The 57671-nt window shown below is 69.2% G+C and carries 50 protein-coding genes and 1 pseudogene (1 of these 51 running past the window's edge); 38 read left to right on the top strand and 13 right to left on the bottom strand.

Annotation, left to right across the window (positions count from 1 at the left end):
- The 4 genes from EF387_RS06310 to EF387_RS06295 all read right to left on the bottom strand — a co-directional run.
- Positions 1-1209, bottom strand: the 5' portion of a protein-coding gene (locus EF387_RS06310; RefSeq protein WP_128375488.1) for a glycerol-3-phosphate dehydrogenase/oxidase. 408 nt of this gene lie to the left of the window's left edge; only the first 1209 of its 1617 coding nucleotides appear in the window; the start codon lies at positions 1207-1209; its stop codon lies off the left edge, out of view.
- Between the two features lie 63 nt (positions 1210-1272).
- A complete protein-coding gene (glpK, locus tag EF387_RS06305) occupies positions 1273-2808 on the bottom strand; it encodes a glycerol kinase GlpK (protein ID WP_128375617.1) in 1536 nt (511 codons plus the stop codon).
- A 139-nt stretch (positions 2809-2947) separates the two neighbouring features.
- A complete protein-coding gene (locus EF387_RS06300; protein WP_128375487.1) occupies positions 2948-3742 on the bottom strand; it encodes an MIP/aquaporin family protein in 795 nt (264 codons plus the stop codon).
- A gap of 296 nt (positions 3743-4038) precedes the next feature.
- Complete coding sequence (locus tag EF387_RS06295; protein WP_128375486.1) at positions 4039-4803, bottom strand: IclR family transcriptional regulator; 765 nt, start codon at positions 4801-4803, stop codon at positions 4039-4041.
- A 604-nt stretch (positions 4804-5407) separates the two neighbouring features.
- Here EF387_RS06295 and metH point away from each other — a divergent pair.
- The 4 genes from metH (at position 5408) to EF387_RS06270 (ending at position 13570) form a co-directional block, all read left to right on the top strand.
- A complete protein-coding gene (metH, locus tag EF387_RS06290) occupies positions 5408-8983 on the top strand; it encodes a methionine synthase (RefSeq protein WP_128375485.1) in 3576 nt (1191 codons plus the stop codon).
- Positions 8984-9133: 150 nt separating this feature from the next.
- Positions 9134-9832 (top strand): HAD family hydrolase, encoded by a 699-nt coding sequence (locus tag EF387_RS06285; protein ID WP_128375484.1) that lies wholly within the window; start codon positions 9134-9136, stop codon positions 9830-9832.
- A gap of 518 nt (positions 9833-10350) precedes the next feature.
- On the top strand, positions 10351-11949 hold the full coding sequence (locus tag EF387_RS06275) for an ABC transporter substrate-binding protein (protein ID WP_128375482.1): 1599 nt from the start codon (positions 10351-10353) through the stop codon (positions 11947-11949).
- Between the two features lie 40 nt (positions 11950-11989).
- Positions 11990-13570, top strand: a complete 1581-nt coding sequence (locus EF387_RS06270) for an ABC transporter substrate-binding protein (RefSeq protein WP_128375616.1) — start codon at positions 11990-11992, stop codon at positions 13568-13570.
- A gap of 120 nt (positions 13571-13690) precedes the next feature.
- Here EF387_RS06270 and EF387_RS06265 read toward each other — a convergent pair whose 3' ends face one another.
- Positions 13691-14362, bottom strand: a complete 672-nt coding sequence (locus tag EF387_RS06265; RefSeq protein WP_128375481.1) for a response regulator — start codon at positions 14360-14362, stop codon at positions 13691-13693.
- A 15-nt stretch (positions 14363-14377) separates the two neighbouring features.
- Positions 14378-15292: a RecB family exonuclease gene (locus EF387_RS06260; RefSeq protein ID WP_128375480.1), complete on the bottom strand. Its 915-nt coding sequence runs from the start codon at positions 15290-15292 to the stop codon at positions 14378-14380.
- A gap of 227 nt (positions 15293-15519) precedes the next feature.
- Between EF387_RS06260 and EF387_RS06255 the strand changes: the two genes are divergently transcribed.
- From EF387_RS06255 to EF387_RS06245, 3 genes are all read left to right on the top strand, one after another.
- Complete coding sequence (locus tag EF387_RS06255) at positions 15520-17043, top strand: site-2 protease family protein (protein ID WP_128375479.1); 1524 nt, start codon at positions 15520-15522, stop codon at positions 17041-17043.
- Positions 17044-17101: 58 nt separating this feature from the next.
- Positions 17102-18004 carry a tRNA (adenine-N1)-methyltransferase gene (locus EF387_RS06250; protein ID WP_128375478.1) on the top strand — a complete coding sequence of 301 codons (903 nt, stop codon included), beginning with the start codon at positions 17102-17104 and terminating at the stop codon, positions 18002-18004.
- A 206-nt stretch (positions 18005-18210) separates the two neighbouring features.
- Positions 18211-18786, top strand: coding sequence for a hypothetical protein (locus tag EF387_RS06245; protein WP_128375477.1), 576 nt, complete (start codon positions 18211-18213; stop codon positions 18784-18786).
- Between the two features lie 136 nt (positions 18787-18922).
- On the opposite strand, the gene EF387_RS06240 is transcribed toward EF387_RS06245, so the two are convergent.
- Positions 18923-19228, bottom strand: a complete 306-nt coding sequence (locus EF387_RS06240) for a ferredoxin (protein ID WP_128375476.1) — start codon at positions 19226-19228, stop codon at positions 18923-18925.
- A 256-nt stretch (positions 19229-19484) separates the two neighbouring features.
- On the opposite strand from EF387_RS06240, the gene arc reads away from it, so the two are divergent.
- The 6 genes from arc to prcA all read left to right on the top strand — a co-directional run bounded on the left by arc (position 19485) and on the right by prcA (position 25676).
- The gene (gene arc, locus EF387_RS06230) at positions 19485-21251 is read left to right on the top strand and encodes a proteasome ATPase (RefSeq protein WP_128375475.1); all 1767 of its coding nucleotides are present in this window, start codon (positions 19485-19487) and stop codon (positions 21249-21251) included.
- A gap of 235 nt (positions 21252-21486) precedes the next feature.
- Entirely contained in the window at positions 21487-22998 is a 1512-nt protein-coding gene (gene dop / locus EF387_RS06225) for a depupylase/deamidase Dop (protein ID WP_338058088.1), read from the top strand.
- 167 nt (positions 22999-23165) lie between these two features.
- The gene (locus tag EF387_RS06220) at positions 23166-23384 is read left to right on the top strand and encodes a ubiquitin-like protein Pup (protein WP_011027899.1); all 219 of its coding nucleotides are present in this window, start codon (positions 23166-23168) and stop codon (positions 23382-23384) included.
- 49 nt (positions 23385-23433) lie between these two features.
- Positions 23434-24039, top strand: a complete 606-nt coding sequence (locus EF387_RS06215; protein WP_128375614.1) for an endonuclease VII domain-containing protein — start codon at positions 23434-23436, stop codon at positions 24037-24039.
- Positions 23991-24836, top strand: coding sequence for a proteasome subunit beta (gene prcB / locus EF387_RS06210; RefSeq protein ID WP_128375474.1), 846 nt, complete (start codon positions 23991-23993; stop codon positions 24834-24836). The genes EF387_RS06215 and prcB overlap by 49 nt, the downstream gene beginning before the upstream one ends.
- An 87-nt stretch (positions 24837-24923) precedes the next feature.
- Positions 24924-25676 carry a proteasome subunit alpha gene (gene prcA / locus EF387_RS06205; protein ID WP_128375473.1) on the top strand — a complete coding sequence of 251 codons (753 nt, stop codon included), beginning with the start codon at positions 24924-24926 and terminating at the stop codon, positions 25674-25676.
- A 95-nt stretch (positions 25677-25771) separates the two neighbouring features.
- On the opposite strand, the gene EF387_RS06200 is transcribed toward prcA, so the two are convergent.
- Complete coding sequence (locus tag EF387_RS06200) at positions 25772-26860, bottom strand: LacI family DNA-binding transcriptional regulator (protein WP_128375472.1); 1089 nt, start codon at positions 26858-26860, stop codon at positions 25772-25774.
- Positions 26861-26948: 88 nt separating this feature from the next.
- Here EF387_RS06200 and EF387_RS06195 point away from each other — a divergent pair, with 88 nt between their 5' ends.
- The 17 genes and pseudogenes from EF387_RS06195 to EF387_RS06115 all read left to right on the top strand — a co-directional run bounded on the left by EF387_RS06195 (position 26949) and on the right by EF387_RS06115 (position 44353).
- Positions 26949-28208, top strand: a complete 1260-nt coding sequence (locus tag EF387_RS06195) for an MFS transporter (RefSeq protein WP_128375613.1) — start codon at positions 26949-26951, stop codon at positions 28206-28208.
- Between the two features lie 9 nt (positions 28209-28217).
- On the top strand, positions 28218-29579 hold the full coding sequence (pafA, locus tag EF387_RS06190) for a Pup--protein ligase (RefSeq protein WP_121404192.1): 1362 nt from the start codon (positions 28218-28220) through the stop codon (positions 29577-29579).
- Between the two features lie 131 nt (positions 29580-29710).
- Entirely contained in the window at positions 29711-30721 is a 1011-nt protein-coding gene (locus EF387_RS06185) for an FKBP-type peptidyl-prolyl cis-trans isomerase (protein ID WP_128375471.1), read from the top strand.
- 73 nt (positions 30722-30794) lie between these two features.
- Positions 30795-31169 (top strand): FKBP-type peptidyl-prolyl cis-trans isomerase, encoded by a 375-nt coding sequence (locus tag EF387_RS06180; protein WP_128375470.1) that lies wholly within the window; start codon positions 30795-30797, stop codon positions 31167-31169.
- 163 nt (positions 31170-31332) lie between these two features.
- The gene (locus EF387_RS06175; RefSeq protein WP_128375469.1) at positions 31333-32334 is read left to right on the top strand and encodes a helix-turn-helix transcriptional regulator; all 1002 of its coding nucleotides are present in this window, start codon (positions 31333-31335) and stop codon (positions 32332-32334) included.
- A 16-nt stretch (positions 32335-32350) separates the two neighbouring features.
- Complete coding sequence (locus EF387_RS06170) at positions 32351-33517, top strand: helix-turn-helix transcriptional regulator (protein ID WP_238431361.1); 1167 nt, start codon at positions 32351-32353, stop codon at positions 33515-33517.
- A 29-nt stretch (positions 33518-33546) separates the two neighbouring features.
- Positions 33547-33807, top strand: a complete 261-nt coding sequence (locus tag EF387_RS06165) for a hypothetical protein (RefSeq protein WP_128375468.1) — start codon at positions 33547-33549, stop codon at positions 33805-33807.
- A gap of 17 nt (positions 33808-33824) precedes the next feature.
- On the top strand, positions 33825-34019 hold the full coding sequence (locus tag EF387_RS06160) for a hypothetical protein (RefSeq protein WP_128375467.1): 195 nt from the start codon (positions 33825-33827) through the stop codon (positions 34017-34019).
- Between the two features lie 236 nt (positions 34020-34255).
- Entirely contained in the window at positions 34256-34546 is a 291-nt protein-coding gene (gene tatA, locus EF387_RS06155) for a Sec-independent protein translocase subunit TatA (protein ID WP_128375466.1), read from the top strand.
- Between the two features lie 47 nt (positions 34547-34593).
- Positions 34594-35556, top strand: coding sequence for a twin-arginine translocase subunit TatC (gene tatC, locus EF387_RS06150; protein WP_128375465.1), 963 nt, complete (start codon positions 34594-34596; stop codon positions 35554-35556).
- A gap of 90 nt (positions 35557-35646) precedes the next feature.
- Entirely contained in the window at positions 35647-38499 is a 2853-nt protein-coding gene (locus EF387_RS06145; protein ID WP_128375464.1) for a DEAD/DEAH box helicase, read from the top strand.
- A 423-nt stretch (positions 38500-38922) separates the two neighbouring features.
- Positions 38923-38997, top strand: a pseudogene (locus EF387_RS48055) (TetR family transcriptional regulator); the annotation flags it as partial.
- Between the two features lie 439 nt (positions 38998-39436).
- Entirely contained in the window at positions 39437-41119 is a 1683-nt protein-coding gene (locus EF387_RS06135; RefSeq protein WP_128375463.1) for an ATP-binding protein, read from the top strand.
- Positions 41116-41523 (top strand): roadblock/LC7 domain-containing protein, encoded by a 408-nt coding sequence (locus EF387_RS06130; protein WP_128375462.1) that lies wholly within the window; start codon positions 41116-41118, stop codon positions 41521-41523. The genes EF387_RS06135 and EF387_RS06130 overlap by 4 nt, the downstream gene beginning before the upstream one ends.
- Positions 41520-41990 carry a DUF742 domain-containing protein gene (locus tag EF387_RS06125; RefSeq protein ID WP_128375461.1) on the top strand — a complete coding sequence of 157 codons (471 nt, stop codon included), beginning with the start codon at positions 41520-41522 and terminating at the stop codon, positions 41988-41990. The genes EF387_RS06130 and EF387_RS06125 overlap by 4 nt, the downstream gene beginning before the upstream one ends.
- Positions 41971-42591 (top strand): GTP-binding protein, encoded by a 621-nt coding sequence (locus EF387_RS06120; RefSeq protein WP_128375460.1) that lies wholly within the window; start codon positions 41971-41973, stop codon positions 42589-42591. Before EF387_RS06125 ends, EF387_RS06120 begins: the two co-directional genes overlap by 20 nt.
- 88 nt (positions 42592-42679) lie before the next feature.
- Positions 42680-44353, top strand: coding sequence for a cytochrome P450 (locus EF387_RS06115; protein ID WP_238431360.1), 1674 nt, complete (start codon positions 42680-42682; stop codon positions 44351-44353).
- Between the two features lie 28 nt (positions 44354-44381).
- Here EF387_RS06115 and EF387_RS06110 read toward each other — a convergent pair whose 3' ends face one another.
- Positions 44382-45323 (bottom strand): RluA family pseudouridine synthase, encoded by a 942-nt coding sequence (locus EF387_RS06110; RefSeq protein WP_128375459.1) that lies wholly within the window; start codon positions 45321-45323, stop codon positions 44382-44384.
- A 212-nt stretch (positions 45324-45535) separates the two neighbouring features.
- Between EF387_RS06110 and EF387_RS06105 the strand changes: the two genes are divergently transcribed.
- The 3 genes from EF387_RS06105 to EF387_RS06095 all read left to right on the top strand — a co-directional run bounded on the left by EF387_RS06105 (position 45536) and on the right by EF387_RS06095 (position 48286).
- Positions 45536-46186, top strand: a complete 651-nt coding sequence (locus EF387_RS06105) for a PadR family transcriptional regulator (RefSeq protein WP_128375458.1) — start codon at positions 45536-45538, stop codon at positions 46184-46186.
- A 265-nt stretch (positions 46187-46451) separates the two neighbouring features.
- Entirely contained in the window at positions 46452-47501 is a 1050-nt protein-coding gene (locus EF387_RS06100; RefSeq protein ID WP_128375457.1) for an ATP-binding cassette domain-containing protein, read from the top strand.
- The gene (locus tag EF387_RS06095) at positions 47498-48286 is read left to right on the top strand and encodes an ABC transporter permease (RefSeq protein WP_128375456.1); all 789 of its coding nucleotides are present in this window, start codon (positions 47498-47500) and stop codon (positions 48284-48286) included. Before EF387_RS06100 ends, EF387_RS06095 begins: the two co-directional genes overlap by 4 nt.
- Before the next feature lie 46 nt (positions 48287-48332).
- Here the strand turns inward: EF387_RS06095 and EF387_RS06090 are convergent, their stop codons facing one another.
- Both EF387_RS06090 and EF387_RS06085 read right to left on the bottom strand, forming a co-directional pair.
- Complete coding sequence (locus EF387_RS06090) at positions 48333-49181, bottom strand: siderophore-interacting protein (protein ID WP_128375455.1); 849 nt, start codon at positions 49179-49181, stop codon at positions 48333-48335.
- Between the two features lie 249 nt (positions 49182-49430).
- Positions 49431-50360 carry a 5'-3' exonuclease gene (locus tag EF387_RS06085; RefSeq protein ID WP_238431369.1) on the bottom strand — a complete coding sequence of 310 codons (930 nt, stop codon included), beginning with the start codon at positions 50358-50360 and terminating at the stop codon, positions 49431-49433.
- A gap of 320 nt (positions 50361-50680) precedes the next feature.
- Between EF387_RS06085 and EF387_RS06080 the strand changes: the two genes are divergently transcribed.
- Positions 50681-51247: a helix-turn-helix domain-containing protein gene (locus EF387_RS06080; RefSeq protein WP_128375453.1), complete on the top strand. Its 567-nt coding sequence runs from the start codon at positions 50681-50683 to the stop codon at positions 51245-51247.
- A 45-nt stretch (positions 51248-51292) separates the two neighbouring features.
- Positions 51293-52012, top strand: a complete 720-nt coding sequence (locus EF387_RS06075) for a helical backbone metal receptor (RefSeq protein WP_420802532.1) — start codon at positions 51293-51295, stop codon at positions 52010-52012.
- Positions 52013-52194: 182 nt separating this feature from the next.
- On the opposite strand, the gene EF387_RS06070 is transcribed toward EF387_RS06075, so the two are convergent.
- Together EF387_RS06070 and EF387_RS06065 are read right to left on the bottom strand one after the other, a co-directional pair.
- Complete coding sequence (locus EF387_RS06070; RefSeq protein WP_128375451.1) at positions 52195-52881, bottom strand: gamma-glutamyl-gamma-aminobutyrate hydrolase family protein; 687 nt, start codon at positions 52879-52881, stop codon at positions 52195-52197.
- Positions 52882-53038: 157 nt separating this feature from the next.
- Positions 53039-53764, bottom strand: a complete 726-nt coding sequence (locus EF387_RS06065) for a FadR/GntR family transcriptional regulator (RefSeq protein WP_128375450.1) — start codon at positions 53762-53764, stop codon at positions 53039-53041.
- Positions 53765-53840: 76 nt separating this feature from the next.
- On the opposite strand from EF387_RS06065, the gene EF387_RS06060 reads away from it, so the two are divergent.
- From EF387_RS06060 to EF387_RS06050, 3 genes are read left to right on the top strand one after another with little or no spacing between them, the layout of a single operon-like run.
- On the top strand, positions 53841-55211 hold the full coding sequence (locus EF387_RS06060; protein WP_128375449.1) for a glutamine synthetase family protein: 1371 nt from the start codon (positions 53841-53843) through the stop codon (positions 55209-55211).
- 11 nt (positions 55212-55222) lie between these two features.
- The gene (locus EF387_RS06055; RefSeq protein WP_128375448.1) at positions 55223-56593 is read left to right on the top strand and encodes an aldehyde dehydrogenase family protein; all 1371 of its coding nucleotides are present in this window, start codon (positions 55223-55225) and stop codon (positions 56591-56593) included.
- A 6-nt stretch (positions 56594-56599) separates the two neighbouring features.
- Positions 56600-57382, top strand: a complete 783-nt coding sequence (locus EF387_RS06050) for a 3-oxoacyl-ACP reductase (protein ID WP_128375447.1) — start codon at positions 56600-56602, stop codon at positions 57380-57382.
- The last annotated feature ends 289 nt before the right edge of the window (positions 57383-57671 follow it).

The following is a 57671-nucleotide window of genomic DNA, read 5'->3' as shown; positions in this document are numbered from 1 at the left end:
AAGCTTCTTCATGACCGTACGGCCGATGTGCCGGAACGTCGTCCACTTGCCGCCCGCCACGGACAGCATCCCGCCCGGGCCCTCCGTCACGACCGTCTCCCGCTTCGCCTTCGCCGTGTCGCCGGGGCCGCCGGGCAGCACCCTCAGGCCGGCGAAGGCATAGGTGATCAGATCCCGGCGCAGCTGCTGGTCGCGGATGGAGAACGCGGCCTCGTCGAGTATCTGGGCGATGTCCTTCTCGGTGACCGCGACCTCGGCAGGGTCACCCTCGTACACCTCGTCCGTGGTGCCGAGCAGCAGCATGTCCTCCCAGGGGAGGGCGAAGGTGATGCGGTACTTGTCGATCGGGGTGGCCAGCGCCGCCTTCCACGGCGAGGTGCGCTTCAGCACCAGGTGCGCGCCCTTGGACAGCCGGATCGACGGCGCCGCGTTCGGGTTCTCCATCCGCCGCAGATGGTCCACCCACGGCCCGGTCGCGTTCAGCACCAGCCGCGCGTCCACGCCGAACTCGTCCCCGGACAGCCGGTCGCGCAGCTCCGCGCCCGTCACCCGGCCGCGGGTGAACCGGAGCCCCGTCACCTCGGCGTGATTGAGGACGACCGCGCCGGACTCGACGGCCGCACGTACCGTCATCAGCGCCATCCGCGAGTCGTTCATCTGGTCGTCGCCGTACACGGCCACGGCCCTGAGGTTGTCGGTGCGCAGCTCGGGCACGTCCTGCGCGGCCTTCGCCGGGCTCAGCAGGTGTCCCACGCCGTCGCCGAACGCCGACAGCGCGGAGTAGGCGAAGACGCCCGCCCCGAGCTTCGCCGCGCCGTGCGGCCCGCCCTTGTACACGGGGAGGTAGAACGTGAGCGGGTTCGCCAGGTGGGGGGCCACCTGGCGGGAGACCGCACGGCGCTCGAAGTGGTTCTCCGCCACCAGCTTCACCGCGCCGGTCTGCAGATAGCGCAGACCGCCGTGGAGCAGCTTGGACGAGGCGGAAGAGGTGGCGCCGGCGAAGTCGCCGGCGTCGACCAGGGCCACCCTGAGGCCGGACTGCGCGGCGTGCCAGGCGGTGGAGATGCCCAGGATTCCGCCGCCGATCACGAGGAGGTCGTACGTCGCCTTGGAGAGCTGCTCCCGGGTCTCGGCTCGGCTCGGATTGGAGCCGGAGGCCGGGCGCGTACCGAGGGCAGGCACGGACTGCAGGGTGGACTGACTGGTCATTGGGGGTTCTTACTCCTCATCAGCTGTTGGACAGCTCCGGGCAGGACTGCTCGTCCGCTGCCGTCAGCTCTCGTCCTCGAGCCAGCCCATGGTCCGCTCCACGGCCTTGAGCCAGCTCTTGTACTCTCGGTCGCGCTTGTCCGCGGCCATGTTCGGGGTCCACTCGGCGGCCCGGCGCCAGTTGGCGCGCAGGTCGTCGGTGCTGGTCCAGAAGCCGACGGCGAGACCGGCGGCGTAGGCGGCGCCGAGGCAGGTGGTCTCCGCGACCATCGGACGCACCACGGGCGCGTCCAGGAAGTCCGAAAGGGTCTGCATCAGCAGGTTGTTGGAGGTCATGCCGCCGTCGACCTTCAGGGCCGAGAGCTCGACGCCGGAGTCCTTCGTCATGGCGTCGGTGATCTCGCGGGTCTGCCAGGCCGTGGCCTCCAGCACCGCACGAGCGAGGTGCGCCTTGGTGACGTACCGGGTCAGGCCGGCGATCACACCGCGGGCGTCGGAGCGCCAGTACGGGGCGAACAGCCCGGAGAACGCGGGGACGAAGTAGGCGCCGCCGTTGTCCTCGACGGACAGCGCGAGCGTCTCGATCTCGGCGGCGGTGGAGATCAGCCCCATCTGGTCGCGCATCCACTGCACCAGCGAGCCGGTGACGGCGATGGAGCCCTCGAGCGCGTAGACCGGCTTCTGGTCCCCGATGCGGTAGCCGACGGTGGTCAGCAGGCCGGAGTAGGAGTTGATGACCTTCTCGCCGGTGTTCATCAGCATGAAGGTGCCGGTGCCGTACGTGGACTTCGCCTCGCCCTCGGAGAAACAGGTCTGGCCGAACAGGGCCGCCTGCTGGTCGCCGAGCGCGGACGCCACGGGGATGCCGCCGAGCAGGTCACCGAGCTTGCCGCCGGTGATCTCGCCGTAGACCTCGGCCGAGGAGCGGATCTCCGGCAGCATCTGCTTCGGCACGCCGATGGACTCGCAGATCTTGTCGTCCCACTCCATGCTGTGCAGGTTCATCAGCATGGTCCGGGAGGCGTTGGTGACGTCGGTGACGTGCCGGCCGCCGTCGACACCGCCGGTCAGGTTCCAGATGACCCAGCTGTCCATGGTGCCGAAGAGGATGTCGCCCGCCTCGGCGCGCTCGCGCAGCCCCTCGACGTTGTCCAGCAGCCAGCGGGCCTTCGGGCCGGCGAAGTACGAGGCCAGGGGGAGGCCGGTCTCGCGGCGGAAGCGGTCCTGGCCGACGTTGCGGCCGAGTTCCTTGCAGAGGGTGTCGGTGCGGGTGTCCTGCCAGACGATGGCGTTGTGGACGGGCTCACCGGTGTTCTTGTCCCACAGCAGCGTGGTCTCGCGCTGGTTGGTGATACCGATGGCCTTGATGTCGTCGCGGGTGATCCCGGCCTTCGACACGGCCCCGGCGACGACCTCCTGGACGTTGGTCCAGATCTCCACGGCGTTGTGCTCGACCCAGCCCGGCTTCGGGAAGATCTGCTCGTGCTCCTTCTGGTCGACGGAGACGATCCGGCCGTCCCGGTCGAAGATGATGCAGCGGCTGGACGTGGTGCCCTGGTCGATGGCTGCGATGAACGGCCCTTGGCCGTGGGAGGCGATGCCGGCGTGTGCGTCGGTCACGGTGTGCTCCTGAAGGTCCTTGAGTCGAGTGGGGCTGGCTTACGACGATCGCCCACGGCTACGAGCCCCGAGAAGGGTGCTGCCGGAACAGAAGCCGCGCGGGCGGGGCTGTCGGCTGTCAGGCGAAAGCGAGGTTGTAGATACCTGCGGCGATGGCGCCACCGGCCAGCGGGCCGACCACCGGGATCCAGGCGTAGCCCCAGTCGGAGCCACCCTTGTTGGGCAGGGGCAGCAGCGCGTGGACGATGCGCGGGCCGAGGTCACGGGCGGGGTTGATCGCATAGCCGGTGGGGCCGCCGAGCGAGAGACCGATGGAGACCACCACCAGGGCCGTGACCAGCGCGCCGAGGGTGCCGAGGCCCTTCCCGCTGTCGTTCAGGCCCTGAGTGAGGACCGCGAGCACCAGTACGACGGTGCCGATGATCTCGGTGGCGAGGTTCTGCACCGCGTTGCGGATCTCGGGGCCGGTGGAGAAGATGCCGAGCACCGGGCCCGCGCCCTTCTCCTGCGCCTCGACCGCCTTGGTCTTGGTGGCCTGAGCGCCCGGACCGCCGACGATCTCCCGGTCGGTGAGGTGGGCGGTGAACTGGCCGGCGTACGCGGCCCAGACCAGCGCGGCGCCGATCATCGCGCCCAGCAGCTGTCCGGCCCAGTAGGTCCCGACGTCGGCCCACTCACCGTCCTTGATCGCGATGCCGAGGGTCACGGCGGGGTTGAGGTGGGCACCGGAGAGCGGAGCCGAGATGTAGACGGCGGTGAGCACCGCGAAGCCCCACCCGAAGGTGATGGCGAGCCAGCCGGCGTTGCGTGCTTTGGAGGCCTTCAGCGTCAAGGCGGCGCAGACTCCGCCGCCGAGGAGGATGAGTATGGCGGTACCTATGGTCTCGCCGATGAAGATGTCGGAGCTGGACACCCGCGACTCCTTTGTCGTTCGTCCAGGGGAAGCCGAACCCCGGGTCCCTCCGGTGGTCCGCGCCCTCGTGGGTGAGAGCGATGCCGGCCCTTGGCGTTGCCACACTCTAGCGCTTATTGCCGATAGGTGTTCGACAATGCCGACCGTCGGACGGGAGTCTCGCGCGCCGTTACCACGTCGTCAAGGCCCCTGTTGTCGAAAATGCGATCGTTACTGATCGACACGAGTCAACGATCTACGCGCAGCAACTGGAGCTGGGGTTCTGGCATGGCCAACCGCACGCCCACCCGGGGCGCTCAGAACCGCCCGGCGCCCAGGTCCCGCGACACGGCCCGAGCACAGTCGCGCACCGCGGCGATCAGCTCCGGCCGCAGCTCGCCGTCCTTGCAGACCCGCTCCACGGCCCCCGTGATACCCACCGCGCCCACCGGCATCCGCCGCTGGTTGTGGATCGGCGCGGCGATCGACGCGACGCCCGTCAACGTCTCCTCCACGTCGGAGGCGTAACCCCGCGCGCGCGTGAGGTCGAGGATCTCCTCGAACCCGTCGGGTTCGCAGATCGTCCGCGGCGTGAACGGCTTGCGCTCGGCCTCCAGCGCCTCACTGTGCGCCACCGGGTCGTACGCCGCCAGCACCTTGCCGAGCGCGGTGGAGTGCAGCGGCTGCATGGCCCCCACCTCCAGCACCTGCCGGCTGTCGTCGGGCCGGAACACGTGGTGCACGATCAGCACGCCCTGCTGGTGCAGCACACCCAGGTAGGCGCTCTCGCCGCTGGAGCGGGCCAGGTCGTCCGTCCACACCAGGGCCCTGGCCCGCAGCTCGTGCACATCCAGGTACGTAGTGCCGAGCCGCAGCAGCTCCGCGCCCAGCTGGTAGCGCCCGGAGGTCATGTCCTGCTCGACGAACCCCTCCTGCTGGAGGGTGCGCAGGATGCCGTGGGCCGTGCCCTTGGCCAGCCCCAGCGAGGAGGCGATGTCCGACAGGCCGAGCCGCCGGTCACCGCCCGCGAGCAGCCGCAGCATCGCCGCCGCTCGCTCGAGCGACTGGATGTTCCGTGCCATCGCAGTCCTGCCTCCGTCCCCTTCGACCGTCGGCGGGCGCCTGAAACTGCCGCCGTTCGGCAATGCCGAACATTACCGGTCGTCAAGGTCCTCCCGCTAATAGGCGGTCGCCATTCGTATTCCCCGGTCGTGCTCCGGCCGTGTCCCGCACAGGACCGTCGGAGTCCCGCACAGGAGCGCTGGACCGCTGGAGCGCAGGAGCGCTGGAGCGCAGGAGCGCTGGACCCAAGGACCGCTGGAGCGCAGGAGCGCTGGACCCAAGGACCGCTGGAGCGCAGGAGCGCTGGACCAAAGGATCACTGGCCCGCTGGCCCGCTGGCCCGCTGGCCCGCATGCCCGCGGGCCCGCTGGACCGGGGGCCCGCTGGACCGGGGGCCCGCAAGGCTGCTGGAGTGCCGGAGCGCCGGAGCGTTAGGCCCGCCGGACGCCGGACCGAAGGACCGCCTGGTACGCCGCCGCGTCCCCCCTCCCAGGTCTGGCGCCACGCCAGTCCGTCCTCTGGACGACCTGACGAACCGACCTTGGTCCCGGCTACCCTGGCTGGGTGCGCCTTCCGCGGGAAGCCGCAAAGCCGACAGCCGTCGCACTCCAGGGAGCCCCTCTCATGGCCTCGTCGCCGAACCAGTCGTCCCCCTCGTCCGAGCAGCACACCGCGCCCCCGAACGGTCCCGCGGCCCCGAACGGCAACGCATCCGACAGCCGCAGCCGGACCGACGCGCTCCGCGAGGCCCTCGCCACCCGGGTCGTGGTGGCCGACGGGGCGATGGGCACGATGCTCCAGGCGCAGGACCCGACGCTGGAGGACTTCCAGGACCTCGAGGGCTGCAACGAGATCCTCAACGTCACCCGCCCCGACATCGTCCGCTCCGTCCACGACGCCTACTTCGCGGTGGGCGTGGACTGTGTGGAGACCAACACCTTCGGCGCCAACCACACGGCGGCGAGCGAGTACGAGATCGCCGACCGGGTCCACGAACTGTCCGAGGCGGGCGCGCGGATCGCCCGCGAGGTCGCCGACGAGTACACCGTCCGGGACGGCCGGCAGCGCTGGGTGCTCGGCTCCGTCGGCCCCGGCACCAAGCTGCCCACCCTCGGCCACATCGACTACACCACCATCCGCGACGGCTACCAGGCCAACGCGGAGGGCCTGCTCGCGGGCGGCGCCGACGCGCTGATCGTGGAGACCACCCAGGACCTGCTGCAGACGAAGGCATCCGTCCTGGGCGCCCGGCGCGCCATGGAGGCCACCGGCGTCGAGGTGCCGCTGCTGTGCTCGATGGCCTTCGAGACCACCGGCACCATGCTGCTCGGCTCCGAGATCGGCGCCGCGCTGACCGCGCTCGAGCCGCTCGGCATCGACATGATCGGTCTGAACTGTTCGACCGGCCCCGCCGAGATGAGCGAGCACCTGCGCTACCTCACCCGCCACTCCCGTATCCCCCTGCTGTGCATGCCGAACGCGGGTCTGCCGGTGCTCACCAAGGACGGCGCGCACTTCCCGCTCGGCCCGGAGGGACTGGCGGACGCGCAGGAGGACTTCGTCCGTGACTACGGCCTGTCCCTGATCGGCGGCTGCTGCGGCACCACCCCGGAGCATCTGCGGCAGGTGGTCGAACGCGTCCGCGGCCTCACCCCGGCCGAGCGCGACCCGCGGCCCGAACCCGGCGCGGCCTCCCTCTACCAGACGGTCCCGTTCCGCCAGGACACCTCGTACCTGGCGATCGGCGAGCGCACCAACGCCAACGGCTCCAAGAAGTTCCGTGAGGCCATGCTGGAGGGCCGCTGGGACGACTGTGTGGAGATGGCGCGCGACCAGATCCGCGAGGGCGCGCACATGCTGGACCTGTGCGTGGACTACGTCGGCCGCGACGGCGTCGCAGACATGGAGGAACTGGCCGGCCGTTTCGCCACCGCCTCCACGCTGCCCATCGTGCTGGACTCCACCGAGGTCGACGTGATCAAGGCCGGGCTGGAGAAGCTCGGCGGACGCGCGGTCATCAACTCCGTCAACTACGAGGACGGCGACGGCCCCGAGTCCCGGTTCGCGAAGGTCACCAAGCTCGCCCAGGAGCACGGCGCGGCGCTGATCGCGCTGACCATCGACGAGGAGGGCCAGGCCCGCACCCCGGAGAAGAAGGTCGAGATCGCCGAGCGGCTGATCGCCGACCTGACCGGCAACTGGGGCATCCACGAGTCGGACATCCTCATCGACACCCTGACCTTCACCATCTGCACGGGTCAGGAGGAGTCGCGCAGGGACGGTATCGCCACGATCGAGGCGATCCGCGAACTCAAGCGCCGTCACCCGGACGTACAGACCACGCTGGGCCTGTCCAACATCTCCTTCGGTCTCAACCCGGCCGCTCGTATCCTGCTCAACTCGGTCTTCCTGGACGAGTGCGTGAAGGCGGGCCTGGACTCGGCGATCGTGCACGCCAGCAAGATCCTGCCGATCGCCCGTTTCGACGAGGAGCAGGTCACCACCGCCCTCGACCTGATCTACGACCGGCGCAGCGAGGGCTACGACCCCCTGCAGAAGCTCATGCAACTCTTCGAGGGTGCCACCGCCAAGTCCCTCAAGGCCGGCAAGGCGGAGGAACTGGCCGCGCTGCCGCTGGAGGAGCGCCTCAAGCGCCGCATCATCGACGGTGAGCGCAACGGCCTGGAAGCGGACCTGGACGAGGCGCTGACCACCCGTCCCGCCCTCGACATCGTCAACGAGACGCTGCTGGACGGCATGAAGGTCGTCGGCGAACTGTTCGGGTCGGGGCAGATGCAGCTGCCGTTCGTGCTGCAGTCCGCCGAGGTCATGAAGGCGGCCGTCGCCCACCTCGAACCGCACATGGAGAAGTCCGACGCCGAGGGGAAGGGCACCATCGTGCTGGCCACGGTCCGCGGCGATGTGCATGACATCGGCAAGAACCTGGTCGACATCATCCTGTCCAACAACGGCTACAACGTCGTCAACCTCGGTATCAAGCAGCCGGTCTCCGCGATCCTGGATGCCGCCGAGGAGCACAAGGCCGATGTCATCGGCATGTCCGGGCTCCTGGTCAAGTCCACGGTGATCATGAAGGAGAACCTGGAGGAGCTCAACTCCCGCGGCCTGTCCGCCGACTACCCGGTCATCCTCGGCGGCGCGGCACTGACCCGCGCCTACGTCGAACAGGACCTGCACGAGCTGTACGAGGGCGAAGTCCGCTACGCGCGCGACGCGTTCGAGGGCCTGCGCCTGATGGACGCCCTGATCGCGGTCAAGCGCGGAGTGCCGGGCGCGACGCTGCCGGAGCTCAAGCAGCGCCGGGTACGGGCGGCCACCGCGGTCGTCGAGGAACGCCCGCAGGAGGTGGGCGCGGTCCGCTCGGACGTGGCGACCGACAACCCGATCCCCACGCCGCCGTTCTGGGGCACCCGCGTCGTCAAGGGCATCCAGCTCAAGGAGTACGCCTCCTGGCTGGACGAGGGCGCCCTGTTCAAGGGCCAGTGGGGGCTGAAGCAGGCCCGCACGGGTGACGGGCCGACGTACGAGGAACTGGTGGAGACCGAGGGCCGGCCCCGGCTGCGCGGACTGCTGGACCAGCTGCAGACCGGCAACCTGCTCGAAGCGGCCGTCGTCTACGGCTACTTCCCCTGTGTCTCCAAGCAGGACGACCTGATCATCCTGGACGAGCAGGGCAACGAACGCACCCGGTTCACCTTCCCGCGTCAGCGCCGCGGCCGCCGGCTGTGCCTGGCCGACTTCTTCCGCCCCGAGGAGTCCGGTGAGACCGACGTCGTCGGCCTGCAGGTCGTCACCGTCGGCTCGAGGATCGGCGAGGAGACCGCACGGCTCTTCGCCTCCGACTCCTACCGCGACTACCTCGAACTGCACGGCTTGTCGGTGCAGTTGGCGGAGGCCCTCGCCGAGTACTGGCACGCACGGGTCCGCTCGGAGCTGGGCTTCGCCGGGGAGGACCCCGCCGACATCGAGGACATGTTCGCCCTCAAGTACCGCGGCGCCCGCTTCTCCCTCGGCTACGGCGCCTGCCCCGATCTGGAGGACCGCGCCAAGATCGCCCGGCTGCTGGAGCCGGAACGCATCGGAGTCCACCTCTCCGAGGAGTTCCAGCTGCACCCGGAGCAGTCCACGGACGCCATCGTGATCCATCACCCGGAGGCGAAGTACTTCAACGCGCGCTAGGCCGGTGCACGTGTGGGACTTGTCCCATGCCCACCAGCGTCAACGCTAAACACAGCGCTTCGCCCGGCGGAGTCGTACACTGGTCGGTCCACCGCAGGCCGGTTCCCTACCCGGGAACCGGCCTGCTCGTCCCCCACGGAGGTGTGCCGGATGACCAGTACGGTTCCCGCGCTCAGTACCCGTACGGCCGAAGGCTCCATGCTGCAGGCCGTACTCCTCGACATGGACGGAACCCTGGTGGACACCGAGGGGTTCTGGTGGGACGTCGAGGTCGAGGTCTTCGCATCCCTCGGTCACACCCTCGACGACTCCTGGCGCCATGTCGTGGTGGGCGGGCCCATGACCCGCAGCGCGGGTTTCCTGATCGAGGCCACCGGCGCCGACATCACCCTGGCCGAGCTGACCGTCCTGCTCAACGACGGCTTCGAGGAGCGCATCGGCGGCGCGCTGCCGCTGATGCCGGGAGCCGCCCGGCTGCTCGCCGAGCTGGCCGCGCACGAGATCCCCACCGCCCTGGTCTCCGCCTCCCACCGGCGCATCATCGACCGTGTCCTGGCCTCGATCGGCCCCCAGTACTTCGCGCTGACCGTGGCGGGCGACGAGGTGCAGCGCACCAAGCCGTTCCCCGATCCGTATCTGCTGGCGGCGGACGGGCTCGGCGCCGTCCCGGGCCGGTGCGCGGTCATCGAGGACACCGCGACCGGTGTGGCGGCGGCCGAGGCGGCGGGCTGCCGGGTGGTGGCCGTGCCCTCGGTCGCGCCCATCACACCGACGAACGGGCGCACCGTGGTGAACTCGCTGGAAGAAGTCGACCTGCCTTTCCTTCGCGGACTCATGACCCTCTCGTGACCCGCTCCTGGCCGTCTTCTGACCGAGTTCTCACCCTTTTCCGCCTTTTCTATGACGGAAATGCCCGGATCGTTCACCCCGCGTGAATACTTGAAAGTGGGAAAACAATTCGGTGTCCCCTGGGCCCGGGTAATTCACTTTTCGCCGACTGGCCGAATTCCGCCCCGCCGGGGCGGAATTTCGCCGCTCACGAACAGGGTGAGCAGTGTGACGTTTGCCACTCGCAGAGGGCTCGACAGGTCGAGTGGCATATGCAGTCGAGCATCGAGCGGAAGCCGACGGCGAGTCCTTGTGTCCTGATTGATGGAACGCTGCACGAATCCTTCCGCTGTCGGGTTTTCAGTGCGTCCCCGCCCGGTTTCACTCCGTGATGGTCCATCAACTCCCGCCGTGTCAGGCGATCGTGGAAACGCGGACTAATCTCGTCGCGAGAACCTGGCCTCACCCCGCCCCGCGACCCGACTGCGCCACCCCTGCCGCCGGGCGCGTGGAATCGACAGCTGTGGAGAACTACGAGCATGAACCGAAAGACGTTGGTGCTGCCGGCTGTGGCCGGACTGCTCGCACCGGTGCTCGCCGCCTGCGGCGGATCCGACAGCGGGGACAACAGCGGCGAAGCGATCGTCGTCGGCACCACGGACCGGTTCGTCGAATCGAAAGCCGCACCCGCGCCCCTGGATCCCGCCTACGCCTATGACGTCGGCACCTGGAACATCCTGCGGCAGACCGTGCAGACCCTGATGACGACCCCGCGCGGCGGCGGCGAGCCCCAACCCGAGGCCGCCGAGAAATGCGGATTCACGGACGCCGGCAACGAGCGTTACTCGTGCACACTCCGCGAAGGCCTTGAGTTCTCCGACGGCAGCCCGGTCACCCCCCAGGCCGTCAAGTTCTCCGTCGACCGAGCCATCAAGATCAAGGCCGACAGCGGCGTGGCAGGACTGCTCTCCACGGTCGACCAGGTCGAGACCAAGGGCGACCGCGAGGTCATATTCCACCTCAACACCGCCGACGCGACGTTCCCGTACAAGCTGTCCACCCCGGTCGCCGGCATCGTCAACCCGGACAAGTACGAGGCGAACAAGCTGCGCGACGGCTTCGGTGTCGACGGCTCCGGCGCCTACCGCCTCGAGACCGAGGTCAAGGACAAACGCGTCGTCAAGGCCGTCTTCACCAAGAATCCCGGCTACAAGGGCCAGTTGAAGGTGAAGAACAGCGAGGTCGAGCTGCGCCCCTTCGAAACCGCCGAGGCCATGGGCAAGGCCCTCACGGCCGGCAACATCGACCTGATGACGCGCACCATGTCGCCCGAGCAGATCAAGGACCTCGCGAAGAAGTCGGACGGCGACATCGACCTCGTCGAGATGCCCGGCCTGGAGATCCGCTACCTCGGCTTCAACACCGAAGCGCCCACGGTGAAGAACAAGGCCGTCCGTCAGGCCATCGCCCAGCTCGTCAACCGCGGCCAGCTCGCCGAAGAGGTGTACGGCAGCGCGGCCGAGCCGCTCTACTCGATGGTCCCCGCCACCATCACCGGCCACGCCAACTCGTTCTTCAACAAGTACGGCAACCCCAGCAGGGACAAGGCCGCCGCCATCCTCTCCAGGGCCGGCGTCACCACCCCCATCAAGCTGACGCTGCACTACACCAACGACCACTACGGCCCCGCCACCAAGCAGGAGTTCGAGACGCTGCAGAAGCAGCTCAACGACAGCGGCCTGTTCGACGTCAGCATCAAGGGCGAGGAGTGGACGACCTTCGTCCCCAACGAGCGCAAGGGCAAGTACGACGTCTACGGCATGGGCTGGTTCCCGGACTTCCCCGACGGCGACAACTTCGTCGCCCCCTTCCTCGACAAGGACAACTTCCTCAAGTCCCCTTACGTCAACAGCCAGATCCGCAGCGATCTGCTGCCCTCCACCCGGCGGGAGGCCGACCGGGCGAACGCGGCCGAGGACCTCGAGGAGATACAGAACATCGTGGCTGACGACGTGCCCTTGCTGCCGCTGTGGCAGGGCAAGCAGTACATCGCCGTACGCGACAACATCACCGGCGCCGAGTGGGCCATCGATCCCTCCTCCGCACTTCAGCTGTGGGAGCTCGGCCGCGGTCTCTGACCGCCCGGGACAGCACAAGATCAACATGTTAGGCATGCACGTGAACAAGCGCACCCAGTGGCCCGCCCTTCCCGTCGTGGCGGGACTGGCGGCCGGTCTGCTGACCGGCTGCGGTTCCGACTCGAGCGGCTCCGGCGGCTCCGGGGCATCCATCGTCATGGGAATGTCCGACGACATCCAGGCGACCGACCCCGCCTCCGGCTACGACCCCGGATCCTGGCTGCTGTTCAACAACGTCTTCCAGTCGCTGCTGAGCTTCCCCAAGGGCGCCACCGAACCGGAACCCGAGGCGGCCGAGTCCTGCGCCTTCACGGACAGCGAGACCAAGGTCTACAAGTGCACCCTGCGGGACGGCCTGAAGTTCAGCAACGGTGACGACCTCACCTCCAAGGACGTCAAGTTCTCCTTCGACCGCATGCTGAAGATCAATGACGCCGACGGTCCGGCCGTCATGTTCCCCATGCTCGGCAAGGTCGAGACCCCCGACGACAAGACCGTCGTCTTCAAACTGAAGACCGCCGACGCCACCTTCCCCAGCAAGATCGCCTCCGGCGCCGGCTCGATCGTGAACCACCGCGAGTACTCCGGCACCGAACTGCGCGAGGACGGCAAGGCCTCCGGCTCCGGCCCGTACAAGCTGGACTCCTTCAGCAAGGACGAGGCCGTCTTCACGGTCAACGAGCAGTACAAGGGCAGCGCGGACATCTCCAACTCCGGCGTCACCCTCAAGCTCCTCCACGGCAACCAGGACGACCTGAAGAAGGCACTGCTCGACAACAAGATCGACATCGCCTACCGAGGTCTCGCCGCCAAGGACATCGCGGAGATCGAGAAGGATGTCACCAACGAGGAGATCGAGGTCATCGAGGGCACCAGCGCCGAGGTCCAGCACCTGGTCTTCAACATGAACGACCCCGTTACCGGAAAGCTCGGCGTACGCAAGGCCATCGCCTACCTGCTGGACCGCGAAGCCCTCGTCGAGGACGTCTACCAGGACACCGCCACACCGCTGTACTCGATCATCCCGGCCGGAATCACCGGCCACAACACGGCCTTCTTCGACGCCTACGGCGCCACCCCGTCCAAGGAGAAGGCCCAGGCGGCCCTCCAGGCCGACGGCATCACCGAGAAGGTGAAGCTGACCCTGTGGTCCACCCCGGCCCGCTACGGACCGGCCACCGACCAGGAGTTCAAGGCCATCGCCAAGCAGCTCAACGACAGCGGCCTGTTCGAAGCGAACGTGAAGTCCGTGCCCTTCGATCAGTACGAGAAGGACATCGAGGCCGGCAAGTACGGCGTCTACGTCAAGGGCTGGGTCCCGGACTACCCGGACCCCGACAACTTCACCGCCCCGTTCTTCGGCGAGGGCAACGTCCTCGGCAACAACTACACCAACAGCGAGATCACCGGCGACATCATCCCGCAGACCGCCGCCCAGTCCGAGCGCGCCTCCACCGACGAGGCCTTCGGCGATCTCCAGGACACCGTCGCCGCCGAGGTCCCCGTCATCCCCATCTGGCAGGCGAAGCAGTACGCCGTCGTACGCGGCAACACCTACGGCCTGGAGTACTGCCTCGACGCCTCCACCGTGTTCCGCTTCTGGGAACTCAACAAGGACTGACACCCGCCGCGCCGCCGCCACGGCGCGCCGCCACGGCGATGGGCTCGCCCCCGCGGGGGACGAGCCCATCGCCGTGCCATGCGCCCGGCAGCACCAGGCCCCTCTCGGCCCGCCTTCGCGCTACTGCGCGCCCGGCCGCACCAGGCCGCTCTCATACGCGTACACCGCCGCCTGGACCCGGTCACGCAGCCCCAGCTTCGTCAGGACATGCCCCACATGCGTCTTGACCGTGGTCTCACTGACGAACAGATCAGCGGCGATCTCCGCGTTGGACAGGCCCCGCGCCACCAGCTTCAGCACCTCCACCTCACGCTCGGTCAGCGTGTGCAGCGTGTCCGGAACCGGCTCCTCACCCGACGGCAGATGCGTGGCGTACTTGTCGAGCAGCCGACGCGTGATGCTCGGCGCCAGCATCGCCTCGCCCGCGGCGACCACCCGGATCGCCTGCACCAGCTCGTTCGCCGGCGCGTCCTTCAACAGGAACCCGCTCGCACCGGCCCGCAACGCCTCCACCACGTACTCGTCGAGATCGAACGTGGTCAGCACCAGCACCTTGGCCGGACCGTCCCGGCCCGGCCCGGTGATCTGCCGGGTGGCCTCCACACCGTCCATCCGCGGCATACGGATGTCCATCAGAACCACATCGGGCTGCAGGACACGCACCTGGTCCAACGCCTGCAGACCGTCTCCCGCCTCGCCGACGACCGCGATGTCCTGCTCGGCCTCCAGGATCATCCGGAAACCCGTACGCAGCAGCGGCTGGTCGTCAACCAGTAGGACGCGGATGGCCACGTGACAACTCCTTCGCTAGTCCCGGCCCATTCTGCCCTGCTCGGTGCCGCCCGACCCGGCCGGGATCACCGGAAGCGGATACGGCGGGGGAGTGCCACCGAACTCCGGGCACACCGCCTGGTGATCACACCAGCCGCACAGCTTCGTCGGACGCGGCCGCCAGTCACCCGTCTCAGTGGCCAGCCGAATCGCATCCCACAACGCCAGCAACTTCCGCTCCACCCGCCGCAGATCCGCGAGCACCGGGTCGTACGTCAGAACGTCACCGCTGCCCAGATACACCAGCTGCAGCCGACGCGGGACGACCCCCTTCAGCCGCCACACCACCAACGCGTAGAACGTCATCTGGAACAGCGCGCCCTCGGCGTACTCCGGACGCGGCGCCTTACCGGTCTTGTAGTCGACGATCCGCACCTCACCCGTCGGCGCCACGTCCACCCGGTCGATGATGCCCCGCAGCCGTAAACCCGACTCCAGCTCCGCCTCCACGAACAACTCGCGCTCGGCGGGCTCCAGCCGCGTCGGATCCTCCAGCGCGAACCACCGCTCGACCAGCCCCTCCGCCTCACTCAGCCAGCGCGCCAGCCGCTCACCGTCCGGATCGTCGGCGAACAGCTCAGCCACCTCCGGCCGGCTCTCCCGCAGACGGTCCCACTGGGCCGGGATCAGCGACTTGGCACGCGGCGCCGTCCGCTCCACGGCCGGCGCGTCGAACAGCCGCTCAAGCACGGCATGCACCAACGTGCCCCGGGTGGCCGCCTCGCTCGGTTTCTCCGGGAGCCTGTCGATCACCCGGAACCGGTACAACAGCGGACACTGCATGAAGTCACTCGCCCGCGAAGGCGACAACGAGGCGGGCGGCTCGGCGGCCCGGGCCGGCGATCCGCCGTCCCCGGGCACCCCGGCCAAGCCCTCGGCGCTGGTATCCATGAGGACAGACCTTACGGGGCGACACCGACAGTGACGCAGGGCTGTGGACAACCCCGAACCGAGCCCGGCCAAACCCGGATCCCGCCCCCGCCACCGCGGCGAACACGACACCACAGAAAACAGAAGGGGTGCCGGGGCGGAACGCACCGCGACGGACGCATACCATCGACCGCAGACCCTCCCGCCCCCCGACCGGCGGCGGGAGACGCTTCGAACGAGGGGACATCGTGGACGAGAGCGGGCAGCCGCGCTCCGGCAACGACGCGACGACCGACCACCCCGCGCCCCCGGCCCCACCGGCCGCCGACCCCACGGGGACGGAACCGCGCGACGCCCGCACCGACCGCCCCCCGACGGACACCCGTCACCAGCCGACCGGAAAGCCATCGCAGGACACCCCGGCCGACAACGAGCGCGGCGACGCGTCCGACGACACCGCGGCACCCACCACGCCGGCCACCCCCGAGGCAACCCCGGCGCAGGACTCCGACCACACAGCACACACCACCCCCCGGCCACCCCACGACGACGAAACCGCCACGACCCCCCGCCCCCGCGCCGAGTCCGGCGACAGCCACCACCGCCCGCCCCAGCGCAAGGAACCCGGCGGCGGCATCCTCATGGGACGCCCCTTCGGAGTCCCCGTCTACGTCGCCCCCAGCTGGTTCCTCGTCGCCGCCCTCATCACCTGGGTCTTCGGCGGCCAGCTCGACCGCGTCCTGCCCGAACTCGGCGCAGCGCGCTACCTCGTCTCACTCTTCTTCGCCGTCGCCTTCTACGCCTCCGTCCTCGTCCACGAACTGGCGCACACCGTCGCCGCGATCCGCTTCAAACTCCCCGTGCGCCGGATCCAGCTCCAGTTCTTCGGCGGCGTCTCCGAAATCGAAAAAGAGTCCGAGACCCCCGGCCGCGAATTCGTCCTCGCCTTCGTCGGACCCCTCCTCTCCCTCGTCCTCTCCGGCGTCTTCTACCTTGGCCTCCTCGCCGTCGAACCCGGCACCGTCCCCGCCGTCCTCCTCGCCGGACTGATGATCTCCAACCTCATCGTCGCCGTCTTCAACCTCCTCCCCGGCCTCCCCCTCGACGGCGGCCGCATGCTGCGCGCCGTCGTCTGGAAGCTCACCGGCCGCCCCATGGCCGGCACCGTCGCCGCAGCCTGGGTCGGACGCGCCCTCGCCGTCTCCGTACTCATCGGCCTGCCCCTGCTCACCCAGTCCGGCGCCCTCGGCGCCAACCCCGACGACATCGGCGGCATGGACACCGTCACCGACGCCCTCCTCGCCGCGATCCTCGCCGCCATCATCTGGACCGGCGCCGGAAACAGCCTCCGCATGGCCCGCCTGCGCGAACACCTCCCCGAACTACGCGCCCGCACCCTCACCCGCCGCGCCGTCCCCGTACAGACCGACACCCCCCTCTCCGAGGCACTGCGCCGCGCCAACGACGCCGGGGCCCGCGCCCTCGTCGTCGTCGACGCCGACGGCGAACCCCTCTCCGTCGTCCGCGAAGCCGCCATCGTCGGCGTACCCGAACACCGCCGCCCCTGGGTCCCCGTCAGCGGCCTCGCCCAAGAACTCACCGACGGCATGCGAGTCTCCGCGGAACTCACCGGCGAGGACCTCCTCGACGCCATGCGCGCCACCCCCGCCACCGAATACCTCGTCGTCGAGGACTCCGGCGAGATCTACGGCGTCCTCTCCGCCGCCGACGTCGAACGCGCCTTCGTCAAAGCAATGGCCCGCCCCAGCTGACCGCCGGCCGCACCACCACATGGTCGGCGGCCCCCACCGGGACCGGTAGGCTGTTCACATGTCCGAACCGACCGGTGCCGCCCGCAGGCGCGGGCCCTTCAAGGTCGGGGACCAGGTTCAGCTGACCGACCCCAAGGGCCGCCACTACACGTTCACGCTCGAAGCCGGGAAGAACTTCCACACACACAAGGGCTCCTTCCCGCACGACGAACTGATCGGCGCACCCGAGGGCAGCGTTGTCCGCACCACAGGAAACGTCGCCTACCTCGCGCTGCGCCCCCTGCTCCCCGACTACGTCCTGTCCATGCCCCGCGGCGCCGCCGTGGTCTACCCCAAGGACGCAGGACAGATCCTGTCCTTCGCCGACATCTTCCCCGGCGCCCGCGTCGTGGAAGCCGGCGTCGGCTCCGGCTCACTCAGCGCCTTCCTGCTGCGCGCCATCGGCGACCAGGGCATGCTCCACAGCTACGAGCGCCGCGCGGACTTCGCCGAGATCGCCCAGGCCAACGTCGAACGCTACTTCGGCGGCCCCCACCCCGCCTGGCAGCTCACCGTCGGCGACCTCCAGGACAACCTCAGCGACACCGACGTCGACCGCGTCATCCTCGACATGCTCGCCCCCTGGGAGTGCCTCGAAGCCGTCTCCAAGGCACTCGTCCCCGGCGGCATCCTCTGCTGCTACGTCGCCACCACCACCCAGCTCGCCCGGACCGTCGAGTCCATCCGCGAAATCGGCTGCTTCAACGAGCCGACCTCCTGGGAAACGATGATCCGCAACTGGCACATCGAAGGACTCGCCGTCCGGCCCGACCACCGCATGATCGGCCATACCGGCTTCCTCCTCACCGCCCGCCGCCTCGCCGACGGCGTCGAACCGCCCATGCGCCGCCGCCGCCCCGCAAAGGGCGCCTACGGCGAGGACTACGCCGGCCCCAACGCCGACGGCGGAACCGGCCGCTGAGCCACCCGCAAACCCACAGCACCACCCGACACCGACAACGCCGAAGCGACACGACCGAGTTCCCGGACCGCCCGGAGAACTCGGCCGTGGCGCATGTCCCTTGACATGCGAGCAGTCACCCCCACCCCGCCGTTCCCTCCCCCTGTGAGGTGTGACACCATGCTGGCCACCCCACCGGCACAGCCCTCACAGGAGACACATCTCTCGTGCAGCAATCCGCCGTCCCGGAACTGGCACTGGCACACACCCACACCCGCCCGATCCACTGGATCGCCACAGCCACCGCCGTGGCCGCGGTGATCGCGGGATCCTCCTTCGTCCAGCCCGACGCGGCCACCGCCGCCCAGCCCGGCCCCGCCGCGAAACCCGTCACCGCACCCCCCACCACCACCGGCGTCGACTTCCCGATCGAATGCGGCCCCTTCAAGGTCCTCGTGCAGAAAACCGCCACCGGAGACCTCGACGGAGACGACAGACCCGAAGCCGTCGCCGTGGTCCGCTGCGACACCGGCATGGGCACCCCACCCAACGGGGTCTACGTCCTCACCCACGGCACCGACACCGGCGACCCCGCCCGAGTCGTCGCCACCCTCGTCGACCCCAAGGACCGCTACTCCGTCACCGACTTCGCGGTGCGTGACGCCGCGGTCACCGCAACCCTCCTCGGCTACTCCACCGCGGACGTGCCCAGTTGCTGCCCGGACACCAAGGACACCGCCAAGTGGCAGTGGAAGGGCGGGGCGTTCATCCGCTCCAGCCCCTCCAAAGCCCTCGGCGTGTGACACCGGGCTCACTCAGCGCGCACCCCCCAGCCGACAGCATGTGACGAAACACACGCACCAAGGGCCCGGAAAAATGCCACAAGGCACTTCCGGGCCCCACTTCGGACACCTCAGATGACACACAGCGCCCCAGACGTCACTCCGCGTCGGGGCCGTAAACCTCGGTCATGTCCGAAATCCGACGCACATGAATGCACTCACCCGGACACTCCCTCGCCGAGTCCACCACGTCCCTGAGCAGGGAAAACGGCACCGGAGTGGTCGCTCCGGGCGCCTGCAGCAGCTCGTCGTCGGACCCCTTCACATAGGCCAGCCCGTCGATGTCCAGCTCGAAAACCTCCGGGGCGTACTGCGCACAGATCCCGTCCCCAGTGCAAAGATCCTGATCGATCCAGACTTCCAGGCCCTCACCGCCGGTTTCGGCCGCCTGCTGCACGCTCATCTCTCCTGCCGTTTCCGATGCCGAACCTGCACCCGATCAACCGCAAGTCGGGCCAGCTCGGAAGGGTGTTGAACGCTTCGACCCTACAACCGTCCGCTTTTCGATGTTGTTGGATGGGTAACCCCCTGATGTGAGGGAGAGCGCAAGGGTGAAGATCGGACACACCTCGACAGTCTTTGTGATCTAGGGGTTTCAATCGACACCCACCCAGGTAGGGTCTGGAAGCGTCCAGCTCCCCTTGGAGGAGGTGAGGACCGTGGCAGCCCACGACGACGACATGAACCGCGGCATCCGCCCGGGACGAGGGTCCGAAGACCCCGCCGGTCAGATTGCCTATCTCGAGCAGGAAATCGCCGTCCTGCGACGCAAGCTCGCCGACTCTCCGCGGCACACGAGGATTCTCGAAGAGCGGATCGTCGAGCTGCAGACCAACCTGGCAGGCGTGTCCGCACAGAACGAGCGGCTCGCCAACACACTCCGTGAGGCACGAGACCAGATCGTGGCCCTCAAGGAGGAGGTCGACCGGCTCGCACAGCCGCCGGCCGGCTTCGGTGTCTTCCTCACGGCGAACGAGGACGGCACGGCCGACATCTTCACCGGGGGCCGCAAGCTCCGGGTGAACGTCAGCCCCAGCGTCGAGCTCGACGAGCTCCGACGCGGCCAGGAAGTGATGCTCAACGAAGCGCTCAACGTGGTCGAAGCCATGGAGTTCGAGCGCGTCGGGGACATCGTCACCCTCAAGGAAATCCTCGAGGACGGCGAGCGCGCCCTGGTGCTCGGGCACACCGACGAGGAACGGGTGGTGCGGCTCGCCGAGCCCCTGCTGGACATCACCATCCGCCCCGGCGACGCCCTGCTGCTCGAACCCCGCTCCGGCTACGTCTACGAGGTCGTGCCCAAGAGTGAGGTCGAAGAACTCGTCCTCGAAGAAGTACCGGACATCGGCTATGAACAGATCGGCGGCCTGGGCAACCAGATCGAAGCGATCCGCGACGCAGTCGAGCTCCCGTACCTCTACCCCGACCTGTTCAAGGAGCACGAACTGCGGCCGCCCAAGGGCGTCCTGCTCTACGGGCCCCCCGGATGCGGCAAGACACTCATCGCCAAGGCCGTGGCCAACTCACTGGCCAAAAAGGTCGCCGAAGTGACCGGCCAGGCCGCCGGCAAGAGCTTCTTCCTCAACATCAAGGGCCCCGAGCTGCTCAACAAGTACGTCGGCGAGACCGAGCGGCAGATCCGCCTCGTCTTCCAGCGTGCACGCGAGAAGGCCAGCGAGGGCACCCCCGTGATCGTCTTCTTCGACGAGATGGAGTCCCTCTTCCGCACCCGCGGCTCCGGCGTCAGCTCGGACGTGGAAAACACCATCGTCCCCCAGCTGCTCGCCGAGATCGACGGTGTCGAAGGCCTGCAGAACGTGGTCGTCATCGGCGCCTCCAACCGCGAGGACATGATCGACCCCGCCATCCTGCGCCCCGGCCGCCTCGACGTGAAGATCAAGATCGAGCGCCCGGACGCGGAAGCCGCCAAGGACATCTTCGGCAAGTACCTCACGGAACGGCTCCCCCTGCACGCCGACGACCTCGGCGAACACGGCAGCGACAAGAGCGTCACCGTCCAGAGCATGATCCAGACGGCGGTCGAGCACATGTACGCCGAATCCGAGGAGAACCGCTTCCTGGAGGTCACCTACGCCAACGGCGACAAGGAAGTCCTCTACTTCAAGGACTTCAACTCCGGCGCCATGATCGAAAACATCGTGGGCCGCGCCAAGAAGATGGCGATCAAGGACTTCCTCGAGCACAACCAGAAAGGCCTCCGCGTCTCCCACCTCCTCCAGGCATGCGTGGACGAGTTCAAGGAGAACGAAGACCTGCCCAACACCACCAACCCGGACGACTGGGCACGAATCTCCGGAAAGAAGGGCGAACGGATCGTTTACATCCGTACGCTGATCACCGGAAAGCAGGGCGCAGACACCGGACGCTCCATCGACACGGTGGCGAACACCGGTCAGTACCTGTAAAAGACAGGGCGGCTGCGGGTGCCCTACACGGGTACCCGCAGCCGACTGTTTTTTGAGGCCACAGCCGGAGCGGAGCAATGACGCAAATGATCTCCACACCAGCGCAGAGGCGTTCTAGGCTCTTTCGTACCGCCGGGACGCGCAGTGCGGGGACGGGCACCGCACACGCACCGGAGAACCAGCGGTACTTGAGCGCCGCCCAAGACCGAGGGCGCCGCCGGGCAAGGAGGGCCGCATGACCGTACGGCGAGTAATGGGCATCGAGACGGAGTACGGGATCTCCGTCCCCGGCCACCCGAACGCCAATGCCATGCTCACCTCATCCCAGATCGTCAACGCATACGCGGCGGCGATGCACCGGGCGCGACGCGCCCGCTGGGACTTCGAGGAGGAGAACCCGCTGCGCGACGCACGCGGCTTCGACCTCGCCCGCGAAGCCGCCGACGCCAGCCAGCTCACCGACGAGGACATCGGCCTCGCCAACGTCATCCTCACCAACGGCGCACGCCTCTACGTCGACCACGCACACCCCGAATACAGCGCCCCCGAGGTCACCAACCCCCGCGACGCCGTCCTCTGGGACAAGGCCGGCGAACGCATCATGGCCGAAGCCGCCGAACGAGCCGCACAGCTCCCCGGCGCACAACCCATCCACCTGTACAAAAACAACACCGACAACAAAGGCGCCTCCTACGGCACGCACGAGAACTACCTGATGAAGCGGGAAACCCCCTTCTCGGACATCGTGCGCCACCTCACGCCCTTCTTCGTCTCCCGCCAGGTCTTCGCCGGCGCCGGCCGCGTCGGCATCGGCCAGGACGGCCACGAACACGGCTTCCAGCTCAGCCAGCGAGCCGACTACTTCGAAGTCGAAGTCGGCCTGGAGACGACGCTGAAGCGCCCGATCATCAACACCCGCGACGAACCCCACGCGGACGCCGAGAAATACCGCAGGCTCCACGTGATCATCGGCGACGCGAACCTGTCGGAGATCTCGACCTACCTCAAACTCGGCACCACGGCCCTGGTCCTGTCCATGATCGAAGACGGCTTCATCGCCGTCGACCTGGCCGTCGACCAGCCCGTACGCACCCTCCACCAGGTCTCGCACGACCCCTCCCTCAAACGAAACGTCACCCTCCGCAGCGGACGCACACTCACCGCCGTACAACTCCAAATGGAGTACTACGAGCTCTCCCGCAAATACGTCGAAGAACGCTTCGGCTCGGACGTCGACGAACAGACCAAGGACATCCTCAGCCGCTGGGAAGACGTCCTCACCAGGCTCGAGAACGACCCCATGAGCCTCGCCGGAGAACTCGACTGGGTCGCAAAACGAGAACTCATGGAGGGCTACCGCCGCCGCGACAACCTCGACTGGGACGCCGCGAGGCTCCACCTCATCGACCTCCAGTACGCCGACGTAAGGGCCGAGAAAGGCCTCTACAACCGCCTGGTGGCCCGAGGGAAGATCAAACGGCTCCTCAACGAGGACGACGTCACACGAGCCGCCACAAAGCCACCAGAGGACACCCGCGCCTACTTCCGCGGACGCTGCCTCGAGCAGTACGCCGACGACGTCGCCGCGGCCTCCTGGGACTCGGTCATCTTCGACCTCCCCGGCCGCGACTCCCTCCAACGCGTCCCAACCCTGGAACCGCTACGCGGAACGCGTAATCACGTCAAAGCACTCCTCGACCGCTGCCGCACGGCAGAAGACCTGGTCAGGGTGCTCTCCGGCGGCTGAGCAGGGGTGTGCCGGGCTGCGCAGCGGGTATCACCGAGCCAGGCTGAAAGAAGCGACGTCCGGGAATCATGGAGGTGGTTCCCGGACGTTGTAGCAACTGCAGGGTCGTTGTCAGGCCCGGCAAGTAGGGTCTGATCAAGAACGTCGAACCGAGCGGGGTGAGGTAGATGGCGACCAAGGACACCGGCGGCGGACAGCAGAAGGCGACGCGCTCCACCGAAGAGGTCGAGGAGCAGGCGCAGGACGCGCAGGCTTCCGAGGACCTCAAGGAGCGCCAGGAGAAGCTGAGCGACGACGTCGACTCTGTGCTTGACGAAATTGACGATGTACTCGAGGAAAATGCCGAGGATTTCGTGCGTTCCTTCGTGCAAAAGGGCGGAGAGTAGGGGTCGCTAGGCCGCTTTAACCTTCGAATTGAAGGATGCGGGGGTGAGGGTGGTCAGCGACCCGGACGCGAAGCAGTGCACGGGCTGCAAGAGGGACCTGCCTGCTGGGGCATTCGCTCGAGACAGGAACCGGCGTGATGGCCTTCAGGTGCGATGCCGGGCGTGCGTGGTGGAATACAGCGCCGCGCACTACCGGCGCCGCCGGGAGGCAATGGGAAAGTCGGTGCGCGAGAAGGTGGAGGTCCCGGCGGGGCGCAAGCTCTGTCGGACGTGTGGCGAGATCAAGCCGCACAGTGAGTGGCATCGCAATGCCACCGCGTCCGACGGGCTGTCGACGCGCTGTAAGGCCTGCCGGGCCATTCAGGGCCGCGAGAGGCACTTGAAGCGCCAGTACGGCCTCACCGAGGCTGAGCGGGACGAGCTGATCGCCTCTCAAGGAGGCGTCTGCTGCATCTGTCTTTCGGCTCTGCCGGCACATGTGGATCACTGCCACGACACGGGTAGGGTCCGTGGCGTACTTTGCTTCAGCTGTAACGCAGCACTGGGGCAGTTCAAGGATCGGCCCGACGTCATAAGGCGGGCTGCCAGCTACGTGGAAGGAAACGCGTGGAAGCCAACACTCGTAGCACCGGGCGTCTACCGGCTGCCTTCCTGACGCCCGGGTCGTCGTCCTTCATGGACTTCCTGTCCGAGCACCAGCCGGAGATGCTGCCGGGCAAGCGGCAGCTCCCGCCCGTGCAGGGCGTGATCGAGGCCCCGCACGGCACGACGATCGTGGCCGCGACCTTCCCCGGCGGGGTGGTGCTCGCCGGTGACCGTCGGGCCACGATGGGCAATGTGATCGCGCAGCGGGACATCGAGAAGGTGTTCCCGGCCGATGAGTACTCGGCGGTGGGGATCGCCGGCACGGCGGGTCTGGCCGTGGAGATGGTGAAGCTGTTCCAGTTGGAGCTGGAGCACTTCGAGAAGGTCGAGGGCACGCAGCTTTCGCTGGAGGGCAAGGCGAACCGGCTGTCGACGATGATCCGCTCGAACCTCGGTATGGCGATGCAGGGTCTGGCCGTGGTGCCGCTCTTCGCGGGGTACGACGTGGACCGTGACAAGGGGCGCATCTTCTCGTACGACGTGACGGGTGGCCGTTCCGAGGAGCAGGGGTACGCGGCGACGGGGTCGGGTTCGATCTTCGCGCGTGGTGCGATGAAGAAGCTGTTCCGTGACGATCTGTCCGAGGAACAGGCGACGACGCTGGTGGTGCAGGCTCTGTATGACGCGGCGGACGACGACTCGGCGACGGGTGGTCCGGATGTCGCGCGGCGGATCTACCCGATCGTCACCGTGATCACCGATGAGGGGTTCCGTCGTCTGACGGACGACGAGACCTCCGAGATCGCCCGCTCGGTTCTGGAGCGGCGGCTGGAGCAGCCGGACGGTCCGAGGGCCGCGTTGCTGTGACGGCGTCCGGCAGGGGCGACGGCAGCTCTGCGTGAGCGGGTTTTGTGAGTGATCACTGTGACTTCTACGGAAAGGGATGGGTAGCCGGTGTCGACGCCGTTCTATGTGTCGCCTCAGCAGGCGATGACCGACCGCGCGGAGTTCGCCCGTAAGGGCATCGCGCGCGGGCGCAGCCTGGTCGTGTTGCAGTATGCCGACGGCATCGTCTTCATCGGCGAGAATCCGTCGCGGGCGCTGCACAAGTTCAGTGAGATCTATGACCGGATCGGTTTTGCCGCGGCGGGTAAGTACAACGAGTACGAGAATCTGCGGATCGGTGGTGTGCGGTACGCGGACCTGCGTGGTTACACCTATGACCGGGATGATGTGACGGCTCGGGGTCTGGCGAACGTGTATGCGCAGACGTTGGGCACGATCTTCTCGAGTGCGGCGGAGAAGCCGTATGAGGTGGAGCTGGTGGTCGCCGAGGTGGGGGAGACCCCGGAGGGTGATCAGATCTATCGGCTGCCGCATGACGGTTCGATCGTGGATGAGCATGGTTCGGTCGCGGTGGGTGGCAATGCGGAGCAGATCAGCAGCTATCTGGATCAGCGTCATCAGGACGGTATGAGTCTGGCGGAGGCGCTGAAGCTGGCTGTGCAGGCGTTGTCGCGGGAGCCGAACGGTGGTGAGCGGGAGATTCCGGTGGAGCGGCTGGAGGTGGCGGTGCTGGATCGTACGCGTCCGCAGGCGCGGAAGTTCAAGCGCATCACCGGTCGTCAGTTGGGTCGTCTGCTGGAGGACAACGGAGCGGAGACGGCCGCTGAGGCTGAGGAAGGCGAGGGTGAGGGCGAGAAGTAGTCGCTGCTCGCTCCGCGCGTCGGTTTCGACCCGCTTTTGTGCGCCCCGGCCTGAAGAGGCCGGGGCGCGCGGCGTGTGTGGGTGTCTGCGGGGGCCTAGGGGCGGCGTGGGGGCGCTGTGGAGCCTCGTACGACCAAAGTGACGGGGATGTCGTCCTGGGCGGGTGTGCGGCCTTGCAGGACGGTCAGGAGGGCTTGCATGCCGCGTTCGCCGAAGCGTTCGGCGTTGAGGTGGACGGTGGTGAGTTCGGGTTCGACGGCGGTGGCGAGGGTGAGGTCGTCCATGCCGGTGATGGAGAGGTCGTGGGGGATGCGCAGTCCCAGGCGGCGGGCGGCTTTGTAGGCGCCCACGGCGAGTTTGTCGTCGTCGCAGAGGATGGCTGTGGGCCAGGGTTCGGGGCCGCGGAGTGCGGTCTCGGTGGCGGTGAGCGCGCCTTCCATGGTGAGGGGTGCTCGGACGGTGCGGACTTCCGCGTCGGGTGTGCGGTGTGCGCGTGTGGTGAGTTCGCGGGCTCGGACCTGGAAGGTCCAGGAGTCGATGTCGGCTGCGAGGTGGAGGATGCGGCGGTGGCCGAGTTCGAGGAGGTGGTCAGCGGTCTGGCGGGTGCCGTCGGCGATGTCGAGGTTGACGGTTGCGGCGCCGAGGCTGCCTGTGGGGTCGCTGTCGAGCATGACGAGGGGTAGTTCGTCGCCTCGGATGGCGGTGAGTGCGTCGGCGGCCATGGAGGAGGCGATGACGCCGTCGAGGGCGGCTCGGGCGGAGGCGAAGGGGTCGCGGGCGGGGCCGATGCCTTCGGGGGAGGGGTAGAGGACGACGCCGAAGCCGTGTTCGGCGGCGATGCGGGCGGCGCCCTGGTAGACGCCGGCGAAGAATTCGTTGGTGAGTGCCGGGACGACGAGGAGTGCTGTGCGGGTGTGGCCGAGGCGTAGGTTCCGGGCGGCGAGGTTGGGCCGGTAGCCGAGGTCCTGTGCGGCTTGGCGGACGCGTTGTGCGGTGGCTTCGGAGACGCGTCCGCGCCATTTGTCGCCGAGGACGAGGGAGACGGCAGCCTGGGAGACTCCTGCGGCGTGGGCGACGTCGCGGCTGGTGGGGCGGCTGCCGGTGGTGGGTCGGTTGCTGCTGGTGGCTCCGGTGCCGCTGGTGGGCCCGGTGCTGCTGGTGGTGCTGGTGTTACTGGGAGCCACCGTCGGTCTGCTCTTTCTCGCTGGACCCGTCGTCTGGCCACATGATACGTATGACGAGCGACGTTATACGTACAACGAGAGGCAGGGGATGGCCGCCGGATATCTGGAGATCCTCAGGGCGAAGCACTGTGTACGGCTCCTGGTGGGCACGCTGGTGGGCCGGCTGCCGAACGCCGTGTCGGCGCTCGTGATCATGATGTTCGTGCGTGCCGAGGGCGGCGGCTACAGCCTCGCGGGCGCGTTGGTCGCGGTGTACGGGGTGGCCAATGCCGTCGGGCAGCCGGTGCTGGGCCGGCTGGTCGATCTGTACGGCCAGCCTCGGGTCCAGTTGCCGGCGGCACTCGTCTCGGCACTGGGGGCGGCCGTGTTCGTCCTGGGGGGCATCGATCCGCTGTGGCCGGCGTACGCGGCCGTGGCGGTGGCGGGGCTCTTCACGCCGCCGCTGGAGGGGGGTCTGCGGGCGCTGTGGCCGTCCGTGCTCCGCAAGGAGGAGCAGGTGCACACGGCGTACGCGATGGACGCCGTGGCGCAGGAGGTGATGTTCACGGTCGGGCCGCTGCTGGTGACGTTGTGCGTGTCGCTGTGGTCGGCGCAGGTGGCGATGCTCGTCCTGAATGCCTTGGGTGTGCTGGGTGCCGTGTCCGTGGTGGTCTCGAAGCCGTCGCGTGTGTGGCGTTCGGCGCCGCGGGAGGCGCACTGGCTGGGCGCGTTGCGTTCGCGGGGGCTGTCGGCGTTGCTCGGGGCTTTTCTGTTCGTGGGTGTCGCGCTGGGTTCCATCACGGTGGCGGCGCTCGCGTACGCGGACGGGCGCGGTGGTGACGCGGTCTACGGCTGGTTGATGGCGGGTCTGGGGCTGGGTGCGTTGTTCGGTGGGACGGTGTACGGGGCGCGGCCGTGGGGTGGGTCGCCGGAGCGGCGACTGCGGGTGCTCGTGGGCTTGCTGTCGGTGTGCTATCTGCCGTTGATGCTGATGCCGGGTGCGGTCGGGATGACGGCGCTCACGGCGGTGGCGGGGGTGTTCCTGGCGCCGTGCATCGCTTGTGCGTTTGTGATTGTGGATCGGCATGCGCCGCGGGGCACTGTGACGGAGGCGTTCTCGTGGCTGGTGACGACGTTCACGGTGGGGACGTCGGTGGGGTCGGCTGCCGCGGGTCCGGTGGTGGAGTGGGGCGGGGCGGTGTGGGGGTTCGCCGTGCCGGGTGTGGCCGGGGGTGTGGCGTTGGTGGTTCTGCTGGCCACGGGGCGGGTCCTGGTGGCGGGGGGAGGGCGGGCGGTGGTTGCGGTCTCGTCGGAAAATGATCCAAACGGTACGGTCGAACCCCGTTTCAGCTCCGGGGATCGGGCGTAATGTTCAGTCATGGACCGCCGCATTTTCGGGCTGGAGAACGAGTACGGCGTCACGTGTACGTTCAGGGGACAGCGCCGCCTGTCTCCGGACGAGGTGGCGCGGTACCTCTTCCGCCGTGTCGTGTCATGGGGCCGCAGCAGCAATGTGTTTCTGCGGAACGGTGCCCGTCTGTATCTCGATGTGGGCTCGCACCCGGAATACGCGACACCCGAATGTGACAACGTGACAGAGCTGGTCACCCACGACAAGGCCGGTGAGCGCATTCTCGAAGGGCTCCTGGTCGATGCTGAACGCCGCCTGCACGAGGAGGGAATCGCGGGCGACGTCTACCTCTTCAAGAACAACACCGACTCGGCGGGCAACTCCTACGGCTGCCATGAGAACTACCTGGTGGCCCGGCACGGGGAGTTCTCCCGTCTGGCGGACATCCTGATCCCGTTCCTCGTCACGCGGCAGTTGCTGTGTGGTGCGGGGAAGGTGCTCCAGACGCCGCGTGGCGCGGTCTACTGCGTCAGTCAGCGTGCTGAGCACATCTGGGAGGGCGTGTCCTCGGCGACGACGCGTTCGCGGCCGATCATCAACACGCGTGACGAGCCGCACGCGGACGCGGAGCGTTACCGTCGTCTGCACGTCATCGTGGGCGACTCGAACATGTCCGAGACGACGATGCTGCTGAAGGTCGGTGCGACCGACCTGGTGCTGCGCATGATCGAGGCGGGCACGGTGATGCGGGACCTCACGCTGGAGAACCCGATCCGGGCGATCCGTGAGGTCAGTCATGACATCACGGGCCGTCGCAAGGTGCGTCTGGCCAGTGGCCGGGAGGCCTCCGCGCTGGAGGTGCAGCGCGAGTACTTCGAGAAGGCCGTGGACTTCTGTGAGCGCCGCGGTATCCGTACGGGCACGGTGGAGCAGGTCCTGGAGCTGTGGGGCCGCACGCTGGACGCGATCGAGGCGGAGGACCTCGACCGGATCGGCACGGAAATCGACTGGGTGATGAAGTACAAGCTCATCGAGCGGTACCGCGCCAAGCACAACATGACGATGTCGCATCCGCGGGTCGCGCAGATAGACCTCGCGTATCACGACATTCACCGCCGTCGTGGCTTGTACTACCTGTTGGAGAAGAAGGGGCAAGCTGCGCGGATCTGCAACGACTTGAAGATCTTCGAGGGCAAATCGGTTCCCCCGCAGACCACTCGGGCGCGGTTGCGCGGTGACTTCATCCGGCGTGCTCAGGAACAGCGTCGTGATTTCACGGTGGACTGGGTGCATCTGAAGCTGAACGACCAGGCACAGCGCACGGTGTTGTGCAAGGATCCGTTCCGTTCCGTCGACGACCGGGTGGAGAAGCTGATCGCCGGAATGTGAGCCGGAGCATTCTTCGGGGAATCCCGGAACGCAACGCGGGGCGCCGTACGTTTGACGTACGGCGCCCCGCTCACGCGTAGAGTTGCGCGCACTTCCGTTACGACAAGATCGACTGATACGAGGCCCCCACAGTGCGCCGACGTTCCATCCTCCTTGCCCTGCCCGCCGGACTGGTCACGCTCGCCGGGTGTGGGGACGACAGTTCCGACAAGGGCAAGTCCGGTAAATCGTCACCGTCGGGCGACGCGTCGTCCGCCGCCCCGTCCGCTCCGCCGTCGCCGAAGCTCGTGGAGGGGCCGCTGCCGGCCATCACGGCGGGCGGGAAGTTCGGGGAGAAGCCGACGCTGGCCAAGTCGTCCGGTGATCCGTCGAAGGACCTGGCGGTGAAGACGGTGATCGCGGGCAATGGCGCGACGATCGCGGAGAACGACTACCTGCAGGCCCACTACCTGGGGCAGATCTGGGCGTCGGGGAAGGTCTTCGACAACACCTTCGACCGCAAGGCGCCGATCCTGATGCAGCTCAAGCAGGGCGCGACGCTGGAGGGGTGGCGTTACGCGCTGGCCGGGAAGAAGGCCGGCAGCCGCGTCGAGATGGCGATCCCTCCGGCGTACGGGTTCGCGGAGCAGGGCAATCCCCAGTTCGGGATCAAGGCCTCGGACACGATGGTGTTCGTCTTCGACGTTCAGGCGACCTTCAACGCCAAGAGCTCGGCGAAGGGCAAGGTCGTCGCGCAGAACGACTCCGCGGTGCCGAAGGTCGGTACCAACACCGACGGCAAGGCGCCGTCGATCGAGATCCCCGACGGGGACGCGCCGACGAAGCTGGTCGCTGAGTACGTCATCGAGGGTGACGGTCCGGAGCTGAAGGCGACCGACACGGTGCTCGTGCAGTACAAGGGCGTGCTGTGGGAGGGCGGCAAGGAGTTCGACTCGACGTACAAGCGCTCCGATCTGACGTCGTTCTCGTTGCAGCAGGTCGTCAAGGGCTGGTCGCAGGGTTTGACCGGGAAGAAGGTGGGAAGCCGCGTGCTCGTCGTCGTCCCGCCGAAGCTCGGTTACGGCGACAACCCGCCGTCCGGCAGCGACATCAAGAAGGACTCCACGCTGGTGTTCACGGTCGACATCCTCGCCAAGAGTTAGTGGCCGGAGGTGTAAGACTGTGCGGGTTGCCTCATCCGCACGAGCAGGACACGTAGGAGCAGGAGCGTTTGACGTGAGCATCGACAAGCCCGAGATCGACTTCCCGGGCGGCGAGCCCCCGGCCGACCTCGAGATCAAGGACATCTGGGAGGGCGACGGCCCGGTGGCCAAGGCGGGCGACACCGTCTCCGTCCACTACGTGGGTGTGGCCTTCTCGACCGGCGAGGAGTTCGACGCGAGCTGGAACCGCGGTACTCCGCTCCAGTTCCAGCTGGGTGTCGGCCAGGTCATCGCGGGCTGGGACCAGGGCGTGCAGGGCATGAAGGTCGGCGGGCGCCGTCAGCTGACCATCCCGGCGCACCTGGCGTACGGCGACCGTGGCGCGGGCGGCGGCCGGATCGCCCCCGGTGAGACGTTGATCTTCGTCTGCGACCTGGTCGCGGTCTGAGTCACCCGGTTCCGGGCGTCCTCCGGTCCCGGTAGGACCGGAGCCCGCCGCCTGTGGAACACATGGGGCCCATGCCTTTCCGGGCATGGGCCCTCCGCTTTTGCCGCGGTACTCATCAGCGGTACGGTCAGGCGTCGTAAGCACCGTACGGGGAAGGGCGTCGATGGCCATTGCCAAGGCCGAGCGGTTGATGAACCTGGCGCTGTGTCTGCTCGGGACACGACGGCCGCTCAGCAAGCGCGAGCTGCGCGACTCCATCGAGGCTTACCACGATGCGTTCGGGCCGGGTAACCGTGCGTCGTCGGCTTCCGGTGACGGGCCGTCCGGGAACGACGACTCCTTCAACCGCATGTTCGAGCGGGACAAGGACGATCTGCGCGAGCTGGGCCTGGTCATCGAGACGGTGGAGAACCTCGACGGTGAGGTCGGCTATCTCGCCCGCCGCGACAACAACCGGCTGCCCCCGATCACCCTCGACGCCGAGGAGGCCGCCGCGCTGGGGCTCGCCGCGAAGGTGTGGCAGCAGGCCCGCCTCGCGGGCGCGGCCAGCGGTGCCCTGCACAAGCTGCGTGCGGCGGGGCTGCCCGAGGACGTGGACCCGTACGAGGCGCACGGTGCGCTCGAGCCCCGCATTCCGGTGCACGAGGCCGCGTTCGAGCCGCTGATGCTGGCCTGCCGGGACCGCCGGCCGGTCGTGTTCAACTACCGCAAGGCGACCGCGGCCCGTCCGGAGCCGCGCACGGTGGAGCCGTGGGCGCTGGAGTGCTGGCGCGGCCACTGGTATCTGGCGGGATTCGATCGTGACCGCGGGGCGGAACGGGTGTTCCGGCTGTCCCGGATCACCGGCCGGGTCCGCAACCGTACGGGCAGCTTCACCGCCGAGGTTCCGGACGTGGTCACCGTGCGGGAGACCGTGGCGAGCTGGGCCGGGGAGAACGCCGACCGGTCCGCGCTGATCCGGCTCCGTACGGGGGCGGGTTATCCGCTCCGGGCGAAAGCTTCCTCGGTGCGGGAACTCGGTGACGGGTGGGACGAGTTGGAGATTCCGTACGGGCACGGGCTGGACGCCTGGCTGGTGGAGTTCGGGCCCGACGTGGTCGTCCTGGAGCCCGCCGAACTGCGGGCGGACGTCGTGGACCGGCTGCGCGCGGTGGCCAAGGGCTGAGGGGGACTCGAGGAACGTGGCAGGAAAGCCGGCCAGGCCCGCCAACGCGATCGACCAGACGCGGCGGATGCTGTCCCTGGTGACGTATCTGCGGGAGCGTCCCGGCGCGCGTATCGAGGACGTTGCGCGTGCGTTCGGGATCACCGAGGACGAACTGGTCTCGGACCTCGATGTGCTGCCGATGTGCGGGACCAGTTTCCGCGGCGGGGATCTGCTCGACATCGATACCGACGGTGAGCGGATCTGGTGGCACAATCCGGCCGCGCTCGGCGCGGACGCCGCCGAGCCGCTGCGGCTGGCCGCCGACGAGGCCACCGCGCTGCTGGTGGCGGCACGGGCGGTGGCCACGCTGCCCGGGCTGCGGGAGAGCGACCGGCAGGCGCTGCTGCGGGCCACCGCGAAGGTGGAGGCGGCCGCCGGGGAGGCGGCCGGCGCCAGTTCGCGCCTGTCGGTGACGTTCGAGTCCGAGGGCGGGGTCTTCGCGGACGTCGACCGGGCGATCTCCGAGCGCCGCAGGTTGTGGATCCGCTACTACTCGCCCGCCCGCGACGAGGTCACCGAACGTGAGATCGACCCGATCCGGCTGGTCAGCGTCGGCCACACCTATGTGGAGGCGTGGTGCCGTCGCTCCGAGGCGCGCCGCACCTTCCGGCTGGACCGGGTCGCGGAGATCAGGATCCTCGACGAGCCGTCCGCGCCGCCCGAGATCGAACTGCGGGACCTCTCCGAGGGCCTGGTGCAGCCGGCCGCGGAGGACCCCGAGGTGGTGGTGGAGGTGGGCCCCGGCGGGCGCTGGGTGGCCGAGTACTACCCCCACGACCAGGCGGAGGAACTCCCCGACGGCGGTCTGCGCATCACGCTGCGCACACCTGATCCCGCGTCCCTGCGCCGACTGGCCCTTCGGCTCGGCCGGGACGGGCGGATCGTCGCCCCGCAGGACCTGGCGGACAGCGCGCGGGACGCAGCGCGCGAGGCGCTGCTGGCGTACGACGGGCTGCCCGACGGCGACGAGGGGCTGCACGGTGGACACGGCGGGCTGCGCGGCGGGCTGCAAGAAGCGCCGTCCGGGGCCCGCGAGGAACGCCAGGGCGACCCGGGAGGACACTCGCCGTCGGCGGTGCACCACGATCTGCACACAGTTCAGGACGGACCGTACGGCGGCAGGCGGGAGCAGAGGCTTTGAGCGGGTCGGGGAAGTCCGGAGAGCCGGAGATGTCCGTCGTCACGGCGTTCGCCGGGATGACGAGGGTGGATCCCGTGGTCTTCAAGGCCAACTGTCCGGATTGCCGGGCCCGCTTCGAGCTCGCCGCGAGCGCGCTGAGGCTGGCCGTCGGCGCCACCCCCCGCACCACCTTCTACTCCTTCACCTGCCCCGAGTGCGGTGAGGCCGTGCGCAAGCCCGCGGGTGAGCGGATCGTGGAGCTGCTCACCGGGGGCGGGGTGCGCACCCTGCGCCTGCACTCGACCCTGTGACCCTCTAGGCTCGGCGCATGTTCTGGCCGATGTTCGCGGTAACTGTGGGTTTCCTGGGGCTAGCCGTCCTCGGTGTGCTGGCCGTGCGGGTCTTCGTCGAGGCCCGGCGCCTGGGGGTGCAGGTCAGTGACTCGGCGGAGCGGATCAACCGGGCCGCCGATGAACTGGAGCGGGCCGCGGCCGGGACGGCCCGTTCTGTTCGCGGCCTTTGAATCAGCTGAGACAAGTCTCCGGGCCATCTCGGCCTGTCAGCTTCGCAGCTCGGGCAGGTACGCTGCGTTGCACGGCCCGTTAAACGAGGCGCGGGCCGCATGACTGGGAGTACGCACAGGGATTGCCCCGGGTTTACCCCTGCGCGTTACGATCGCTGCCAGCACGGTTTGTCGGACACCTGTCCGACCGGCCGGACAGCTCCCAACCCGCTGCCTCGGTGAGAAGGTAAAGACTTATGTTCGGAAGGCTCGGAGCCCCCGAGATCATTCTCATCCTCGTCGTCATCATCCTGCTGTTCGGCGCGAAGAAGCTTCCGGACATGGCCCGCTCCCTCGGCAAGTCCGCGCGCATCCTCAAGAGCGAGGCCAAGGCGATGAAGTCGGAGGGTCAGGACAACACCACCGCGGCCTCGGCTCCGCCGCACGACGACCAGCAGCCCTCGGCGCAGCGCACCATCCAGGCCGCTCCCGGCGATGTGACCAGCTCCCGCCCGGTCACCGAGCCGACGGACACGACCAAGCGCTGATTCAGGGCAGGCACGGGCCTGCCCACCGCACGAGATGAGGACGTGGGTTGCTCAAGTCTGCCCGCAAGAAGGAGAAGGACCCCGAGGGGCGGATGCCCCTCGTGGAGCACCTGCGCGAGCTGCGAAACCGCCTCGTGAAGAGTTTGATCGCGATCGTTGTCACGACGATCGTCGCGGTCTTCTTCTACAAGGAGATCATCGAGTTCTTCACCAATCCCATCCTTGAGGCGGTGGGGTGCGACCGCAGCTTTGCCGAGTTGGCCGAGTTGGCCAAGAACAACGGCGAGACCAAATGCGCGCGCATCGTGCAGAACGGTCTGCTCAGTCCTTTCACGCTCGCCCTCACGGTGTCGCTGTCGGCGGGTGTCGCACTCGCCGCGCCCGTGTGGCTCTACCAGCTCTGGGGATTCGTGGCGCCGGGTCTGCACCGGCACGAGAAGAAGTACAGCCTCGCTTTCGTGGGCGCGGGATTCCCGCTGTTTCTCCTGGGCGGGTACTTCGCCTACTGGACGCTGCCCAAGATGGCGTCGGTCATGCTCGAGTTCTCCATCATCGGAAGCGACAACCAGCTCCCGCTCGACGATCTCCTGCAATTGATCATGCGGATGATCCTCGTCTTCGGTCTCTCCTTCGAGCTGCCGTTGCTGCTGGTGATGCTGAACTTCGGCGGCATACTGCCCGGCAAGAAGATGGCCGGCTGGTGGCGCGGCATGATCATGGGCATCACGGTCTTCGCCGCGATCGCCACACCCAGCACCGACCCGATCTCCATGCTGGCCCTGGCGGGCCCGATCTGGGTCATGTACTTCGCCGCGACGGCCATCGCGCTGACCAACGACAAGCGCCGGGCCCGTCGTGAAGCCGAGGGGCCGGCGGACGACGAGGCCTCCGAGCTCGATCTCACGCCTGAGGACATCGGCGAGATCGAAGCGGTGGGTGCGCCGCGAGCGCTCACGGACGGCAGCGGGCCCGAGCGTGACCGTGTGAACGGTTACGACGACGTCACCTGAGGCCGATCTCTCTCCTGAGGACGCACCGGTCGTCTCCACACGGGAGGCGACCGGTTTCCGCATGGGGTTTCGCGGCCCGCGATCCGGATATTGATCGTCCTGTTGTCAGTGGCTCCCGGTACGCTCGAAAGCACGATGACTCAGGACCTCTCCCCGGCCGAGCGGTACGCGGCAGCTCGCAGGCGTGCTGCCGAGCAGGCCACCGCTCTCGCCTCCTTCCGCGAGATGTACGACTTCGGCCTCGACCCCTTCCAGATCGAGGCCTGCCAGGCACTGGAGGCGGGCAAGGGCGTTCTGGTGGCCGCGCCCACGGGTTCCGGCAAGACGATCGTCGGTGAGTTCGCGGTGCACCTCGCCCTCCAGCAGGGCAAGAAGTGCTTCTACACCACCCCGATCAAGGCGCTGTCGAACCAGAAGTACGCCGATCTGTGCCGCCGTTACGGCTCGCAGAAGGTGGGCCTGCTCACCGGCGACAACAGCGTCAACGCCGACGCGCCGGTGGTCGTGATGACCACCGAGGTGCTGCGCAACATGCTCTACGCGGGCTCGCAGACACTCCGCGGGCTCGGCCATGTGGTCATGGACGAGGTGCACTACCTGTCCGACCGTTTCCGGGGCGCCGTGTGGGAAGAGGTGATCATTCACCTCCCCGAGTCGGTGACGCTCGTCTCGCTCTCGGCCACCGTGTCGAACGCCGAGGAGTTCGGCGACTGGCTGGACACCGTCCGCGGCGACACCGAGGTCATCGTCTCCGAGCACCGCCCGGTCCCGCTGTTCCAGCATGTGCTGGCCGGCCGCCGGATGTACGACCTGTTCGAGGAGGGGGAGGGCCACAAGAAGGCCGTCAACCCCGATCTCGCCCGGCTGGCCCGCATGGAGGCGAGCCGGCCGTCGTACCAGGACCGCAGACGCGGCCGGGCGATGCGGGAGGCCGACCGTGAGCGGGAGCGGCGGCAGCGTTCGCGGGTGTGGACGCCGGGCCGCCCCGAGGTCATCGAACGGCTCGACGCCGAAGGGCTGTTGCCGGCGATCACGTTCATCTTCAGCCGTGCCGCCTGTGAGGCAGCCGTGCAGCAGTGCCTGTACGCGGGCCTCAGACTCAACGACGAGGAGGCCCGCGCCAGGGTGCGTGAGCTGGTCGAGGAGCGCACGGCGTCCATCCCGACCGAGGACCTGCACGTCCTCGGCTACTACGAGTGGTTGGAGGGCCTGGAGCGCGGTATCGCCGCCCACCATGCGGGCATGCTGCCGACGTTCAAGGAGGTCGTCGAGGAGCTGTTCGTCCGCGGCCTGGTCAAGGCCGTGTTCGCCACCGAGACGCTGGCGCTCGGCATCAACATGCCCGCGCGCTCGGTGGTGCTGGAGAAACTCGTCAAGTGGAACGGCGAGCAGCACGCGGACATCACGCCCGGTGAGTACACCCAGCTGACGGGCCGTGCCGGACGCCGCGGCATCGACGTCGAGGGCCACGCCGTGGTGCTGTGGCAGCGCGCCATGAACCCGGACCACCTGGCCGGGCTCGCGGGCACCCGCACCTATCCGCTGCGCTCGAGCTTCAAGCCGTCGTACAACATGGCCGTGAACCTGGTGGAGCAGTTCGGGCGGCACCGCTCGCGCGAACTGCTGGAGACGTCGTTCGCGCAGTTCCAGGCCGACCGGTCCGTCGTCGGGATCTCCCGTCAGGTGCAGCGCAACGAGGAGGGCCTGGAGGGCTACAAGGCCTCCATGACCTGCCACCTCGGCGACTTCGAGGATTACGCGCGGCTGCGCCGTGAACTGAAGGACCGTGAGACGGAACTGGCCCGGCAGGGCGCGGTGCAGCGCCGCGCGGAGGCCGCCGTCGCACTGGAGAAGCTGAAGCCGGGTGACGTCATCCACGTCCCCACCGGCAAGTACGCCGGTCTGGCGCTGGTGCTGGACCCGGGGCTGCCCGCCGGGCGGTCCAACGGCCACCGCGGCTTCGAGCAGCACGACGGGCCGCGCCCGCTGGTGCTGACCGCCGAACGCCAGGTGAAGCGGCTCGCGTCGATCGACTTCCCGGTGCCGGTGGAGGCGCTGGAGCGGATGCGGATCCCGAAGTCGTTCAACCCGCGCTCCCCGCAGTCCCGCCGGGACCTGGCCTCCGCGCTGCGCAGCAAGGCCGGGCACATCGTTCCCGACCGGCACCGCAAGCGGCGGGCCGCGGCCGCCGACGACCGTGAGATCGCCCGGCTGCGCACCGAGATCCGCGCGCACCCGTGCCACGGCTGCTCCGACCGCGAGGACCACGCCCGCTGGGCCGAGCGCTACCACCGGCTGCTGCGGGACACCTCGCAGCTGGAGCGGCGCATCGAAGGCCGGACGAACACCATCGCCCGCACCTTCGACCGCATCGTCGCGCTCCTGACCGAGCTGGACTATCTGCGCGGCGACGAGGTGACCGAGCACGGCAAGCGGCTCGCCCGGCTCTACGGCGAACTCGACCTGCTCGCCAGTGAGTGTGTGCGCGAGAGGGTCTGGGAGGGCCTCGCCCCGGCCGAACTGGCCGCGTGCGTCTCGGCGCTGGTGTACGAGTCAAGGGTCGGCGACGACGCGCTGGCGCCGAAGGTGCCCTCCGGCAAGGCGAAGGCCGCGCTGGGCGAGATGGTGCGGATCTGGGGCCGGCTGGACGCCCTGGAGGAGGAGTTCCGCATCAACCAGACCGAGGGCGTGGGCCAGCGCGAACCCGACCTCGGCTTCGCGTGGGCGGCCTATATGTGGGCGTCCGGCAAGGGCCTCGACGAGGTGCTGCGCGAGGCGGAGATGCCGGCCGGCGACTTCGTCCGCTGGACGAAGCAGGTCATCGACGTGCTGGGCCAGATCGCGGCCGCCGCGCCCGCCGAGGGCTCCACGGTCGCCAAGCACGCCCGCAAGGCCGTCGACGGGCTGCTGCGGGGCGTCGTGGCCTACTCGTCGGTGGGCTGATCCGGCGTCCGCCGACGAGTGATCCGGCCTGCGCCGGTGACTGATCCGGCGTCCGTCGGCGGGCCTCACGGCACGTCTCTACCAGGCAGGCGCCGCGGGGTTCGTGATTGGTTTCGGACGGGCGTTCGCCGGGGGTCCGTGGCTCGTTCTTCCGGTCGGGCGTTCGCTGTGGGTTCGCGGCTGGTTCCGGCCGGGCTGGCGCCGCGGGGTCCATGGCCCGTTCCGGCCGGGTGGGCGCCACTGGCTCCGCGGCTCGTTCCGGCGGCCAGGCGTCCGTCACGGTGTCCGTGGCCGTAGAGGCCCGAGCGATAAGCCCCGTCGAGTGTTCGCCGTCACGGGGTCCGACGCGGGCGTCCGCGGCCACCACAGTCGTGATGCCGCACGTGACGAGCTCCTCAGCCACCGCGACTGATTCCCCACCCACTGCTCCCCGAGGCACGCGCCGAGCGCTTCGCGGGCTTCCATGCCGTGCGGGCCGAACCGAAGGACGCCTGCCGATAGTTGACGAGCCCGAGCCCGAGCCCGAGCCCGAGCCCGAGCCCGAGCCCGAGCCCGAGCCCGAGCCCGAGCCCGAGCCAAGCCCGAGCCCGAGCAGGGCCCGAGCCCGAGCAGGGCCCGCGCCCCGCTCCGGGACCGTAGAGGTGTCGTAACCCTTCTGAGCGGCAGGTTTCGGACGCCCGTACGCCATCACTCGCGGTGTGCGATCGGTAGCTCATCGTGTAAATGGGCCTGAGTTTATTCCGCTCATAGGGGCGGTTTCAGGTGCTTGCGGAATATGACTCGGCGTTGATCCGGTCGGACTAAGCTCGCCCGCGGCGCACCGAGTTGCGGTGTAATCGTGCGCTTGTTCCCAAAAAATTATGAAGATCCGCTTACGCCCCCCACGACCTTCCCTTGCACGGACCCCTACACCTCCACCGATTTTCAGAGGGCATACATGGTGAGAGTTCAATCTCCTCCCGGTGGCCGAGAAGTCCCCTTCGCGCGCGTGCTGTTGCTGCCCGCCATACTCATGGCCGCGGCCACCGGGACCGCCGCCGCCCTGGTGGCGCCGTCGGCCCGTATCGCCGTCGCCTGCTGCGGCGCCGTGGCGACCCTGCTACTGATCGCGGTCGCCGCCGCGGCGCTGCGCCGCGGTCGGGCCCTGCGCGCGCTGCGCGCCGAACACGCCGAGCGGACCGCCGCACTGGAGCGGCGTATCGCCGCCAACGACGACGAGGTGCTCCGGCTGCGTACGGAGATCCTTCCCGCCACGGTGGGCTGGGTGCTCGGCGGTGAACCCGTCCGGGAGGTGATGCGCAACCGGGTCGACTCCCGTCCCGAGTGGCGGGACATGCCCGATGTGCAACGGGAACTGCTCCTCACGGTGCTGCGCCTGATCTCCGACGAGGAGTCACGGCGCGACGCCTCGCAGCGTTCCTTCGTCCACGTCGCCCGGCGCGTCCAGGCCATCTGCCACCAACAGGCCATCGACCTGCGGGAGATGGAGGAGGACCACGGCAACAACCCCGAGGTCTTCGACAACCTGCTGCGCCTCGACCACGGCAACTCGATGATCGGCCGGCTCGCCGACTCCCTCGGCGTCATCGGCGGCGGCGGTCCCGGACGCCGCTGGCCCAAGCCCGTGACCCTGTACAGCACACTGCGCGGCGCGATGTCCCGCATCCTCGAATACCGGCGCATCAAGCTGGACTCGATCGCCGTGGTCAACATCGCCGGTCTCTACGTCGAGCCGATCATCCACATCGCCGCCGAACTCATGGACAACGCCACACGGTTCTCGCCGCCCCAGTCCAAGGTGCGGGTCACCGCCACCGAGGTGCAGACCGGTATCGCGATCGAGTTCGAGGACGCGGGTGTCAAGCTCACCGACGAACGCCGCCAGAAGATCGACACGCTCCTCGGCTACGCCCGGGCCGGTATCGACATGACCCAGGTGGGCGAGACCCCGAGGCTGGGCATGGCGGTGGTCGGCCGGCTGGCGAAGATGTACAACATCGAGATCTCCATGCGGCCGTCCTCCTACGGCGGTTGCTGCGCGGTGATGGTCGTGCCGCGCAGCATGCTCTCCACCGATCCCAGGCCCGTGGGCCTGCACGCGCACGGCATCGGTGCGGTCTCCCGGCCGCTGCCCACCCTCGACGGTGTCGTGGGCCCGAAGCGTTCGCCCAAGAAGCGCCGCCCCACCACCGGACCGCGGGTCCCCCGGCCGGGCCAGGACCCCTACGACGACGACGTCCCGGTCGTCACCGAATGGACCGCGAACGGCCTCCCGCAGCGCCGCAGCCGGGTCAGGACCCCGCTCAGCGAGCGGCTCCTCGCCACGCAGCAGATGGAGGCCGAGCAGGCGGCGGCCCGGGCCGCCGCACCCGCCGCGCCGCAGGAGGAGGAACCCCCGCCCGGGCTCTGGGTCGAGGAGTTCTTCGAGGGCCTCAAGGGCGGCCCGGACAAGTCCGCTCCGGACACCGGTGGTGACAGCCCCGGCCGGCCCGACCCGGCCTCCTCGGACAGCCGGGCAGAGCTCGCCTCGGAGGCATCCGGGCCGGCCGCGACAGCAGCATCAGACACGGACAACCAGCCGGCCCCCGTGACGGCCGACGACGAGGGAGACCTCAAGTGATCCAGCAGCAGGGCAACTTCGACTGGATGCTCAAGGAACTCGCCGACAGCGTGCCGGGCATCGAGCAGATCGTGGTGCTCTCCGCCGACGGCCTGCGCATCGCGCGCTACGGTGGCGAACCCGACGGCGCCGACCGGGTGGCCGCCGCCTGCGCGGGCCTGCAGAGCCTGGCGGCCGCCGTGGCGAGCGAGATCCCGCAGAGCGACGGACGGATGCGCCTGGTCATCATCGAGATGAACGGCGGCTACTTCTATCTGATGGCCGCGGGCCCCAACGCCTACCTCGCCGTCCTCGCGGACGTGCGCACCATGCCGGCCAACATGAGCGGACACATGCGCGACCTCGTCAGCCGCATCGGCGACTATCTCACCAGTCCACCCCGGCACAACGGACACTCCGTATGATCCCTCCCCAGCGCCGACGGCGACATCCGATCAAGGAAGCGGGCTCCGTTGTCACCCCCGGGCCACCTGCGGCCGGCGGCACGACCGCGCAGGGCCCACCGGAGCCCCCGGGACCACCGGGGGAGCCGGAACCGCCGGAACCACCGGACCCGCAGCGCCTGTTCACCATCACGGGCGGCGAGGACGGCGACCGGTCCCCCCTCGACCTGGTCACCCTGATCGTCGCCCGGGAGGACCCGCCCGGCGAGGTACCGCCGGAGCAGGCGGTCCTGCTGGAGCTGTGCGGTGCCCCGTTGTCCGTGGCCGAGATCTCGGCCTACCTCCACCTGCCGTACAGCGCGGTGGCCGTCGTGCTCACCGACATGCTGGCGGCCGATCTGGTCCAGGCGCGCGCCCCCGTCGTCCGCTCGTCGCTGCCGGACCGTTCCCTTCTCGAAGCGGTGATGCATGGACTTCAAAAGCTCTGACACCATCACGGGTCCCCGGACCGAGGACAAGCTGCCGCACACGGTCACCTCGGCGGCGAAGATCGTGATCGTGGGCGGCTTCGGTGTCGGCAAGACGACCATGGTGGGCTCCGTCAGCGAGATCAGACCGCTGACCACCGAGGAGACCATGACGCAGGCCGGCATCGGCGTCGACGACAACTTCGGCTCCCAGACCAAGACCGCGACCACCGTCGCCATGGACTTCGGCCGCATCACCATCACCGACGAGCTGGTGCTGTACCTCTTCGGCACCCCCGGCCAGCAACGCTTCTGGTTCCTGTGGAACGGCCTGTTCGAAGGGGCCCTCGGCGCGGTCGTCCTGATCGACACCCGCCGGCTCGAGGTCAGCTTCGACGTCATAGGGCGCCTGGAGGAGTGCGGGGTGCCCTTCATCATCGCGATCAACGAATTCCCGGACGCCCCCCGGTACCCGATGGAGGAGTTGCGCTCCGCGCTCGACCTCACACCGGACATCCCGATGCTCCAGTTCGACGCCCGCCACCGGTCCTCCAGCCGGGACGCGCTGCTGACCCTGATGCGCTATCTGCACGCGCTGGCGATGAAGTCCCCCCACGGCTGAGCCCGCGCGCCCCCGAACTCGGCCCGTCCGGCCCCCTCACCCGAACCGACCAGCAACCGGAACCACTTCAGCCCCGGAGCCAACCACCGTGACGCCTGAACCGCACTCCCTCACCGATACGGACCCCACGCCCGCCCCTCCGCCCGGCTGCCCCGCCCACGGCCTGGGCCCCGGCGGACTGCGCCGCGTCTACGGCCCCGAGGCGGAGGACCTGGCGGCCCTCTTCGAGGAGATCCGCGCCGAACACGGCACCGTCGCCCCCGTGCTGCTGCACAACGACGTCCCGGTCTGGCTGGTGCTGGGCCTCACCGAGAACTTCCAGATGGTGAGCAACGCCGCGCACTACACCCGCGACAGCCGTCAGTGGCGGGCCGTGCAGGACGGCACGGCGGGCCCCGACCACCCGCTCGCCCCCATCTTCACCTGGCAGCCGTTCTGCAGCACGGCGGAGGGCGACGAGCACCTGCGGCTGCGCGGCGCGGTCATGGGAGCCGTCTCCACGGTCGACTTCCGCGGGATGCGCCGCCACATCGACCACCACACCCAGGTCCTGGTGAACAGGTTCTGCGAGCGGGGCAGTGCGGACCTGGTGGGCGAGTTCGCCGAGCATCTCCCGATGGCGGTGATGTGCGAAGTCCTCGGCATGCCCGAGGAATACGGCGAACGCCTGGTGCAGGCCGCCCGTGACATGCTCAAGGGCACCGCGACCGCGATCGCCAGCAACGAGTACGTCACGGACGTCCTCATGCGGCTCACCCTCCGCCGCCGGGCCGTTCCGCAGGACGACTTCACCAGCCACCTCATCAACCACCCGGCACGACTCGACGACGAGGAGGTCTGCCAGCACCTGCGGCTCGTGCTGATCGCCGCGTACGAGTCCACGGCCAACCTCATCGCCAACGTCCTGCGCATGGTGCTCACCGACCCACGGTTCCGCGCCCAGCTCAACGGCGGCCAGATGACGGTCCCGCAGGCGGTCGAGCAGTCCCTGTGGGACGACCCGCCGTTCACCTCGGTGCTGGGTTACTTCGCCAAGCAGGACACGGAGTTGGGCGGCAAACGCATCCGCAAGGGAGACGGACTGCTCCTCGGTATCGCGCCGGGCAACGTCGACCCGGCCGTCCGCCCCGACCCCAGGGCGAACATGATGGGCAACCGGGCCCATCTCGCCTTCAGTGCCGGCCGGCACGAGTGCCCCGGCCAGGACATCGGCCGTGCGATCACCGAGACCTGTGTCGACGCGCTGCTCACCCGGCTGCCCGACGTGCAACTCGCCGTCACTGAAGAGGAGTTGCGGTGGTCCCAGACCATCCAGTCCCGGCATCTGGTCGAACTGCCGGTTGAGTTCGAGCCGAGGGCGCAGCAGGACGTCGAGGTCCGCCCCACCAGCCCGGCGGTGCACCAGCCGGAACTCGGGCCGTACCCGGTGGCCACCGCGGTGGGGCCGGAGGCAAGGCCCATTTCACGGGCCCTCCCGCAACCGGCGCCCGCGCCCATGCCGCCGAGCGCGCCCATGCCTGCGACCGCCACCATGCCGCCGAGTACGCCCATGCCTTCGACCGCCACCATGCCGCCGGGCGCTCCGATGCCACCGGCCACGCCCATGCAGCAGACCGTGGCCGCGACCGCACCGCAGACCTCGACCGCGTCGCAGACCCCGGCCGGGCAGCCGGAACCGGCGCCCGGCCGACCCCGCCGACCCGGCCTGTCCCGCCTCCGCGGCGCCTGGCGACGGCTGCTGCGCTGGAGGCGCGGCCACTGACCCCGCGGACCGGCGGCCCCTGGGCCTCCTAGGCGGCCCACGTCTCGTACGAAGCCCAGGCCTGCAGTTCCCTGGTGCTGACGAACCGGTGCTCCCGCCCCGTGACCGGATCGGTGAACTCCAGTGACCGCGCGAGCAGTTGCAGCGGGCGCCGGAAGTCACCCGGGGGCACGGGGCCGGTCACCTCCGGGTAGAGCGGGTCACCGAGGATCGGGACGCCGAGTGCGGTCATGTGCACCCGGAGCTGATGGGTCTGCCCGGTGCGGGGGAGCAGCCGGTACCGCCCCAGCCGGCCCCGGTGGTCGACCAGTGCCACCTCGCTGACGGCATTGGGCTCACCCGCGACCTCCCGGGCGGCCATCGTCCCGCGCTCTTTGACGATCCGGCTGCGCACGGTCCGGGGGAGGCTCAGCCGCGGGTCGTACGGTGCGACGGCCTCGTACTCCTTGCGCACCCGCCGGTCCCGGAACAGCGTCTGGTACGCCCCGCGTTCCTCGGGCCGCACGGTGAACAGGACGAGCCCGGCGGTGAGCCGGTCCAGCCGGTGCGCGGCGGCGATCCGCGGCTCCGCCAACTGCCGCCGCAGCCGGGCGAGTACGGTCTCGGCGACATGACTGCCGCGCGGCGTGGTGGCCAGGAAGTGCGGCTTGTCCACGACGACGATGTGCTCGTCCCGGTGCACGACCTCCAGTTCGAACGGCACCCGTTCCTCGGCGGGCAGTTCCCGGTGGAACCAGACGAACATGCCCGGTACGTACGCGGCGTCGGCGGCGACAGGCCGTCCGGCCTCATCGACGATCAGACCGTCGCCCAGCATTCGGTCGATGACCCCGTCGCCCGCCGCGAGCCGTGCGACGAGATGTTCCCGCACGGTCGCCCAGCCCTCTCCGGCGGGCAGCCGCACGCGCACCGCGTCCACCCCGTCCCGCTGGGGCAGGGGGGAGGGCGGAATCCGGCGCTTGCGTCGCATTGATCAAGCGTACGAGGCGACGGCCTCGCGTCCCTCCTCGCCCGCCTCTCTTGCCGCCTCTTGCCGCCCGCGCGTGAACGCGATACATCGTGTCCATTGACGGCCGTTGGCAGACGCGATATGTTCGGTCACGGATATTCGCCCACGGGCTAACCGGTCACTGCCGACCCGCCCGGCTCTGTCGAAGCAGACCTCCAACGAGAGGTGGTCCCGTGCCGACGAAGCGTCGCAAGCTCGGTAACCCGCTGGCGCTGGCGGTCATGGTGCTGCTCATCGAGCGCCCCATGCACCCCTACGAGATCGCCCAGACGCTCCGCCGGCGCGGCAAGGACACCACGCTGAAGATCAACTACGGCTCCCTCTACACCGTCGTCCAGAACCTGCAGAAGCACGGCTTCGTCGAGGTCGCCGAGGTGCAGCGACAGGGCAACCGCCCCGAGCGCACGCTCTACGGCATCACGGACGCCGGGCGTGAAGAGGCCACGGAATGGCTGTCGGACCTGCTGGCCGTTCCGGCGCGGGAGTTCCCGATCTTCGACGCCGCGCTCTCCCTGATGGGGATCATCCACCCCGACGAGGTGGCGCGGCTCCTGGAGGAGCGCCTCAGCACTCTGGAGTTGCAGGTCGCGAGCCTGCGCGGCGCGCTGGCGAAGCTCTACGAGACGCTGCCCCGGCTCTTCCTGGTCGAGACCGAATACCAACTGCACATGATCGAGGCCCAGGCGGAATGGGTCCGTGGCTTCCTCGCGGAGCTGACGGGCGGCACGCTGCCCGGCGTCAAGGAATGGCGGAGCTTCGCGGAGACCGGGGAGTTCCCCGAGGAGTACCGGGACCTGGAAGGCGGCGACACCAGCAGACAGTGACCGGCGAAACAGACCCCGGCAGAGCTGTTGCAGCAGCTCCGCCAGGGTCTCGAACCCCGAACCGAATCCGCCGTGCAGGCAGTCCGGACGATCGAGGTGCGGCACACCCAGAATAGCCCGGCGCTCTTCACCCGGATCGGCTCGGCAGTACACCCGGGACCGCTCGGAGCCCCCGAGCCGGCCCGGCCACCACCGAGAACACCCGGCGTACGCGGCCCGACCCGCCGTACCCCGGGAACTCCGTTCACACAGGAGAGCAGCTGACATGAGCATCCCTGCGCACGCAGTGGAACCGGCGGCGGGAACCGCGGCCCGGCCCGCGGTGGCCGCACGCCGACTGATCAAGACCTATCCCGGTGACGTCACCGCGCTGAACGGCATCGACATCACCGTGGAGCAGGGCACCGTCTTCGGACTGCTCGGCCCCAACGGCGCCGGCAAGTCCACCACCGTCAAGATCCTCACCACCCTCGCCCGCCCCGATTCGGGCACGGCCGTGGTCGCCGGCCACGACGTGCTGCGCCACCCGGACCGGGTGCGCCGCGCCATCGGCGTCGTCGCGCAGAACTCCGGCGCCGACCCGGTCGCCACGGGCCGCGAGAACCTCCTGCTCCAGGGCCGGCTGTACGGCATGAGGGGCGCGGCCCTGGTCCGTCGCGTCGACGGGCTGCTGGAGCGCTTCGGCCTGGCCGACGCGGCACCGCGCCAGGTCAAGGGCTACTCCGGCGGAATGCGCCGCCGGCTCGACGTGGCGCTCGGCCTGGTCCACCGCCCCGAGGTGCTCTTCCTCGACGAGCCCACCACCGGCCTCGACCCCGAGGCGCGCACCGCGATGTGGGACGAGATCGCCCGGCTCGCCGGTGACGAGGGCCTGACCATCCTGCTCACCACCCACCACCTCGAAGAGGCCGACCGGCTCGCCGAGCGCATCGCGATCGTCGACCGCGGCCGGGTCGTGGTCGACGGCACCCCCGACTCACTCAAGGGCGAACTGCGCGGCGACGCCGTCCATGTGGAACTGCGCTCCCCGCTCGGCGATTCGGGCCGCACGCTCCTCGAGGGCGCGCTGATCAGGGTGCCGGGCGTGCACGAGACGCTCTACGACGGTCGTCGTATCAGCGTCCGCGCCGACGACGGGGCCGTCGCGATGCCCGCGCTGCTCGGCGTGCTGGAGCGGGCCGGGGTCGGCGTGGCCGCTGCCACCGTGGCCCGGCCCTCGCTCGACGACGTGTACCTGCGGTACGCGGGCCGACGCTACGCCGAGGCGGAGGCCGCCGGCACGGAGCGGCTCGCCCTCGCGGGAGGTGTGCGATGAGCGCCGTCGTCCCGGCCGCCGTCTCCCAGACCTGGTACATGACCCAGCGCCAGCTCCTGGTGTACCTGCGGCAGCCTGCGTATCTGCTGATCACCCTGATCCAGCCGGTGGTCTGGCTGTTCCTGTTCGGCAGCCTGTTCAGGAAGGTCGTCGAACTCGGCGGCTTCGGCACGACGTCGTACCTCGACTACCTGGTGCCCGGTGTCGTGGTGATGAGCGCGCTCAGCTCCAACATGTGGGCGGGGATGACCACGCTCGACGAGATCCAGCGGGGCACGCTCAACCGTTTCCTGACCACCCCGGTCAGCCGGGCCGCGCTGATGAACGGCAACGTCGTCAACAACGGCCTGGTCACCGCGTTGCAGTCGGTCGTCATCGTGCTGCTCGGACTGCTGGGCGGCGCCGACTACCCGGGTGGGGCGGTCGGCGTCCTCGTCCTGATCGTCGCCGCGGTGCTGCTCGGCACGATCTTCGGGGCGTTCTCCAACGCGCTGGGCATGCTGGTACGGGAACGGGAATCGATCATCGGCGTCAACACCTTCCTGCTGCTGCCGCTGACGTTCCTCTCGTCGGCCTTCATGGCCCCGTCCGGGATGCCCGGGTGGATGCGGCACGCCGCCGACCTCAACCCGCTCGACTGGGCGATGGTGGCGGGCCGCTCGGCGCTGTCCGCCGACCCCGACTGGGGCGCGGTGCTCCTGCGTGGGGGAGGACTGCTCGCGCTGGCCGTGGCGGCGGTCTGGCTGTCGATCCGTACGTTCCGCTCCTACCAGAGGTCGGTCTGAGGTTCGGCCAGGCCTGAGGCCAGTGAAGGTCCGGGGACCGGGGAACTCAGGAGGCGGCCGCCTCGGCCGCCTCCTGCTCGGCTTCCACCTGCGCGTTCCACTCCCGCTTGGTGGCCTGCCAGCGGTCCTCGGTGTGCCCGTTGCGCCAGTACCCGGAGATCGACAGGTCCTCGCGCGGCACCTGCAGATCCACCCGCAGCAGCCGGCGCAGCTCCTTCACGAAGCCGGCCTCGCCGTGCACGAACGCGTGCACCCGGCCCTCGGGGAACTCCAGCGACCGCACGGCCTCCACCAGCGCCTCGCCGACCGGCCGGTCCCCGCGGTGCAGCCAGACGACCTCCGCGTCGGAGGTGATCTTCTGCTCCTCGTCGGGTCCCGAGACCTCCACGAAGGCGTGCACCCGCACCCCGGCCGGCAGCGACTCCAGGGTGGCGGCGATCGCCGGCAGCGCGCTCTCGTCACCGACGAGCAGATGCCAGTCGGCGTCAAGGTCGGGCGCGTACGCCCCGCCGGGGCCCATGAACCGTACGAGCTCACCGGGCTGCACCCGGGCCGCCCACGGCCCGGCGAGTCCCTCGTCGCCGTGCAGGACGAAGTCCAGCGTCAGCTCGTGGTGCACCGGGTCCCAGGCGCGCACGGTGTACGTGCGGGTCACGGGCCACTGCTCGCGGGGGAACTCCTCCCGGATCCGCTCCATGTCGAAGGGGTCCGGGTACTCGGCGCCACCGGACGGGAAAAGGAGCTTCACATAGTGGTCGGTGCTGGTGCCCACCGCGAACCCCGCAAGGCCCTCGCCGCCCAGCACGACACGCTGCATATGCGGGGTGAGCCGTTCGGTGCGCACCACGCGTGCGGAGTGGGGCTTGCGGACCGTGCGTGCAGGACGCTCTGCCATGGCGCTCTCCCGGGTCACGTGCTTAGGCTTACCTAAGTTAGCACCTCTACGGGGTGAAAAGCCGGTCCGAAGGAGATCGGGTTGCTCCTCGTTCGGGCACTGTGACCTTCTACCTGCGGAAGATGACTTTCGACTTTGAGAAACTTTGAGAATTTCGTTTCTTCCGACAGGGAACGCACTCCTCACTCGCCGACCGCATCGCTCACCGGCCTCGTCACTCATTGAGCGTCGTCACTTACTGAGCGTCGTTCACTCGCTGAGTGTTGTGAGCAGCCGCCGCAGCGAACCGCCCAGCCCCCAGCGCGCGGCCAGGGCGTCCAGCGCCGCCGGATCGCGCGGGGTGCGCGGCAGCACCGGGTCGACGTCCGGCAGCGGCACGTCGGCGGCCACCCGCACGACTTTCGGCGCGACCGCCACATACGGCCGGGCCTCGTCGAGGCGCCTCCGCTGCGACGGCGTGAGCTTTGCCGCCGGGTCGTCGACCGCGGCCATGATCCCGGCCAGGTCGCCGAACTCGGCGAGCAGCTTCGCGGCCGTCTTCTCGCCGATCCCGGGCACGCCCGGCAGCCCGTCGCTCGGATCGCCGCGCAGCAGAGCCAGATCCGCGTACCCCGGACCGTTCACCCCATACTTCTCGCGCAGCAGCGCCTCGTCGGTGATCTGCAGGGTGCCCACGCCCTTGAGGGGATACAGGACGCGCACCCCGCGCTCGTCGTCGACCAGTTGGAACAGATCGCGGTCGCCGGTGACGATGTCGACCGGTCCCGTGGCGCGGCCCGTGAAGGTGCCGATCACGTCGTCGGCCTCGTACCCGGCGACCCCCGCACGCGCGATGCCCAGCGCGTCCAGGACGTCCTCGATCACCGGCACCTGGGGCGACAGAGTGTCCGGCACCTCTTCCACGTCGGGCCCGGCCGGGACCTCCTCCGCGACCCGGTGCGCCTTGTAGGAGGGGATGAGCTCCACCCGCCAGTGCGGCCGCCAGTCGGCGTCCATGCAGGCCACCAGGGCGTCCGGGCGGTGGTCCAGCACCAGCCGGTCGATGAAGTCGAGCAGGCCGCGCACCGCGTTCACGGGCGTGCCGTCCGGGGCCCGCACCGAGTCCGGCACCCCGAAATAGGCGCGGAAGTAGAGGGAGGCGGTGTCGAGGAGCATCAGTCGTCCGGTCACGCCACGCATCATGCCGCACGCCACTGACAGTCGCCGTCCGGGCCGCGGCCCAGCCCTTTTCGGTGTTCCGGCCGCGCACGAAAAAGATCCGGTCAATCACATCGCCATAAGGGGGCACCCGGTCGCGTACGGCTCCGTAGGGGCCGGTGCTGTTGGTGTACTGGCGCGGCCAGTGAAGTCCTGAATCGCACCCCTTCTTTACAGGGATGTGACAGGCGCATGAAGCGGTTTGCCGAACATGCGTAGGGTGCAGAGAAACCCTCGAGAGCATCACATCCAGGACCGGCGCCGGCAGTGTCACCCCACGAGCACAGGAGGGAGCCGAAGCGATGGACGACAGCAAAGAGACCCTTCGGGTGGGCGCGGCCGTCCGGCGGCGGCGCCGGGCACTGGAGCTCACGCTCTCCGTCGTGGCGCAGCGCAGCGGGCTGTCGGTCCCGTTCCTGAGCCAGGTGGAGAACGAGCGGGCCCGGCCGAGCATGCGCTCCCTGGAGAAGGTCGCCGACGCGCTCGGCACCACCTGTGTGGAACTGCTCGCCGCGGCCGATCCGGCGCGAAGCGTCGATGTGGTGCGCGCCCCCGACGAACTGCCGGGTGCTCCTGATACCCAGGTGCGCCCCCTCGTGCGCGGCCACCACCAGTTGCACGCCATGGAGTTCACCGGTGACCACGACGCCGGCCGCGAGTTCCAGCACCGTAACGACGAGTTGCTGTACGTGGCCGACGGCGCCGTGGAGATCGAGGCGGAGGGCCGGGCACACCGGCTGGGCCGTGGCGACGCGATGCATCTGAGCGGCGGCGTACGGCACCGCTGGCGGGCCACCGAGCCGGACACCCGGGTGATCGTGGTCGCGGTCGCGGACCACATCGACGCGGTGGAGGAGCAGCGCCGCTGAGGCCGGCCGGGGCCGTCCCTGGCCGGCCGGGCTATCTTGACCGTTGTGAAGCGCGTTGTCTCACTCGTGCCCTCGTTGACGGAGGCGATCGCCGTGTCGGCGCCCGGTGCGCTGGCCGGCGCCACCGACTGGTGCACCCACCCGGCGGACCTGGACGTCGTGCGGATCGGAGGCACGAAGAACCCCGCGGTGGACCGGATCGTCGAGTTGGCCCCCGATCTGGTGGTCGCCAACGAGGAGGAGAACCGGGAGCCCGATCTGACCGCCCTGCGCGAGGCGGGGCTCGAGGTGCTGGTGACCGAAGTCCGCGATCTGCCGCAGGCGTTCACCGAACTGGCCAGGGTGCTCGCCGCGTGCGGTGTCCCGGGGCGTCCGGCGTGGCTGGCGCAGGCGGAGGCGGCATGGGCCGCGCTGCCCGCGCCCGGGCAGCGGGTCCGCGCCGTCGTGCCGATCTGGCGGCGGCCGTGGATGGCGCTCGGCCGGGACACGTTCGCGGGCGACGTACTGGCCCGGCTCGGCGTGGACAACGTGTACGCGACGCACACCGAACGCTATCCGCGGATCGCCCTCGGTGAACTGCCGGACGTGGACCTCGTGGTGCTGCCCGACGAGCCGTACCGGTTCGCCCCCGACGACGGCCCCGAGTCGTTCACGGCCCCCTGCGCCCTGGTGAGCGGCCGCCATCTCACCTGGTACGGCCCGTCCTTGGCGGAGGCGCCCCTGGCGCTCGGCGCGGCCCTGAGGGAGGCCGCGTCCCGGAGCTAGTGCCCCGGCAGGGAACGTGTCGTTGTCTGGCGTCCGGCAGGGAGGGGTTGCCCTCTGCTGCCCCGACAGGGAGCGTCTGCCCTCTGGCGCCCCGGCAGGGAGCGTCTGCCTTTTGGTGCCCCGGCAGGGAGAGGAGCCTTTGCCCTCCAGCGCATGGATGGGCAACGTTGCCTGTCGGGGCACTAGCGCCCGGCGGCCGCCCGGACCAGGGACTCCATCACGCGCAGGTCCGTACCCATCTCGGGGTGCCACTGCACCCCCAACACCCAGGCGGAACCGGGGAGTTCCACCGCCTCCACGGTGCCGTCGTCGGCGTGCGCCGACGCCACCAGGCCGGTACCCAGCCGGTCCACCGCCTGATGGTGATAGGTCGGCACGGCGGACTCCTCCGCCACGACGGACGCGTACCGCGTGCCCGGCACGGGTGTCACCGTGTGCCGTCCGAAGACCCCGGTGTCCTTCACATGGCCGTCGATGTGCTGCACGAGTGTCCCGCCCAGGGCCACGTTCAGCAGCTGCATACCGCGGCAGATGCCCAGCAGCGGCGTTCCGGAGGCGAGCGCGGCCTCGATCAGCGCCAGTTCCCAGGCGTCCCGCTCCCGGGCCGGTGGCCCCGTCCGCGGCTCGGCCTCGGCCCCGTACCGCACGGGCTCCACATCGGGCCCGCCCGCGATCACCAGGCCGTCCAGCTCGGCCACCATCGCGGCGGCGCGCGAGGGGTCGTCCGGCGGCAGCATCAGCGCCAGCCCGCCCGCGCCCTGCACGAGCCGCGGATAGCCGACCGGCAGCAGTGCCGCGTCCAGCTCCCACACGCCCCAGCGCGCCGCGGACGCCAGATAGGTGGTGACCCCGATCAGCGGCCTGCTCACAGTGCTCTCCCTCGCCCAGTCGACCCGATCATGACCCAACATTGGACTGAGTCCATACCTTTGTGTGCCGGTGCGGACAAAGCAAGCCCGTCTCATGCCCGGCTCAAGCTCGTTTCAAGCCCGGCTCGGGCCGTTTCAAGCCCGTTTCAGGCCCTGCTCAGGGCCGCCCCAGAAAGCCCCGCAGCAGCGCCGCCGTCCCCGCGCAGTGCTCCCGCATGATCTCCCGCGCGCCGTCCGCGTCCCCGTCCAGCACCGCCTCCACCAGCGCGGCGTGCTGCCGCTGCGAGTGCTCGAGATTGCGCACCAGCAGCGGGATGCAGTCCAGCAGGTCGTTCACGGCCGCGCGGACGGCCGCGTACTGCGCCGTCAGCGTCGGCGAGCCGGACAGTTCCGCGAGCGTGAGGTGCAGCAGCGTGTCCAGCCGCCGGTAGTCGGCCAGCGGCGCGTCCCGGGTGCGGGCGAGCGCCTCCCTCAGCCGAACGGTCTGCTCCCGGTCCAGGCCGTGCGCCGCGCACAGCCCCGCCGCCCCCACCTCCAGCACCTCACGGAAGCGCAGCACGTCCTCGATGTCGGTCTCGCCGCTCCGCCGCCGCAACTCGTCCTCGCCCTGCGCCTCGGCGCGCGACAGCACGAACGTGCCGCCGTAGCGCCCGCGCCGCGACTCGACAAGCCCCTGGTCCTGCAGCACCTTGAGCACTTCGCGCAGCGTCACTCGGCTGATGCCGAGCCGCTCCGCCAGGTCCCGCTCGGCGGGCAGCCGCTCTCCCGCGGGCACCAGGCCCAGCCGTACGACTTGGAGGATCTGCTCCAGAGCCTCCTCGAAGCCGTTGCCGGCCCGCACCGGCCGCAAGACCGGCGCCAGAGAATCCTCCGCCTGCGACATTCTGGCCGCGTCCCCTTCCCAAGCAATGGTCCTCGGCAATACCTTAAGGCCCTCGGCTGACCCAAGGAGGCCCTCCGTGGCAGACCGCACCCCGCCCCTCAGCGTCGAGGAGCTGCACGCCCTCGTCGCGGGCGGCGAGATCGACACCGTCGTCCTCGCCTTCCCGGACATGCAGGGCCGACTCCAGGGCAAGCGGTTCGCCGCGCGCTTCTTCCTCGACGAGGTCCTGCACCACGGCACCGAGGGCTGCAACTACCTTCTCGCCGTCGACACCGACATGAACACCGTCGACGGATACGAGATGTCCTCCTGGGACCGGGGCTACGGCGACTTCGCCATGCACCCCGACCTCAGCACACTGCGCAGACTGCCCTGGAACGAGGGTACGGCCATGCTGATCGCCGACCTCGCCTGGAACGACGGCTCACCGGTCGTCGCCGCGCCCCGCCAGATCCTGCGCCGTCAGCTTCAGCGCCTCGCCGAACTCGGCTACACCGCCAACGTCGGCACCGAGCTGGAGTTCATCGTCTTCCGCGACACCTACGAACAGGCCTGGGACGCCGGCTACCGCCACCTGACCCCCGCCAACCAGTACAACATCGACTACTCCGTCCTCGGCACCGGCCGCATCGAGCCCCTGCTGCGCCGCATCCGCAACGAGATGGCGGGTGCCGGGCTGACCGTCGAGTCCGCCAAGGGCGAGTGCAACCCCGGCCAGCACGAGATCGCGTTCAAGTACGACGAGGCCCTCGTCACCTGCGACCAGCACGCCATCTACAAGACCGGCAGCAAGGAGATCGCCGCCCAGGAAGGCGTCTCGATCACCTTCATGGCCAAGTACAACGAACGCGAGGGCAACTCCTGCCACATCCACCTCTCGCTGGCGGACACGGGCGGCCGCAGCGTCATGGCCGGCTCCGCCACGGACCCCGGCGGCATGTCCGAGATCATGCGCCAGTTCCTCGCCGGACAGCTGGCCGCCCTCCGCGACTTCTCGCTCCTGTACGCGCCCAACATCAACTCCTACAAGCGCTTCCAGCCCGGCTCCTTCGCCCCCACCGCCGTCGCCTGGGGATACGACAACCGCACCTGCGCCCTGCGCGTCGTCGGCCACGGCCGCTCCATGCGGTTCGAGAACCGGCTCCCCGGCGGTGACGTCAACCCGCACCTCGCGGTGGCCGGTCTCGTCGCCGCGGGGCTGTACGGCATCGAGCAGAAGCTGGAACTGCCCGAGCCGTGTGCCGGCAACGCCTACACCGCCGAGTACGAGCACGTCCCCACCACCCTGCGGGAGGCCGCCGAGCTCTGGGAGAACAGCCCCATCGCCAAGGCGGCCTTCGGTGACGAGGTGGTCGCGCACTACCGCAACATGGCCCGAGTCGAGCTGCAGGCCTTCGACGCCGCGGTCACCGACTGGGAGCTGCGCCGCTCCTTCGAGCGTCTGTGAAAGGTCGTTCCTTGTCCTCAGAGCACGAGCTCCAGGTACTCAATCCGGCCACCGAGGAAGTCGTCGCCACCGTCCCGGCCGCCTCCCCGCAGGACGTGGACGCCGCCGTCGTACGGGCCACGAAGGCGCAGGCGGACTGGGCCGCCCGCGCGCCGGGCGACCGGGCCCGGCTGCTGCGCCGGTTCGCCACCGTCGTCGACGACCACGTCGAGGAACTCGCCCTGCTGGAGGTACGCGAGGCCGGGCACGTCATCGGCAACGCCCGCTGGGAGGCCGGCAACGTCCGGGATCTGCTGGACTTCGCCGCCGGGGGAGTGGAACGGCTCTCCGGCCGCCAGATCCCCGTGGCCGGCGGCATCGACGTCACCTTCCTCGAACCCCTCGGCGTCGTCGGCATCATCGCCCCCTGGAACTTCCCGATGCCGATCGCGGCCTGGGGCACCGCCCCCGCCCTCGCGGCCGGCAACGCGGTGATCCTCAAGCCCGCCGAGACCACCCCGCTCACCGCCCTGCGGCTCGCCGAACTCGCCCTGGAGGCGGGGCTGCCCGAGCACCTCTTCCAAGTGCTCCCCGGCGCTGGACCGGTGGCCGGAAACGCCCTGGTCGAGCACCCCGGGGTGGCCAAGGTGGTCTTCACCGGATCGACGGCCGTCGGCAAGCAGGTACTGGCCAAGGGCTCGGCCCTCCTCAAGCGCGTCACCCTCGAACTCGGCGGCAAGAGCCCGAACATCGTCTTCGCCGACGCCGACCTCGAGGCCGCCGCGGCGGCCGCCCCCATGTCCTTCCTCGACAACTCCGGCCAGGACTGCTGCGCCCGCACCCGCATCCTCGTCCAGCGCTCGGTCCACGACCGGTTCCTCGAACTCCTCGCCCCCGCGATCGAGTCCGTCGTCGTCGGCGACCCGGCCGACGAGAAGACGGCGATGGGCCCGCTGATCTCGAAGGTCCAGCTGGAGCGCGTGCGTTCGTACGTGGCCGCCGACGCGCAGGGCATCAGCGGGGCAGCCCCCGAGGGGCCCGGTTTCTGGTTCCCGCCCACCGTCCTCACCGACGTCGACCCGCACGCGCGCGTGGCCGTCGAGGAGGTCTTCGGACCGGTCGCCGTCGTGCTGCCCTTCGAGGACGAGGCCGACGCCGTCCGGCTCGCCAACGACACCCCCTACGGCCTCGCCGGCTCCCTGTGGACACGGGACGTCGGACGGGCACTGAGGGTCTCGCGGGCCGTCCGGGCGGGCAATCTGTCCGTCAACTCCCACTCCAGCGTCCGCTACTGGACCCCCTTCGGCGGCTTCAAACAGTCGGGCCTCGGCCGTGAACTCGGCCCCGAAGCGCTCGCCGCCTTCACCGAAACCAAGAACGTCTTCATCAGCACGGAGGCCTGAGCCACCATGACCGACGACACCATCTGCCGCCGCCTGGTCGGCCGCACCGCCGTCATCACCGGTGCCGGCAGCGGCATCGGCCTCGCCACCGCACGGCGGCTCGCCTCCGAGGGCGCCCACGTCGTCTGCGGCGACGTCGACGAGACCCGGGGCAAGGCCGCCGCCGACGAACTCGGCGGGATCTTCGTGAAGGTCGACGTCACCGACGCCGAGCAGGTCGATGCGCTCTTCAAGACCGCGTACGACACCTACGGCTCCGTCGACATCGCCTTCAACAACGCCGGCATCTCACCGCCCGACGACGACTCGATCCTGGAGACCGGCCTCGAGGCCTGGAAACGGGTCCAGGAGGTCAACCTCACCTCCGTCTACCTGTGCTGCAAGGCCGCCATCCCCTACATGCGGCGCCAGGGCAAGGGCTCCATCATCAACACCGCCTCGTTCGTGGCCCGGATGGGCGCGGCGACCTCGCAGATCTCCTACACCGCCTCCAAGGGCGGAGTGCTCGCCATGTCCCGCGAACTGGGCGTGCAGTTCGCCCGGGAGGGCATCCGCGTCAACGCGCTGTGCCCGGGACCGGTCAACACCCCGCTGCTGCAGGAGCTGTTCGCCAAGGACCCGGAGCGTGCCGCCCGCCGGCTCGTGCACATCCCGCTCGGACGGTTCGCCGAGGCCGACGAGATCGCGGCCGCGGTCGCGTTCCTCGCCAGCGACGACTCCTCGTTCGTGAACGCCACCGACTTCCTGGTGGACGGCGGAATCTCGGGGGCGTACGTCACACCGCTCTAGGGGGTGTTTCGAAAGTCCCGCACAGCACCCACGGCGCCCGGCACGCACTCTCGCCGCACCGGCCGAAAGCCCAAGTACGTCCAGTACGAGGGCTTTCGTCCGGCACGCCGAGGGCACGCACCGGACCCCGCGGGCACCGCACAGGACTTTCGAAACACGCCCTACTGAGTTTTTCGTTAGTTCTGTGGGTGCAGGAGCGTCAGTGGTGTGAGGCTGTTGGTGTGTCTTCCGAGTCGCAGGCCGTGGTTTTCGATGTGTCCGTTCCGCCCCTGACCCGGCCCCAGTTGGC

The sequence above is a fragment of the Streptomyces cavernae genome, assembly GCF_004023625.1.
Taxonomy (GTDB): domain Bacteria; phylum Actinomycetota; class Actinomycetes; order Streptomycetales; family Streptomycetaceae; genus Streptomyces; species Streptomyces cavernae.
Note: the sequence above shows the minus strand (reverse complement) of the source record. Positions and strands in the feature narration are given on the sequence as shown.

What these genes read in the sequence shown, in the direction of transcription:
- EF387_RS06295 (WP_128375486.1), bottom strand. Translation starts at nt 4,803, where the DNA reads ATGGCACGGAACATCCAGTCGCTCGAGCGAGCGGCGGCGATGCTGCGG.
- metH (WP_128375485.1), top strand. Translation starts at nt 5,408, where the DNA reads ATGGCCTCGTCGCCGAACCAGTCGTCCCCCTCGTCCGAGCAGCACACC.
- EF387_RS06285 (WP_128375484.1), top strand. Translation starts at nt 9,134, where the DNA reads ATGACCAGTACGGTTCCCGCGCTCAGTACCCGTACGGCCGAAGGCTCC.
- EF387_RS06275 (WP_128375482.1), top strand. Translation starts at nt 10,351, where the DNA reads ATGAACCGAAAGACGTTGGTGCTGCCGGCTGTGGCCGGACTGCTCGCA.
- EF387_RS06260 (WP_128375480.1), bottom strand. Translation starts at nt 15,292, where the DNA reads ATGGATACCAGCGCCGAGGGCTTGGCCGGGGTGCCCGGGGACGGCGGA.
- EF387_RS06250 (WP_128375478.1), top strand. Translation starts at nt 17,102, where the DNA reads ATGTCCGAACCGACCGGTGCCGCCCGCAGGCGCGGGCCCTTCAAGGTC.
- EF387_RS06240 (WP_128375476.1), bottom strand. Translation starts at nt 19,228, where the DNA reads ATGAGCGTGCAGCAGGCGGCCGAAACCGGCGGTGAGGGCCTGGAAGTC.
- dop (WP_338058088.1), top strand. Translation starts at nt 21,487, where the DNA reads ATGACCGTACGGCGAGTAATGGGCATCGAGACGGAGTACGGGATCTCC.
- EF387_RS06220 (WP_011027899.1), top strand. Translation starts at nt 23,166, where the DNA reads ATGGCGACCAAGGACACCGGCGGCGGACAGCAGAAGGCGACGCGCTCC.
- EF387_RS06195 (WP_128375613.1), top strand. Translation starts at nt 26,949, where the DNA reads ATGGCCGCCGGATATCTGGAGATCCTCAGGGCGAAGCACTGTGTACGG.
- pafA (WP_121404192.1), top strand. Translation starts at nt 28,218, where the DNA reads ATGGACCGCCGCATTTTCGGGCTGGAGAACGAGTACGGCGTCACGTGT.
- EF387_RS06175 (WP_128375469.1), top strand. Translation starts at nt 31,333, where the DNA reads ATGGCCATTGCCAAGGCCGAGCGGTTGATGAACCTGGCGCTGTGTCTG.
- EF387_RS06165 (WP_128375468.1), top strand. Translation starts at nt 33,547, where the DNA reads ATGTCCGTCGTCACGGCGTTCGCCGGGATGACGAGGGTGGATCCCGTG.
- EF387_RS06160 (WP_128375467.1), top strand. Translation starts at nt 33,825, where the DNA reads ATGTTCTGGCCGATGTTCGCGGTAACTGTGGGTTTCCTGGGGCTAGCC.
- tatA (WP_128375466.1), top strand. Translation starts at nt 34,256, where the DNA reads ATGTTCGGAAGGCTCGGAGCCCCCGAGATCATTCTCATCCTCGTCGTC.
- EF387_RS06135 (WP_128375463.1), top strand. Translation starts at nt 39,437, where the DNA reads ATGGTGAGAGTTCAATCTCCTCCCGGTGGCCGAGAAGTCCCCTTCGCG.
- EF387_RS06125 (WP_128375461.1), top strand. Translation starts at nt 41,520, where the DNA reads ATGATCCCTCCCCAGCGCCGACGGCGACATCCGATCAAGGAAGCGGGC.
- EF387_RS06120 (WP_128375460.1), top strand. Translation starts at nt 41,971, where the DNA reads ATGGACTTCAAAAGCTCTGACACCATCACGGGTCCCCGGACCGAGGAC.
- EF387_RS06110 (WP_128375459.1), bottom strand. Translation starts at nt 45,323, where the DNA reads ATGCGACGCAAGCGCCGGATTCCGCCCTCCCCCCTGCCCCAGCGGGAC.
- EF387_RS06100 (WP_128375457.1), top strand. Translation starts at nt 46,452, where the DNA reads ATGAGCATCCCTGCGCACGCAGTGGAACCGGCGGCGGGAACCGCGGCC.
- EF387_RS06095 (WP_128375456.1), top strand. Translation starts at nt 47,498, where the DNA reads ATGAGCGCCGTCGTCCCGGCCGCCGTCTCCCAGACCTGGTACATGACC.
- EF387_RS06090 (WP_128375455.1), bottom strand. Translation starts at nt 49,181, where the DNA reads ATGGCAGAGCGTCCTGCACGCACGGTCCGCAAGCCCCACTCCGCACGC.
- EF387_RS06085 (WP_238431369.1), bottom strand. Translation starts at nt 50,360, where the DNA reads ATGCGTGGCGTGACCGGACGACTGATGCTCCTCGACACCGCCTCCCTC.
- EF387_RS06080 (WP_128375453.1), top strand. Translation starts at nt 50,681, where the DNA reads ATGGACGACAGCAAAGAGACCCTTCGGGTGGGCGCGGCCGTCCGGCGG.
- EF387_RS06065 (WP_128375450.1), bottom strand. Translation starts at nt 53,764, where the DNA reads ATGTCGCAGGCGGAGGATTCTCTGGCGCCGGTCTTGCGGCCGGTGCGG.
- EF387_RS06050 (WP_128375447.1), top strand. Translation starts at nt 56,600, where the DNA reads ATGACCGACGACACCATCTGCCGCCGCCTGGTCGGCCGCACCGCCGTC.